At 57.1% G+C, this 57,671-nt stretch carries 46 protein-coding genes, 1 tRNA gene and 2 pseudogenes (2 of these 49 running past the window's edge); 25 read left to right on the top strand and 24 right to left on the bottom strand.

Annotated elements, in window-relative coordinates; translation table 11 throughout:
* The 7 genes from ABVR31_RS16075 to mrdA all read left to right on the top strand — a co-directional run.
* Window positions 1–992, top strand: the 3' portion of a protein-coding gene (locus ABVR31_RS16075; protein ID WP_031279725.1) for a patatin family protein. Its footprint begins 61 nt before the window's first position; only the last 992 of its 1,053 coding nucleotides appear in the window; the start codon falls outside the window, past its left edge; the stop codon is at window positions 990–992.
* Complete coding sequence (locus ABVR31_RS16070) at window positions 989–1,765, top strand: TatD family hydrolase (protein WP_372773457.1); 777 nt, start codon at window positions 989–991, stop codon at window positions 1,763–1,765. Before ABVR31_RS16075 ends, ABVR31_RS16070 begins: the two co-directional genes overlap by 4 nt.
* Window positions 1,766–2,178: 413 nt before the next feature.
* On the top strand, window positions 2,179–2,958 hold the full coding sequence (deoC, locus tag ABVR31_RS16065) for a deoxyribose-phosphate aldolase (RefSeq protein WP_372773455.1): 780 nt from the start codon (window positions 2,179–2,181) through the stop codon (window positions 2,956–2,958).
* Window positions 2,959–3,069: 111 nt separating this feature from the next.
* Window positions 3,070–4,392, top strand: coding sequence for a thymidine phosphorylase (gene deoA, locus ABVR31_RS16060; protein WP_088516047.1), 1,323 nt, complete (start codon window positions 3,070–3,072; stop codon window positions 4,390–4,392).
* Between the two features lie 94 nt (window positions 4,393–4,486).
* Complete coding sequence (gene deoB, locus ABVR31_RS16055) at window positions 4,487–5,710, top strand: phosphopentomutase (RefSeq protein ID WP_021507655.1); 1,224 nt, start codon at window positions 4,487–4,489, stop codon at window positions 5,708–5,710.
* A 34-nt stretch (window positions 5,711–5,744) separates the two neighbouring features.
* Window positions 5,745–6,458 (top strand): purine-nucleoside phosphorylase, encoded by a 714-nt coding sequence (gene deoD, locus ABVR31_RS16050; RefSeq protein ID WP_021507654.1) that lies wholly within the window; start codon window positions 5,745–5,747, stop codon window positions 6,456–6,458.
* Window positions 6,459–6,714: 256 nt separating this feature from the next.
* Window positions 6,715–8,604, top strand: coding sequence for a penicillin-binding protein 2 (gene mrdA / locus ABVR31_RS16045; protein WP_275026463.1), 1,890 nt, complete (start codon window positions 6,715–6,717; stop codon window positions 8,602–8,604).
* On the opposite strand, the gene ABVR31_RS16040 is transcribed toward mrdA, so the two are convergent.
* From ABVR31_RS16040 to ABVR31_RS16020, 5 genes and pseudogenes are all read right to left on the bottom strand, one after another.
* The gene (locus tag ABVR31_RS16040) at window positions 8,605–9,315 is read right to left on the bottom strand and encodes a GGDEF domain-containing protein (RefSeq protein ID WP_021507652.1); all 711 of its coding nucleotides are present in this window, start codon (window positions 9,313–9,315) and stop codon (window positions 8,605–8,607) included.
* Window positions 9,312–9,698, bottom strand: coding sequence for a DUF1987 domain-containing protein (locus tag ABVR31_RS16035; protein ID WP_372773452.1), 387 nt, complete (start codon window positions 9,696–9,698; stop codon window positions 9,312–9,314). The genes ABVR31_RS16040 and ABVR31_RS16035 overlap by 4 nt, the downstream gene beginning before the upstream one ends.
* A 6-nt stretch (window positions 9,699–9,704) precedes the next feature.
* Window positions 9,705–10,256, bottom strand: coding sequence for a SiaB family protein kinase (locus ABVR31_RS16030; RefSeq protein WP_058780400.1), 552 nt, complete (start codon window positions 10,254–10,256; stop codon window positions 9,705–9,707).
* A 10-nt stretch (window positions 10,257–10,266) separates the two neighbouring features.
* Window positions 10,267–11,490, bottom strand: a pseudogene (locus ABVR31_RS16025) (SpoIIE family protein phosphatase).
* Between the two features lie 93 nt (window positions 11,491–11,583).
* Window positions 11,584–12,909 (bottom strand): PAS domain-containing methyl-accepting chemotaxis protein, encoded by a 1,326-nt coding sequence (locus tag ABVR31_RS16020; protein ID WP_058759546.1) that lies wholly within the window; start codon window positions 12,907–12,909, stop codon window positions 11,584–11,586.
* 193 nt (window positions 12,910–13,102) lie between these two features.
* Between ABVR31_RS16020 and ABVR31_RS16015 the strand changes: the two genes are divergently transcribed.
* Window positions 13,103–13,178: transfer RNA gene (locus tag ABVR31_RS16015), tRNA-Phe, on the top strand.
* 423 nt (window positions 13,179–13,601) lie between these two features.
* Here the strand turns inward: ABVR31_RS16015 and ABVR31_RS16010 are convergent.
* Window positions 13,602–13,940, bottom strand: coding sequence for an ArdC-like ssDNA-binding domain-containing protein (locus ABVR31_RS16010; RefSeq protein WP_372774067.1), 339 nt, complete (start codon window positions 13,938–13,940; stop codon window positions 13,602–13,604).
* An 843-nt stretch (window positions 13,941–14,783) separates the two neighbouring features.
* Between ABVR31_RS16010 and ABVR31_RS16005 the strand changes: the two genes are divergently transcribed.
* Together ABVR31_RS16005 and ABVR31_RS16000 are read left to right on the top strand one after the other, a co-directional pair.
* Window positions 14,784–16,043, top strand: coding sequence for a hypothetical protein (locus ABVR31_RS16005; protein ID WP_372773450.1), 1,260 nt, complete (start codon window positions 14,784–14,786; stop codon window positions 16,041–16,043).
* 1,107 nt (window positions 16,044–17,150) lie between these two features.
* Window positions 17,151–17,522 (top strand): hypothetical protein, encoded by a 372-nt coding sequence (locus ABVR31_RS16000; RefSeq protein ID WP_372773448.1) that lies wholly within the window; start codon window positions 17,151–17,153, stop codon window positions 17,520–17,522.
* Between the two features lie 16 nt (window positions 17,523–17,538).
* On the opposite strand, the gene ABVR31_RS15995 is transcribed toward ABVR31_RS16000, so the two are convergent.
* The 8 genes and pseudogenes from ABVR31_RS15995 to ABVR31_RS15960 all read right to left on the bottom strand — a co-directional run bounded on the left by ABVR31_RS15995 (window position 17,539) and on the right by ABVR31_RS15960 (window position 26,904).
* A complete protein-coding gene (locus tag ABVR31_RS15995; protein WP_372773446.1) occupies window positions 17,539–19,335 on the bottom strand; it encodes a hypothetical protein in 1,797 nt (598 codons plus the stop codon).
* A 149-nt stretch (window positions 19,336–19,484) separates the two neighbouring features.
* Window positions 19,485–20,465 (bottom strand): annotated as a pseudogene (locus ABVR31_RS15990) (conjugal transfer protein TraG N-terminal domain-containing protein); the annotation flags it as partial.
* A gap of 68 nt (window positions 20,466–20,533) precedes the next feature.
* A complete protein-coding gene (locus ABVR31_RS15985) occupies window positions 20,534–22,594 on the bottom strand; it encodes a pyridoxamine 5'-phosphate oxidase family protein (protein ID WP_372773444.1) in 2,061 nt (686 codons plus the stop codon).
* Between the two features lie 14 nt (window positions 22,595–22,608).
* A complete protein-coding gene (locus ABVR31_RS15980; protein ID WP_058759678.1) occupies window positions 22,609–23,220 on the bottom strand; it encodes a glutathione S-transferase family protein in 612 nt (203 codons plus the stop codon).
* 162 nt (window positions 23,221–23,382) lie between these two features.
* Window positions 23,383–24,738: a PTS cellobiose transporter subunit IIC gene (gene celB / locus ABVR31_RS15975; RefSeq protein ID WP_372773442.1), complete on the bottom strand. Its 1,356-nt coding sequence runs from the start codon at window positions 24,736–24,738 to the stop codon at window positions 23,383–23,385.
* Between the two features lie 153 nt (window positions 24,739–24,891).
* Window positions 24,892–26,199, bottom strand: a complete 1,308-nt coding sequence (locus ABVR31_RS15970; protein ID WP_058759673.1) for a 6-phospho-beta-glucosidase — start codon at window positions 26,197–26,199, stop codon at window positions 24,892–24,894.
* Window positions 26,192–26,536 (bottom strand): PTS lactose/cellobiose transporter subunit IIA, encoded by a 345-nt coding sequence (locus tag ABVR31_RS15965; RefSeq protein ID WP_223815702.1) that lies wholly within the window; start codon window positions 26,534–26,536, stop codon window positions 26,192–26,194. Before ABVR31_RS15965 ends, ABVR31_RS15970 begins: the two co-directional genes overlap by 8 nt.
* 59 nt (window positions 26,537–26,595) lie before the next feature.
* Window positions 26,596–26,904, bottom strand: a complete 309-nt coding sequence (locus tag ABVR31_RS15960; protein ID WP_058759671.1) for a PTS sugar transporter subunit IIB — start codon at window positions 26,902–26,904, stop codon at window positions 26,596–26,598.
* Between the two features lie 288 nt (window positions 26,905–27,192).
* On the opposite strand from ABVR31_RS15960, the gene ABVR31_RS15955 reads away from it, so the two are divergent.
* Complete coding sequence (locus ABVR31_RS15955; RefSeq protein WP_241798005.1) at window positions 27,193–28,134, top strand: MurR/RpiR family transcriptional regulator; 942 nt, start codon at window positions 27,193–27,195, stop codon at window positions 28,132–28,134.
* A gap of 16 nt (window positions 28,135–28,150) precedes the next feature.
* On the opposite strand, the gene ABVR31_RS15950 is transcribed toward ABVR31_RS15955, so the two are convergent.
* The gene (locus ABVR31_RS15950) at window positions 28,151–29,239 is read right to left on the bottom strand and encodes a tartrate dehydrogenase (protein ID WP_372773439.1); all 1,089 of its coding nucleotides are present in this window, start codon (window positions 29,237–29,239) and stop codon (window positions 28,151–28,153) included.
* 16 nt (window positions 29,240–29,255) lie between these two features.
* The gene (locus ABVR31_RS15945) at window positions 29,256–30,566 is read right to left on the bottom strand and encodes an MFS transporter (RefSeq protein WP_222951302.1); all 1,311 of its coding nucleotides are present in this window, start codon (window positions 30,564–30,566) and stop codon (window positions 29,256–29,258) included.
* Window positions 30,567–30,696: 130 nt separating this feature from the next.
* Between ABVR31_RS15945 and ABVR31_RS15940 the strand changes: the two genes are divergently transcribed.
* The 4 genes from ABVR31_RS15940 to ABVR31_RS15925 all read left to right on the top strand — a co-directional run bounded on the left by ABVR31_RS15940 (window position 30,697) and on the right by ABVR31_RS15925 (window position 34,859).
* A complete protein-coding gene (locus ABVR31_RS15940; protein WP_372773437.1) occupies window positions 30,697–31,605 on the top strand; it encodes a LysR family transcriptional regulator in 909 nt (302 codons plus the stop codon).
* Window positions 31,606–31,723: 118 nt separating this feature from the next.
* A complete protein-coding gene (locus ABVR31_RS15935; protein ID WP_372773435.1) occupies window positions 31,724–32,269 on the top strand; it encodes a winged helix-turn-helix transcriptional regulator in 546 nt (181 codons plus the stop codon).
* A complete protein-coding gene (locus tag ABVR31_RS15930) occupies window positions 32,266–33,306 on the top strand; it encodes an HlyD family secretion protein (protein ID WP_372773433.1) in 1,041 nt (346 codons plus the stop codon). The genes ABVR31_RS15935 and ABVR31_RS15930 overlap by 4 nt, the downstream gene beginning before the upstream one ends.
* A complete protein-coding gene (locus ABVR31_RS15925) occupies window positions 33,303–34,859 on the top strand; it encodes a DHA2 family efflux MFS transporter permease subunit (protein ID WP_372773431.1) in 1,557 nt (518 codons plus the stop codon). The genes ABVR31_RS15930 and ABVR31_RS15925 overlap by 4 nt, the downstream gene beginning before the upstream one ends.
* 18 nt (window positions 34,860–34,877) lie before the next feature.
* Here ABVR31_RS15925 and uxuA read toward each other — a convergent pair whose 3' ends face one another.
* The 3 genes from uxuA to ABVR31_RS15910 all read right to left on the bottom strand — a co-directional run bounded on the left by uxuA (window position 34,878) and on the right by ABVR31_RS15910 (window position 40,030).
* Window positions 34,878–35,942, bottom strand: coding sequence for a mannonate dehydratase (uxuA, locus tag ABVR31_RS15920; RefSeq protein WP_372773429.1), 1,065 nt, complete (start codon window positions 35,940–35,942; stop codon window positions 34,878–34,880).
* 135 nt (window positions 35,943–36,077) lie between these two features.
* The gene (locus ABVR31_RS15915) at window positions 36,078–36,779 is read right to left on the bottom strand and encodes a response regulator (RefSeq protein WP_372773427.1); all 702 of its coding nucleotides are present in this window, start codon (window positions 36,777–36,779) and stop codon (window positions 36,078–36,080) included.
* Window positions 36,779–40,030 carry a transporter substrate-binding domain-containing protein gene (locus ABVR31_RS15910; RefSeq protein ID WP_372773425.1) on the bottom strand — a complete coding sequence of 1,084 codons (3,252 nt, stop codon included), beginning with the start codon at window positions 40,028–40,030 and terminating at the stop codon, window positions 36,779–36,781. Before ABVR31_RS15910 ends, ABVR31_RS15915 begins: the two co-directional genes overlap by 1 nt.
* Window positions 40,031–40,400: 370 nt before the next feature.
* On the opposite strand from ABVR31_RS15910, the gene ABVR31_RS15905 reads away from it, so the two are divergent.
* Window positions 40,401–41,360: a diguanylate cyclase domain-containing protein gene (locus ABVR31_RS15905; protein ID WP_372773423.1), complete on the top strand. Its 960-nt coding sequence runs from the start codon at window positions 40,401–40,403 to the stop codon at window positions 41,358–41,360.
* 27 nt (window positions 41,361–41,387) lie between these two features.
* Here the strand turns inward: ABVR31_RS15905 and ABVR31_RS15900 are convergent, their stop codons facing one another.
* Window positions 41,388–43,256 carry an amidohydrolase gene (locus tag ABVR31_RS15900; protein WP_058774850.1) on the bottom strand — a complete coding sequence of 623 codons (1,869 nt, stop codon included), beginning with the start codon at window positions 43,254–43,256 and terminating at the stop codon, window positions 41,388–41,390.
* Window positions 43,257–43,418: 162 nt separating this feature from the next.
* Here ABVR31_RS15900 and ABVR31_RS15895 point away from each other — a divergent pair, with 162 nt between their 5' ends.
* Window positions 43,419–44,327, top strand: coding sequence for a LysR family transcriptional regulator (locus ABVR31_RS15895; RefSeq protein ID WP_021507614.1), 909 nt, complete (start codon window positions 43,419–43,421; stop codon window positions 44,325–44,327).
* Here ABVR31_RS15895 and ABVR31_RS15890 read toward each other — a convergent pair whose 3' ends face one another.
* Entirely contained in the window at window positions 44,328–45,917 is a 1,590-nt protein-coding gene (locus ABVR31_RS15890) for an MFS transporter (protein ID WP_211724853.1), read from the bottom strand. It lies immediately after the preceding gene.
* 215 nt (window positions 45,918–46,132) lie between these two features.
* Between ABVR31_RS15890 and ABVR31_RS15885 the strand changes: the two genes are divergently transcribed.
* Window positions 46,133–46,954, top strand: coding sequence for an alpha/beta fold hydrolase (locus tag ABVR31_RS15885; RefSeq protein WP_010616452.1), 822 nt, complete (start codon window positions 46,133–46,135; stop codon window positions 46,952–46,954).
* A 292-nt stretch (window positions 46,955–47,246) separates the two neighbouring features.
* Here the strand turns inward: ABVR31_RS15885 and treF are convergent, their stop codons facing one another.
* The gene (gene treF, locus ABVR31_RS15880; protein WP_372774064.1) at window positions 47,247–48,905 is read right to left on the bottom strand and encodes an alpha,alpha-trehalase TreF; all 1,659 of its coding nucleotides are present in this window, start codon (window positions 48,903–48,905) and stop codon (window positions 47,247–47,249) included.
* A gap of 348 nt (window positions 48,906–49,253) precedes the next feature.
* Window positions 49,254–50,108, bottom strand: coding sequence for an SDR family oxidoreductase (locus tag ABVR31_RS15875; RefSeq protein WP_372773420.1), 855 nt, complete (start codon window positions 50,106–50,108; stop codon window positions 49,254–49,256).
* A gap of 101 nt (window positions 50,109–50,209) precedes the next feature.
* Between ABVR31_RS15875 and ABVR31_RS15870 the strand changes: the two genes are divergently transcribed.
* On the top strand, window positions 50,210–50,581 hold the full coding sequence (locus ABVR31_RS15870; protein ID WP_021507610.1) for a helix-turn-helix domain-containing protein: 372 nt from the start codon (window positions 50,210–50,212) through the stop codon (window positions 50,579–50,581).
* Between the two features lie 22 nt (window positions 50,582–50,603).
* Here ABVR31_RS15870 and yghX read toward each other — a convergent pair whose 3' ends face one another.
* Window positions 50,604–51,494 carry a YghX family hydrolase gene (gene yghX / locus ABVR31_RS15865; RefSeq protein WP_372773418.1) on the bottom strand — a complete coding sequence of 297 codons (891 nt, stop codon included), beginning with the start codon at window positions 51,492–51,494 and terminating at the stop codon, window positions 50,604–50,606.
* A 568-nt stretch (window positions 51,495–52,062) separates the two neighbouring features.
* On the opposite strand from yghX, the gene ABVR31_RS15860 reads away from it, so the two are divergent.
* From ABVR31_RS15860 to nhaA, 6 genes are all read left to right on the top strand, one after another.
* A complete protein-coding gene (locus ABVR31_RS15860) occupies window positions 52,063–53,487 on the top strand; it encodes a cytochrome ubiquinol oxidase subunit I (RefSeq protein WP_288443851.1) in 1,425 nt (474 codons plus the stop codon).
* Window positions 53,488–54,492, top strand: a complete 1,005-nt coding sequence (gene cydB, locus ABVR31_RS15855; protein ID WP_058759654.1) for a cytochrome d ubiquinol oxidase subunit II — start codon at window positions 53,488–53,490, stop codon at window positions 54,490–54,492. It begins immediately after the preceding gene.
* Window position 54,493: 1 nt separating this feature from the next.
* Complete coding sequence (locus tag ABVR31_RS15850) at window positions 54,494–54,661, top strand: DUF2474 domain-containing protein (RefSeq protein ID WP_021507606.1); 168 nt, start codon at window positions 54,494–54,496, stop codon at window positions 54,659–54,661.
* Between the two features lie 510 nt (window positions 54,662–55,171).
* Entirely contained in the window at window positions 55,172–56,038 is an 867-nt protein-coding gene (locus ABVR31_RS15845; RefSeq protein WP_058780419.1) for a helix-turn-helix domain-containing protein, read from the top strand.
* 251 nt (window positions 56,039–56,289) lie between these two features.
* Window positions 56,290–56,433: a hypothetical protein gene (locus ABVR31_RS15840; protein ID WP_164861030.1), complete on the top strand. Its 144-nt coding sequence runs from the start codon at window positions 56,290–56,292 to the stop codon at window positions 56,431–56,433.
* A gap of 190 nt (window positions 56,434–56,623) precedes the next feature.
* Window positions 56,624–57,671, top strand: partial view of a Na+/H+ antiporter NhaA gene (nhaA, locus tag ABVR31_RS15835; protein WP_338670519.1) — the 5' portion only. It continues 131 nt past the right edge of the window; 1,048 of the gene's 1,179 nt are visible here — the first part of the coding sequence; it begins with the start codon at window positions 56,624–56,626; the stop codon falls past the right edge of the window.

Below are 57,671 nucleotides of genomic sequence, written 5' to 3'. Positions count from 1 at the left end.
AATCCAAAAAAATCGCGCTGGTCTGCGAAGGCGGCGGGCAACGCGGCATCTTCACGGCGGGCGTACTGGATGAATTTCAGCGCGCAGGTTTCAACCCTTTTCAGTTAATGCTCGGCACCTCAGCCGGGGCACAAAACCTCTCAGCCTTTGTCTGTGCCCAGCCCGGTTATGCGCGGCGCGTGATTACCCGCTACACCACCAGTAAACTGTTTTTCGATCCGCTGCGTTTTGTGCGCGGTGGCCACCTGATCGATCTCGACTGGCTGGTCGATATCACTAAACAGGAGTTCCCGCTGGCGCTGAGCAGCGCCGAAAGCCTGTTTGCCAAAGGCAGCGAATTTTACATGTGCGCCTGCCGCAGCGATGATTATAGCGCGCAGTATTTCAATCCCACCAATCTGACCTGGCATGACATCATTAAGGCTTCCAGCGCGATCCCCGGTTTCTACCGCAGCGGCGTATTGATGGATGGCGTGAGCTATCTCGACGGCGGCATCAGTGACGCCATTCCGGTGCGCGAAGCGGCGCGGCGTGGCGCCGATACCATTGTAGTGATCCGTACCGTGCCGTCACAGATGGCGTATACGCCGAAGTGGTTTAAACGCATGGAGCGCTGGCTGAGCGACAGCGCCCTGCAGCCGATGATCAATATCCTGCATCAGCACGAAGAGAGCTACCGCCAGATTCAGCAGTTTATTGAACAGCCGCCGGATAATCTGCGCATCATTGAAATCTTTCCGCCCAAGCCGCTGGCCAGCATGGCGCTGGGCAGTCGTCTGGCATCGCTGAATCAGGATTATCATCTGGGCCGCCGCAGCGGGCGCTATTTCCTGGCGACGCTGGGCCAGTGGCTGAGCGATGCTGAACCGCTGGCGCGCCCGATTGCCGTGACGCCGCCCGCCGCCGTCGCCAACGCGCCGGATAACCGGCCGGTCAGCACGCCGCCGCTGGCGGGTAATGACGCCGATTACGATGCAGGATCGCTGGCATGAGATTTATTGACACCCACTGCCACTTTGATTTTCCGCCATTTGTCACCGCTGCCGAACAGAGTATCGCGCAGGCGGCGCAGGCGGGCGTGGAACGCATCATCGTGCCGTGCGTGGATGCCAGCCGTTTTGCCGTGGTAAGCCAGCTGGCGCAGCAGCATCCGGCGCTGTATAGCGCGCTCGGGCTGCACCCGATCAATATTGCGCAACATCAGGATGACGATCTCGATCGCCTTGAGCAGTACCTGCAAACGCCGGATGCAAAACGCGTGGCGATGGGGGAAATCGGGCTGGATCTGTATATGGAAGCGCCGGATTTTGCGCGGCAAACCCGGCTGCTGGAGGCGCAGCTGAAGCTGGCAAAGCGCTATGATTTGCCGGTGATCCTGCATTCGCGACGTACGCACGATCAGCTGGCGCAGTATTTGCGCCGTCACGACGTGCCGCGACGCGGCGTGGTGCACGGCTTTGCCGGCAGCCAGCAGCAGGCGGAGCGTTTCATCGCCCTTGGCTACGCGATTGGTGTCGGCGGCACCATTACCTATGGGCGCGCCAGCAAAACCCGCCACACCATCGCCAGCCTGCCATTGCAGGCGCTGCTGCTGGAAACCGATGCGCCGGATATGCCACTGCACGGTTTTCAGGGCCAGCCCAATCGCCCGGAGCGCGCGCGTAATGTGTTCGAAGTATTGTGCCAGCTGCGCCCGGAACCGCCCGATGAGATCGCCGATGCGCTGTGGCACAACAGCCTGCGTTTGTTCGCGCTGCCGGAGTGAGTAATGATCCTGCGCCTGCCGCCCTCTCACTTTATCTAATAGCGCCATCACGGTTAATGGCCGTTGCAGTTTTGCCAGCGGCACAATTTATTGCGCGATGAATCGCGCCGCTGCAACGCCTCTGCCACTTCTGATGATGTGCTGACAACTCCCGCTCTGTCGCAAATTAACTACGCTTTAACGATATCCGATACCTTTTTGCGGTAACATTTGTGATAATAATCACAATCGCATCGTGCCGCGCTGTTCGGCAAAATGGCGATTTAACGTGATTAAAATCGCTAAATGCATGTATATCAGAGCGCGGTTTCCTTTTCCTTGTGACAAGCCTCGCAATTCCACGCGGCGTGAGTTGTTATAATTATCACATTCTCCGGTGAGCAGATTTCACCGGCCTGACTTTGGAGAGCACCATGACCGATCTGAACGCGGCCGCGCAGCGCGCGCTGCAACTGATGGACCTGACCACCCTGAATGAAGACGACACCGATGAAAAAGTGATCGCGCTGTGCCATCAGGCGAAATCACCGGCCGGTAACACGGCGGCGATCTGTATCTATCCGCGCTTTATCCCGATTGCACGTAAAACGCTGCGCGAGCAGGGCACGCCGGAAATCCGCATCGCGACCGTCACTAACTTCCCGCACGGTAACGACGACATCGACATCGCGCTGGCGGAAACCCGTGCGGCAATCGCCCATGGCGCGGATGAAGTTGACGTGGTGTTCCCGTACCGTGCGCTGATTGCCGGTAATCGTGACGTCGGCTTTGCGCTGGTAAAAGCCTGTAAAGAGGCCTGTGCGGCCGCGAACGTGCTGCTGAAAGTGATCATCGAAACCGGCGAGCTGAAAGAGGAAGCGCTGATTCGTGCGGCGTCCGAAATCGCGATCGATGCCGGCGCGGATTTCATCAAAACCTCAACCGGTAAAGTGCCGGTCAACGCCACGCCAGAGGTAGCGGCGATCATGATGCAGGTAATCCGTGACAAAGGCGTGCAGCAGCAGGTGGGCTTCAAACCGGCTGGCGGCGTACGCACGGCGGAAGATGCCGCTATCTACCTGCAGCTGGCCGACGATATCCTCGGCAGCGGCTGGGCGGATGCGCGTCATTTCCGCTTCGGCGCTTCCAGCCTGTTAGCCAGCCTGCTGAATACCCTGGGCCACGCTACGGCGACCAGCAAAGCCGGTTATTAATCCACGCGGTCGCCACAATGGCGGCCCACGGTGTTACTGCCGTCAGGTGCGCATTGCTGCGCAGCTGGCGGCTGTCATTCAGCGATACATCGCTTTTCCGGGGAGGCAACCTTGTTCCTGCCACAAGAAATTATTCGTAAAAAACGCGACGGCCAGCCGCTGAGCGAAGCGGAAATCCGCTTTTTCATCAATGGCGTGCGTGATAACAGCGTGTCTGAAGGGCAAATCGCCGCGCTGGCGATGACGATTTATTTTCATGACATGAACCTGGAAGAGCGCGTGGCGCTGACCATGGCGATGCGCGATTCCGGCACGGTGCTCAACTGGCAGGCGCTGAATCTCAACGGACCGATTGTTGATAAACATTCGACCGGCGGCGTGGGCGATGTCACTTCGCTGATGCTGGGTCCGATGGTGGCGGCCTGCGGCGGCTACGTGCCGATGATTTCCGGGCGCGGCCTCGGCCACACCGGCGGCACGCTGGATAAGCTGGAAGCCATTCCCGGCTTCGATATCTTCCCCAGCGACGATCGCTTCCGTCAGATCATCAAACAGGTCGGCGTTGCCATTATCGGTCAGACCAATTCGCTGGCGCCGGCGGATAAGCGGTTCTACGCCACGCGCGATATCACCGCCACTGTGGATTCTATTCCGCTGATCACCGCCTCGATCCTCGCCAAAAAATTAGCCGAAGGATTAGACGCGCTGGTGATGGATGTCAAAGTCGGATCCGGGGCGTTTATGCCAACCTTTGAGGCCTCGCAGCAGCTGGCGCAGGCGATTGTCGGCGTCGCCAACGGTGCGGGATGCAAAACCACCGCGCTGCTCACCGACATGAATCAGGTGCTGGCATCGAGCGCCGGTAATGCGCTGGAAGTGCGCGAAGCAGTGCATTTCCTCACCGGTGAGGCGCGCAATCCGCGGCTGCTGGAGGTCACGCTGGCGCTGTGCGCTGAGATGCTGATCTCCGGCAAACTGGCGGCGAACGAAGCCGAAGCGCGGCAAAAACTGCAGCAGGTGCTGGATAACGGTAAAGCGGCTGAGGTGTTTGCACGCATGGTGGCGGCGCAGAACGGCCCGACGGATTTCATCGAGCAGATGGACCGCTACCTGCCGGCACCGATGCTGAGCAAAGCGGTGTACGCCGATCGTCCCGGCATCGTCAGCGCCATGGACACGCGGGCGCTGGGCATGGCGGTGGTGGCGCTGGGCGGTGGCCGTCAGCGCGCCAGCGACAGCATTGATTACAGCGTGGGCCTCAGCGACATGATCACGCTGGGCAGTGAGGTCAATGCGCAGCAGCCGCTGGCGGTGATTCATGCCGCGTCGGAAGCACAGTGGCAGCAGGCCGCTGCGGCAGTGAAAGCGGCGATAACGCTCAGCGACCACGCTCCGCAGGCCACGCCGGTGGTGTATCGCCGCATCAGCGAATAGTGGCGTAACTGCGTGCCAGGCAGCGGCCGTTCGGGTATACTGATCTGATCGCTTTTTTTTGACTTGTCATCGCGCTATGGCGCAGGAGACTTGCATGAAACGTGCTTTTATTATGGTTCTCGACTCCTTCGGGATTGGTTCCAGCAAAGACGCCGATAAATTCGGTGATGAAGGATCGGATACGCTCGGCCATATCGCCGAAGCGTGCTTTGAAGGCCGCGCCAATGAAGGCCGCGAAGGTCCGCTGCATCTGCCCAACATGACCGCGCTCGGCCTTGGCAAAGCGGCGGAACTCTCTACCGGCCGCTTCCCGCCGGGACTGGATCCGCAGGCGGAAATTATCGGCGCTTACGCCTATGCCAGCGAACTCTCTTCGGGCAAAGATACGCCGTCCGGCCACTGGGAAATCGCCGGGGTGCCGGTGCTGTTTGACTGGGGCTACTTCAGCGACAAAGAGAACAGCTTCCCGCAGGAGCTGCTGGATACGCTGGTAAAACGCGCCGATCTGCCGGGCTATCTTGGCAACTGCCACTCCTCCGGCACGGTAATTCTTGACCAGCTGGGCGAGGAGCACATGAAAAGCGGCAAGCCGATTTTCTACACCTCGGCAGATTCGGTGTTCCAGATTGCCTGTCATGAAGAGACCTTTGGCCTCGATCGCCTGTACGCGCTGTGTGAAATCGCGCGTGAAGAGCTGACCAACGGCGGCTATAACATCGGCCGCGTAATCGCGCGTCCGTTTGTCGGCGATAAAGCCGGTAACTTTCAGCGCACCGGTAACCGTCACGATCTGGCGGTCGAACCACCGGCACCAACCATGCTGAAAAAGCTGGTAGATGAGAAGGGCGGCGAAGTGATTTCAGTGGGTAAAATCGCTGATATCTACGCGGAGCAGGGCATCACGCAAAAAGTTAAAGCCACCGGTCTGGATGCGCTGTTTGACGCCACCATTGAGCAGATGAAGAAGGCGCCGGACAACTCAATTGTGTTCACCAACTTCGTCGATTTTGACTCGACCTGGGGCCATCGCCGCGATATCGCCGGTTATGCCGGTGGGCTGGAGCTGTTTGACCGTCGTCTGCCGGAGCTGATGGCGTTGGTGAAAGAGGGTGATATCCTGATCCTCACCGCTGACCACGGCTGCGACCCGAGCTGGCATGGCACCGAGCACACGCGCGAGCACATCCCGATTCTGATCTACGGTCCAGAAGTAAAACCGGGCTCGCTGGGTTACCGCGATACCTTCGCCGATATCGGCCAGACCATCGCCAGCTATTTTGGCCTGTCCAGCATGGACTACGGCAAAAGCTTGCTGTAAAACAGCCACCACTTTTTGATAAGGAAGAACAACAATGGCAACTCCTCATATTAATGCCGAAATGGGCGATTTCGCGGACGTGGTGCTGATGCCAGGCGATCCGCTGCGTGCAAAACACATCGCCGAGACCTTCCTCGACGATGTGGTCGAAGTGAACAACGTACGCGGCATGCTGGGCTTCACCGGGACTTACAAAGGCCGCAAAATCTCCGTGATGGGCCACGGTATGGGTATTCCATCCTGCTCGATCTACACCAAAGAGCTGATCACCGATTTCGGCGTGAAGAAGATCATTCGTGTGGGTTCCTGCGGTGCCGTGCGTGCAGACGTGAAACTGCGTGATGTGGTGATTGGTATGGGCGCCTGCACCGACTCAAAAGTTAACCGCATGCGTTTCAAGGATCACGATTTTGCCGCCATCGCGGATTTCGACATGGTGCGTAACGCGGTTGACGCGGCTAAAGCGCTGGGAGTGGACGCGCGCGTCGGTAACATCTTCTCCGCTGATTTGTTCTATACGCCGGACCCGCAGATGTTCGATGTGATGGAGAAGTACGGCATCCTCGGCGTGGAGATGGAAGCGGCCGGCATCTACGGTGTGGCGGCAGAGTTTGGTGCCAAAGCGCTGACCATCTGTACCGTGTCGGATCACATCCGTACGCACGAGCAAACCACCGCAGCAGAGCGTCAGACCACGTTCAACGATATGATCAAGATCGCGCTGGAGTCGGTGCTGCTGGGGGATTGATTTTCCTCGCTTTTTTTCACCCTCACCCTAACCCTCTCCCGCCCGCGGGAGAGGGAACTGATCGAGCAACGGTTAACGCCCTCGCGAGGGAGAGGGGACTGATCGAGCAACGGTCAACGCCCTGTCCCGCATTCCTGACGCAGCAGCCCCACCGTAAACATCTGACACACTTTTACCCAGGCTTGTGCATCTTCCTGCTGGCTCTGCGGCGATCTCTCCCTATCATTAGCGTGATAATGAAGAGACTAAGCCCCTGATGAATTTCCGCAATTTCGAAGCCGAAGAGAAACTGTTTGTGCGCCGCGCGCTGGTGGCGTTTGCCCTGGTTGTTATCTGCTTCACCATTCTTGGCATCAACCTGTATCGCTTACAGGTGGATCAGCACAGCTATTACCAGACGCGTTCCAACGAGAACGACATCAAAATGATCCCCATCGCGCCGACGCGCGGGCTGATCTTCGATCGCAACGGCATACCGCTGGTGCGCAACGTCACCTGGTACGACATCCTCGTCACGCCGTACAAAATCGACAACATGCAGGCGACGCTGAAGGCGCTGACGCCTATCGTCGATCTGACACCGGATGATATCGAAACCTTTGAGCATGAACTGAAGCAGAGCAGCCGCTATAAACCGGTGGAGCTGAAAGCCGAGCTCACCGACGAGGAGGTGGCGCGCTTCTCGGTCAATCAGTTCCGCTTCACCGGGGTCACCATTGATACCTATCAGGATCGGGAATACCCGTACGGCGCCGATCTGGCGCACGTGGTCGGCTACGTGTCGAAGATTAATGACAATGATTACAAGCGGCTCAATGCCGAGGGCGTGGGCGAAAACTATGCCGCCGACCATAACATCGGTAAGCAGGGCATTGAGGGCTACTACGAATCTCTGCTGCACGGCAAAACCGGCTATCAGGAAGTGGAAGTGGATAACCACGGCCGCATCGTGCGCGTGCTGAAAGAGGTGCCGCCGGTAGCAGGCAAAAACATCTGGCTGACGCTGGATCTGCATCTGCAGCAGTATGTGGAGAGCCAGCTGGCCGGGCAGCGTGCGGCGGTGCTGATTGAGGATCCGCACGATGGCGGCGTGCTGGCGATGGTCTCCAGCCCGAGCTACGATCCCAACCCGTTCGTGAAGGGCATTAGCTACAAAGCCTATAAAACGCTGCTGCAGGATAAAAACCTGCCGCTGATCAATCGCGTCACCCAGGGGCTGTATCCACCGGCATCGACGGTAAAACCCTACATGGCGATGTCGGCGCTGCTGAGCAAAGTGATTACGCCGGGCACCACCTTCTTTGGCGCGCCGACCTGGACGCTGCCGGGCACCGATCGCAAATACCGCGACTGGAAAAAGTCCGGCCACGGCATGCTCGACGTCACCAAAGCGATTGAAGAGTCCGCCGACACCTTCTTCTATCAGGTGGCGTTCATGATGGGCATCGACCGCATCCACAGCATGCTCAGCCAGTTCGGCTACGGCAAACCTACCGGTATCGATCTGAATGAAGAGTACGCCGGGCTGCTGCCAAGCCGCGAATGGAAGCAGAAAGTGCATAAACACGTGTGGTATCAGGGCGATACGGTGTCGGTGGGCATCGGCCAGGGCTACTGGATTGCCACGCCGATTCAGATGGTGAAAGCCATGGTAGCGCTGATCAATAACGGCCGGGTGATTAATCCGCACCTGCTGGCCAAAGCACAGCGCGGCACCTGGCAGCAGGTTTACCAGCCGACCGCGCCGCAGCCGCAGATTGGCGATGCGAAATCACCGTACTGGTCGCTGGTGCGCCACGCCATGTTTGGTATGGCTAACGCGCCTAACGGCACCGGTTATAAATATTTCCATACCGCGCCGTACGGCATCGCCGCCAAGTCCGGTACGTCGCAGGTGTTTAGCCTGAAGCAGAACCAGACTTACAACGCGAAGATGATCCCGGTGCGCCTGCGCGACCACATTTTCTATACCGCCTTTGCGCCGTTTAACAACCCTCAGGTGGCGGTGGCGCTGATTCTGGAAAACGGCGGTAACGAAGGCATTACGGCCGCGCCGGTGATGCGCAATATCCTCGACCACATCTTCCTGCCGCCGCCGGATAGCAGCGTGCCGATGCAGACGGCCAGCACCGCGCAGGTGCACTGATCAGCGGAAAAATACCCGGTTGCGGCCGTGGTGTTTGGCATCGTAGAGCGCGGCATCGGCATTGCTGTATAGCGTGTCGAAATCGGAGCCCGGCTTACCGTAGCTCACGCCGAGGCTGGCGGTCACCAGTTGCTGCGGCAGCACCGCCAGCGGCGAGGCGTTAAGCGAGGCGTGGATCGCACCGGCGACAATCACCGCGTCGGACAGGCGATAGTGCGGCAGCAGCACGGTAAACTCTTCGCCGCCGATGCGGCCAATGCTGGCACCGGCCGGGCAGTGCGCCTGAATGCGCGTCACCAGCCCGCAAATCACCTTATCGCCCATCGGATGGCCGTATTCGTCGTTGATTTTTTTGAAGTGGTCGATATCCAGAATGATCAGCGCCGCCGGGCCGCTCTCCAGCGTCTGGCTGATGCGCTGAATAATCGCGCCGCGATTCCAAACCGCCGTCAGCGGATCGTGGCTGGCTTTGTACTCCAGCTCCTGCGCCAGCTGGTTTAACTGCTCATTTACGCGGTTCAGCTCGCGCTCCGCGCGATCGCTGCGGGAGATCAGCCGCCAGGTTTCGCGCATCAGGCGCTGATAGTGGCGATTCAGGTGCAGCAGCGCCTCGCGGTAATCCTGCGCGCTCAGCGTGTTTTGCGCCGCCACATGCTGTGAGCGATTCAGCACCTCGCTCTCTTCACGGAACAGCTCATTGAGATCCATCATGACGCCAGTTCCGCCTGCAGATTAACCTGCAGATCGGTAAAATCCAGCGCCAGTTCCTGACCAAACTCTTCCGCGATGTCATCTTCCGCATCAAACAGCCAGTTCAGCGTGACGCGCTGACCGCGCTGCGCCAGCTGGTTAAACAGATCGAACAGGCTGAACAGCATCTTGGTGCTGGAGCTGTTGAAGTAGCGCAGCGCGATAGTGACGACCACCGCGTCGTTGTCGGTGGGTTGCCACTGCTCAAGGGCATCCAGCAGCGGGCGATAAAACGCCGCCGCGTTCTCCGGCCACGACTCGCCGCGCAGCGCAAACTGGCGGGTGGCAAAATCAAAACTCACTTCGGGCGTGCTCTCAGTGGTAGCGATAATCAGGTTTTGCATACAACCTCAATCCTGGTGAATGGTGGCTTTAAGCCAAAACGTGGCGTAGCCGCTGGCGGGCAGCGGACGCAGTTCATACTCCAGCGGTTCACTGACATCACGGGCAAGCGTCAGCAAACCGATATTGGCCCCTTTGCTGGTGGCGGGGCTCTCGGTGCGCAGACCGACACGGTAGGCCTGCTTAATTTCGTCGTTACTCATGGTACGCAGCAGATCGAGCCAGTCGCGCAGCTGCTCGCAGGCGGCCTGTTCGACCTGATTACTGCTCTCCAGCACATAGCTATCGCCATCCACGTGCAGCGTTACGGTGCCAAAGCGAAAGTGCTGTTCGGCGTGGCTCAGGGTACGGCTGTCCTGCGAATAGCGCAGAATGTTCTGCACAATCTCGACAAAGCTGGAGAACAGCCGGCGGCGCACTTTCAGCGGGGCCTGCTGGTTTTCCAGAAACACTTTGATCACTTCACCCATCGCGGTGATGTTCTGCGGCGAAAAGAAGCCGGTATAGTGCAGCGCAACGCTGTCGGGCGGCAGGTGCGTGCCGGTGGAAGCTGGATGCATAAGAGGCTCGTTAATAACGCAGGCCAAACCAGGTGACGTCATCGCGCCGCGGCTGGTTGCCCTGCCAGTGAAGAAATGCCTGCGCAAACGCCGTGGAGAGCTCGGCCATCGGCAGGGTTTTATGTTGTGCAATGACCGTCTGAATCCGCTTTTTACCGAACATAATCTGCCGCGCGCCGCCGGGTTGATCGGTCACGCCGTCGCTCATCACCAGCAGCACATCGCCGGGCTGCAGTGTGCGCTGCTGCTGCGGCCAGCAATAGTCGTGCGGCGTATCGGTGTAGCCAACGCCGACGCGATCGGCCTGCAGCGCGGCGGCTTCACCCTGTACCGGCTGCAGTACCGCGTGCATGCGCGCGCTGGCCCAGCTCAGCTGATGGCTGGCCGTCTCCAGCCGCAGCGCAATCGCATCGCAGCCGTCGTTGGACAGCGAGGTCTGCTGCGAGGCGTTAAGCTGGCCCAGGGTTTGTTTGATGTGGCGGTTAAGCGCCTGCAGCAGGGCAGACGGCGTACGATGGTTGTGCTGCAGCGCACGCTCCAGCGCTGCATGCAGAATCACCGTCATAAACGCGCCGGGAATGCCGTGGCCGGTGCAGTCGGCAATCAGCGCCAGCCAGCCGTGCTCGTCGCGGTGAAAGGCTTAATAGTCGCCGCCCACGCCGTCACGCGGCTGCCAGTGCAGGCACCAGTCGCTTAGTTGCTGCGCCATCTGCTGCCGCGAGCGGTCCAGCATCGCGTCCTGAATCACCCGCGCGTAATCGATGCTCTGTAAAATTTGCTGATGCTGCTGTGCCTGCAAATCGGAGACGGTACGAATCAGGTCGATACCCAGGCCGATGCCAATATAGCGGCCCTGTTCAGTCACGATAAAACCATCGGTCACTGATTTATCTCCGCTGGCGACCACCTGCTGCGCGACCCGATCGAGTCCGGTTTCGGCATCGATCACCAGCGGTTGCTTATCCATAAAGGCGATACAGCTTTTACGATCGTACAGCTCGCGGAAGAACGGGCGCGTCATTTGCGACAGAAAGATGTGGCGGTTAATCATGCCGAACGGCGTGCCGTTTTCCACCACCGGCAGGCCAATCAAATCTTTGTGTTCGCTAAACAGCGCCATTACCGCCGTGTTGTCCATCGCTGGCGTGACGAACGGCACCGCAATACACAGCGAACGCGCGCGGGCACGACCCGTCAGGGTGCTAAGCCCGGTGCGGAAATCAGGCTGCTGCATGAGAAAGAGTCTGGCGTTGATTAGGAATAATCTTAGGTTACGGCACGGCGATGACACTTTTATGTCACCGCCGGCCAGCGCTCGCTGCTGCGCTTACTGCGGGGCTTTTAGTGTATCGGCGACGTGGCTGATGGCGCGCACCACCTCACTGGAGCTGCCGCGAATTTCGGCAATCACACCGCCCGCCTGCTGCGCGAGCACTACGCCCTGATCGGCACGTTTCAGGTTCGACGCGATGCCTTTCTGCGCCTTATCCGCCAGCAGATGGTTATGCCTCACCCGATTCTCGATTTCGCTGGTGGCGCGATTGATGTTTGCCGCGAGGGTGCGCACTTCACTGGCGACCACCGCAAAGCTGCGGCCGTGCTGACCGGCGCGCGCGGCTTCCACTGCCGCATTGAGTGCCAGCAGATTGGTTTGGTCGGCAATGCGGCGGATGCTCTCCACGATGGCGCCGATGCGATCGGAAGAGTCGCTCAGATCATTGATATCACCAGAAATACCGTGCAGTTCGCTGGCCAGCGCATTGATATTCTGCACGCTGTTTTCAATGACCGCCGCTCCCTGTTGCGTACTTTCACTGGTATGCAGCGCGGTTTGCCAGGCCTGCTGCGCTGCTTCGCGCTCCAGCTGGTTTTTTTCCACCTGCGCGGTAACGTCGGTGGCGAACTTCACCACTTTGTACAGCTCGCCGGCGCTGTTAAACACCGGATTATAGGTGGCGCGCAGCCAGACGGTGTTGCCCTGCTTATTGACGCGCTCGAACTGGCCGGAGATATATTCACCCTGATTGAGCTTGTGCCAGAAGCGGCGATAGGCCTCGCTGGTGCGCATTTCGGGCGGACAGAACAGGCTGTGATGGCGACCGATGATCTCATCAGCGCGATAGCCCATGGTATTGAAGAAATTATCGTTGGCCATCAGCACTTCACCTTTGAGGTTGAAGGCAATCACCGCCATCGAGCGCTCAATGGCGGTGGTCATGGCGCGCTGCTCCTGCGCATCCATGATGCGCGCGGTGATATCACTCGCCAGCTTGACGATTTTGATCACCCGGCCGTGGCGATCCTGCACCGGTACGTAGTTGGCTTCCAGCCAGATCGGACGGCTGTGCTTCGCCACGCGCAAAAACTTATCGCTGAAGCCTTCGCCGCGATTCAGACGCTGCCAGAACTCGCGATACTGCGGTGACTGCACCATATCCGGCGTGCAGAACAGGCTGTGATGCTGGCCGACAATTTCTGCCAGCGTGTAGCCCATGCGCTCCAGAAACAGCGCGTTGGCGGTGAGGATGTGACCATCAGGCGTAAACTCAACCATAGCGATGGCCTCCTGCAGCGAACTGAGCGTTGCGCTGCTGTGACTGCGTTTCTGCCACGCGAGGCGCGACAGGATTCCCGATGTAATCGTGCTGAACATGGTGGACCTTATTATGGTTATGGGATGTCAGCACGGTTATCGGCGTGGGTGGCTAAAAATTCATCACTAAATAACGCGGTTGCGCAGGTTTTTACCATCGGCTCCGGCGTTTGCTGCAAAAGGCAGCAGTCAGCTGATTTTTACCGAAAAGCGTTTGACGGTACGGCGCGAGTAAGGTTTAATGCGCCCCGTTGCCCGGATAGCTCAGTCGGTAGAGCAGGGGATTGAAAATCCCCGTGTCCGTGGTTCGATTCCGCGTCCGGGCACCACTAACACCAAGGCACTGGTCAGAAAGACATTTTCTGACGGGTGACTGAAAGAAGGTGGCGTTCCAGCAACATTCAGTGCAGAGTAAATGCACCAGCTTGGTTTTAAGCCAACCCTACTGAAAGGGTATCAGTTAGCGCTGATACCCTTTTTTTATTGGCACTAAAAATAATTGCCGTACTGTTGCCTAATGTTAATTACAAATGCCTTTATGAGTTTTTAAAGGTAATGCTTAGAGTTATGGGCGATCCCATTTCCCATTCTATTCCTCGAAAATTCTCCTCTATTCTTTCTGCATAATTATAACAAATGACATCAATTAATTAAGAAAGCATGGGTGTCATTTTTATTAATAAAATATGATTTTCAAGGTTTTCGGTAATACAATAAAACCAGCAGCAGAATTGTAATGCGCGCGATTTAATTCAACTTAAGTCACATGCATGCTGGGTGTTTAGCATTTCCAGTGTCTGACCGCGCCTATCAGCACCAAGCCCGCCATTAATCTGATGATCCGGATGTGGCAGATGTTTGTGACAGGACTGAAAATCTTGCTCCTCGGCGGCTAACCACAACAGCGTGATATTTACTCCGTTGTAGTGGCGGCGGGTCGGCGCGTTGAATAGGATCGGGGATTCAGCGGAACGCTTACTGTCTCGCGAAGGTTTACACCAGGATAAAACTTCTCGCTCGATCGACGCTACGATTTTGCCGATGACTTGCTGGTAAAGATCAGCTTGGTCGGTTTGGGATTTAGGTTTTATGTGTTTGGTCGGCGTGGGATACTCCTTACGTGGCGTATCCCTTCACGTAATGGCGAAATGATACGCCACTGGGCAGGTTGAGATTGAGGGTGGTTACTTGAGGTTACTCAGGATTGCTTCAGGTATTGGCCACCCAAGCGCTTGGGTAGCCACTTCTGAACATCAAGCCATTCTGCAAGCGTGCCATCTGATGAGAAGTCATAGCAGCCGACGTAAAATCGATGCGTCAGAAGTAGTGTGGCTAGCACCATGGAGTCATGAGGCCGGTCTGGTGACCAGTTGAACGATGTCTTACAGAATTCACCGCCAGATGAATGTTGGCCAGGGAAGACACTTTCTACTCAAGATCTTCCTTCACTTCACCGTTAAAAGAGATAGCTTGTTGTTGAATGCCGCTTTGTACTATCAGGACAGCGGGCTGCCGCAGTGGATAGCTGCCATCACTTGTGCAAAGCACCAACGGTTGCTTATAGCCAGGAATGTGCCGGTTTTGTATTATCAAAAGACGTTTGATTGCGGTACGGTTAAAAGTAACCTCTAATCGTTAGGTACTGATTTCAGTTGGGTGTAGCAATGGCAATAGCCCATGGGTAAATCCTCCAGATATGAAAAAATGGGGGATTTATCCGCTAACGGCAGTAAATCCCCGTCAGGATGAGTAAAGCGTGCCGTAAAGTGTGGCGAGATGATGAGAGAACCTTAACCATTTAAGATGGGACCCGCTCCAGAGGTGTGCGGATGTGGGGACCGCCAGATGGTGCTTCTTTCAGGGCCGTGAAATTTGATCAACATACCAATACTACCATTACCACAAATTTTTATATCATCAAGTAAGGATGTCATTTGAAAATTGAATACATGGTTTTCAAGGAAAAAAAAGAAAGTTTTGCAAACTCTCCAGCATCTATTAGTGATTTGCTTTTAATAGACGACGGGATCAGCAAAAAAGGGAGTTTCTTTGAGTATGATGATATTAAATTTAAGGTAAATATCGTTCCTATTGAATCCTCTGATCAGAAAAATAATTATTTTGACATCACTCTTTATTATGAGGGCTCTGTTGATGATTCAATTGCCAATAAAATAACATCTTTGCATCGGGCAGTTATAAGTATTTTAAAAAGAAATTTTCAAGTGCCACCAAAGGTGCTTTGGAGTGATCTAGACTCATATTATTCCACCAAAGCTTACCCGCTCATTAAAAACATAGAAAACTTAATGAGAAAAGTATTAACTAAACTCTTTATTGTAAAGGTGGGCTATTCTTGGGAGAAAACTAGCCTTTCAGCCGATCTTAAAGGTAAGGCTGGAAACTCCAAAGGTAGAAATATTGAAGCTAACTATCTTTCAGGTTTGGATTTTATCGATTTAACACTAACAATTTTTGATAAATACAGTGCAACTCAACGTGATCTAATTTTTGATGAAATCGATAAGGCTTGTAAGGCACAAGATTTATCAAAAATTGAGAGCATTTTACCGCGTTCTAACTGGCAAAGATATTTGAGTGAGCATATCGATTGTACCGAAGAAGTATTAATTGATAAATGGAAAGAGCTTTATGACATTAGATGCGCAGTGGCTCATAATACAGGCTTCACCAAAGGTGACTTTGAAAATTGTCTAAAGCTAACTGGCTTTATCGAAAAAGTGTTGTCGAGCAGTCTTGAGAACATAGAAAAAGAGGTTGTTGAATCTGATATAGACTCAAGCAGGAAAGAACCAGCCTCAGAAGTTATTTACAAAGCAAAATCGAATGAAACAGATTTACAACAGTTAAAGACCCTTCAGAAAAATATAGCCAACCTGGCAAGTTTAACATCAAATAATGACATGATCAGGAAGCAAATCGAACATTTGAGCACATTTAAAAATCCCTATGAGGATGTTTTTAAAACTAGCTTAGATACTCTCCGGAAACTTCAAGTTCATTTCCCTCCTGTTTCCACTAGAAACAACTGGATGCACGGAGTTTCTAGTGATGATTATTTGATTAGCAAACAAGCAAATGATCAGAATTATTATCAATCAAATTCTTCAGAAGAAAAAAATCAGGATGAGAATAAAAATAAATTTGATGATAACGAAAACAATAATGATTAAAGGTTATAAACATTTTTTATATATGTGTGGAGATTAGACCCATGCCCTAAATCCATCGAAACCATGGCCTCAGCTTCTTCCCTGCTGAGGCTATTATTCATATGCCAGTCGGTGGCCTCACGCGAATAAGAGTATCTCAGGCTATGTGGCGCTTCTATCCCCGATAGACCTGTATCCTTAACCACATTTCGGTATCGATCGCGTTCCTCAGCCCAGCTTTATCAAACAACTTACCGCCATGATCCGATGAATAAGCCACTGCTGCATTTAAGCTGCGCACAAGTTCCCACGCGACATACATTCTCCAAAAAACATATCTACCCCGACTGCACGGTTTCAGGTGGCGGTTCCTGCCTCTCAGCGGATATCTGTGCATCGAGGCGGCGTAATGTTGAGTTGTTGCGAGGTTTCTACAGCTCTCAGAGCTGATCGAGGCTAATGCCGGTTCCTGATTTCTCAGAACGCCTCCGTCCGTCAGGTTTGCTGATGTCGCCTTGATATCGCGTTGATTTCCTCCTCAGATAAGTTGCTAACGTTCACTGAATGTTGGAGTGGTTGATGGTTGTAATAACGGACTACGTGTTGGTCAGACGGTAAGCGTCGTCGCAGAAGGTCGTATTACGTGGTGTTGACGTATACGCGCTGCGCGCGTCACTTGGTTGTTGCTACGCGCCAACGCAAGTGACGCCGCGCAGCTTCTGCCTGTAATTGCGAGGTTCGTTCGTCGCCAAATGTTCCAAATGGCGGAAACGATCACGCAAACTGGCTGTGCGCAGTAGCTTGTATCGATGAGATGAAGTTGATTGAACCGTAGTGATGTAGTGGAAACCTTGGGCGTTGCTTTTGCCCGCTACTTGGAAAGGTTGTGTAGCTTTGCCGGTTATCCCGGATGCAGCCGCCATATGGCGTTTCTCACAGGCTGCTGAAACTTTCGCTGATGACCGCCGCTGTGGTGCCCCTTTCAGGCCATGAGGGCTTTGTTGGTTGCGTAAACAATGGCAACGAACAAAATTTAGCGAGCCTGATTTTCTGCGTCAAATTGTTGGACACAATTTAGTTGAAAAAATGATCATAAGGGTTAATGCTTATTGTATATTTATGAATTAATTGAGACGACAGAATGAACAACAACGCTACCATAACGGTAAAGTTGCTGGCACAATCGTAAAAGCGACTGCAACCATCTTCTCTAAGTTTAGATTCAAAATGCGAGCTCATGCTGGCGGCTCTAGAATTAAAATAGTTATAGCTAATGCGGGATTTATTAGCATGGTCTTCATTGCATTAATATTAGTTGCATTCGTCTTCTACAACACAGCGGGACTTATTGGGCTGGGGATTTTGGCTTTACTGGCACTTCTGCTACCAAAATCATACTCAATTCCTGTCGAAGAAGTTGAGTATGATTTCAATGATGGTTATAGAAATGGCCCTGAAGGATATGGCTATTATTCAGGAGGTTATAAAATAGATGAATGATAACTCTTAATTTCAATCACTCATCACAATAGATTAAAGGTATTGCACTTGTTTCCTTTACCGCATGTGAAAAAGAGGAAAGTATCCATAACAACTGAGTAATGTGACCACTTACTTTTTCACCCCTCTGAATTTTTCCAAATTCCGCTGCTATTAACTTTTTAGATATAAATGAGCAGCTCAATATACATTTTCTGTGGAGCTTATAGTCTTTTAGTAATTCAGTGAGATATTTATCTAAATTGGTAGCATTGCCCTTTCTAACCCTCTTGATTCGAGTAGGGCCAGAATAGGAGTTGTAATCTGAAGAGAATTTATCATGCATTTTTTTAGTTAAATCTGACTGGCTAAAATTAAGATAGCCTAAGTTTTTAACTGCCTGACCAATAACATCATGAAGATTACTTGCGGAAGTACTCTGCGGGCCATGTTTAGAATGGATGAAATTGATGCAAGAATCTTTTTTATTAAATGTTATGTGGTCAGCCCATTCAGTCCCCAAGTCGTCACAAAAAACATAGTCGTCGCGTTTGTGCTCATTCTCAACTAAAGAAAACATTGAGTCACGTGAGAAATTAACACTGTTTTTTCTAAATGACCCTTTTTCGCTCTTAACTAAAGACATGTTTTTTATTGGATGTAACATTTCTAATATGCTTTCTATTTCAGCCACTCCAGAATCATCCTGAAAGCAATTGCCTATGAAATACATATATCTCGGATCATTAAATGTGATGCTATAAAATCCATTTTTTATTATATAGCTTTGTAGTGTTACATCACTGCCAGAAATATTTACTTTTAATGATCTTAAAAACGACGAGTCAAATGTCATTGTTTTATTATTGAAACGAATGATTGCTTTTCCTACAACCTTCTCAATGCTATTAGCTGAATCAATAGTGTAAACTCTTTCAAGATGTCTAAATAATTTATCCATCTCTTTGGTATTCAGCGCTACATCATTTCCTTTTTTATTAACATACTTAATCGGAATGCTGTCTTCATTGAGTTGATCATATAATGATGAACTCTCGATCAATATTGCATTTGGGGATGTAACAGCCAATACCTCTTGGAGTTTTTTTTGCTTTGCGAAGGCATCTAGAAAATCTTTTTCACCGCCGCCACTTTTAATTAGAGATAGCTGGTTATAAGCCCATAAGGCTAAATCATCAAAGTTTATTCTATGAGAAGATTCAACTAATCTTCCTGTACCCGATATAGTTCTTGTAATTAAACCTTGGCGATACTTTAAGAACAAAGGAATAGACCTGCCAGCAGCATGAGTTGAAAAAGTTCCCTTAAGATCTGCTGCTTCATAGGAGCGATTCCTGATTGCTTTGTCGGAGACAGTCATATTTCGCATGGAAATCCTCTGAAATGACACATCCGAATCATTGAAAGTATCAGCAATCATTGCATTCGTAATAAGGTCGAAATTATCTTCGATACTGTCAGAAATACTTGCACAGCTCTTTTTAACTATGCAAATATAGTTCTCAAATTCAAATATTATTATGAATGCATGTATTCGGTCGTATAAACCATCTTCCTCTTCATCTTTGCCTATGAAATAAACAGGTCTTATTGTTGGGAATATCTTAATTGAGTAGCGATATTGAATGTCTTGATCTATTAAAATTCCGACGTCTCGGAATGTGTTTAAGATGTATTCTTGGTCCGGCTCTATATTATCATCAGCTGCATTAAGAATACGTGAAATAAAATCCTCATTAATATCTTGTAATTCAATATCATTCTTGAGGACGTAAAATTGGGCATTTTTTGTTAATTCTAATTTTTCAAGCATTGCTGCATCCTTACAAGCAAAGTTCATTAAGTCAAATTATCTTCGTGGGTCAATATTTAATCTAACCCATTAGCATTACTTGATCAATGATCATGATTTATTAATATCCTCCCGACTATGAATAAACTCTTACATTGTGATTTTATTGACTATTTTTTGATGGCGCCGCTTATAGTCTCACCTGCTTTTCCTGCAGCTCCTTGCACATTCTTGTCCCCATTTGAAAACATCTCAGCCATCCGGCCAACTCTGATCCCAGCCCAGCCAAACGCCGCCATCCACAACGCGGTCAGCACAATAAACATCGCCCCATAACAAAGTTCATAATAAAATCATCAGAGCTGTTCTGGAACCCAGCAGCATTCCTGCGGCTATGCGTATCAGAACTATAAAGCGCTTCCATCAACCAGCTGTCCAGCCAACGCGCCAGTTCCCACCAGAACGTCAGAAAATTAAGCGCGAACACCACAAAGCTGACAGTAATAACGGTTTTGAACTCATAACTGCCGAACGCCAATATCAATGGAAGCATCACATATATCGCCATCAACAATAATGCCTGCACCATCGGTAATGCCTGGCGCATAGCATCAAACGCTGGGAACGCAGCCAAACTTATCCAATGACATTCCCGTAATACCGCCAATGCGGCTGGCGGTGTTATCCAGCGTGAAATCAACATTTCCGCCATAACCGGCTTAGGTTCGACCATTCTCAGAAACGGTCAAACTCTCCGGGCTCACCAGGCGGCGAACAATGCTCTCTTTATGTTCAGCGTTATCTTTGCCCATCATTTTTAATGCTGCTGACATACATAGCCACATTCCCTGCGATGCCTGATCGACCACTCGCGCCTCAAGGCCGGTATCGCCGCTTGACCACCATTCGCGGCAGGTTGGATAACCACCGCGACCGGAGTCTGGTCTGCCGCTGTCGCGGCTTTCGTTCCACCAGAATGAGGTGTGCGGTGTCTTGGATTGCAGCTGATCATAATAACCGCTGCCGTTCAAGGAGGTGCTGCTGCCCAGCCATTCAACATCGCGAAGCGCGTCTTCTTCTTTCGTTTGTCCCTGATCCTGTTGTTTCTTAAGGTAAAGCGCTAGCGCATAGCAATCATTGGTAAAGTCCTGCGGAAGCGTGAGTTAAGCGCCGTTCGTACCCGTAGCCAGTTTGAATGCATACCCCGAGGGCACTCACCTCACAACGCCAGCTGCACCGCCGCGTCCCCGTCTTCGACTTGCGCCGGCACCGCGCAGCAGATCAGCACCTCATCCTGCGCCAGCGTGATGTCTGGCCGGGTAGGGTAAGTCACCGCACCTTTCACCAGTCTGGTCTTACAGCTGCCGCAATGTCCGGCGCGACAGCTGTAGGCCGGGCTCAGGCCGCGCGCTTCGGCCAGCTCCAGCAGCGTGCCGGACTGCGGCGTCCAGCGCGCTTCTTTCAGTGACTCTGTAAACACCACCGGCACCGCTTCGGTCGCCACCGACGGCAGCGCGGCGGGCTCTGGCGCATCCTCCTGCTGACGCTGCAGCGACGACGGACCAAACGCTTCGGCGTGAATACGCGCGTCGGCAATATTCAGGCCACGCAGTCCGTCATACATCGCCTGGGTAAATGACGGCGGGCCGCATAGATAGAAATCGTAATCGTTGAAGGGCAGCACCTGCGACAGCACTGCCATATCGATGCGTCCGGCAACGTCATAATCCACGCCCGCTTCGGCTTCGCCCGGCTGGCTGAGCACCCGCACCAGTTTCAACGCACCTTCGCTGGCTGCCAGCAGCGCATCAAGCTCACGCGCAAACGGGCGTTCGGCCAGGTTACGCGCCGACTGCAGCAAATACACCGGACGCATCCGGCGTTTGCGTCGGCCTTCATAAATCAGGTGACGCAGCATCGCCAGCAGGGGCGTGATGCCGACGCCCGCCGCCAGCAGCACCGCTGGCCGCGTTTCGTGTGCATCAATAGTGAAGTCACCGGCCGGTGCGCGCACCTCCAGCCGATCGCCGACGCGCAGAGCATCGTGCAGATACTGTGATACGGCACCTTCACGCTTCACGCTGATGCGGTAATAATCATCCGACGGCGCAACTGACAACGTATATTGCCGAATCAGTGGTTTAGTGCTGCCCGGCAGCGTCAGGCGGATCGGCAGATGCTGGCCCGCCAGATGCGGCAGCACGCCAGCGCCATCATCCGGCATAAGATGAAACGAGCGAATCTGCGCGCTCTCCTCGACGATCCGCGTGATGCGGAATGGTCGCCACTGCGCCGCCAGCTGCTGTGCCTGCAGGCGTTCGCTGGCGGACGGCCAGTCGCCGGTCATCAGCGAGGCGGGCGATACGCCGTCTGGTTGATCGGTCCAGCGCAGGGCGAGGGCAGCGCGCCGGCGCACGATGCGGCGCGCGCTAAAGCGCCACAGGCGCTCGGCACCCTGAAAGGCCGCGATTTCGGCGGAATCGGTTATCACCGTGGCATCGCCGCTCATCTGCAATACATCGCCGCTGGCGTAGTCGATAAACAGCAGCCCGGCCTTGCCGTTGAGTACGATATTGCCGAGGGTGGAGAAGAACAGGTTGCCGTTGAAGTCCGGAATGGTCAGTACATCATCGGCAGCGATGCGCACAAAACCGGCTTTGCCGCCGCGATGCGAAACGTCCACCTGCCGGCGCGCCTGGTCGGCATAGGTGGTGACATAAAACGTGTCGGCTTGCCCGATGGCGGCGCGCGCGGCGTCATCCAGCGCGCTGAGCGTCTCAACTTCGCCCTGATAAGCCCTGCCGGGCGCATGGTCGAAGCGGAAATCGCGCAGCTGAATATAGCGCGGGCAGTTGCCGAAGCTCTGGTCAACCTGCACGCGCAGGCCGCCGCCAATCGCCGTCAGCACGCCGTTCATGCGGTTGCGCCGCCGCGTATGCAGCTCGATGCCGAGCAGGCCCACCGGCGCGCCATCGGTCATCCCGCCAGCCGCCGGATCGCTGGCGTCAGGGCGGGCCGCGATATCCAGCGTGGTGGCGTTGGGCGAGAAGATAAAACCGGGCTGGCCTTCCAGCAGCGTGGCCCAGGCATCACCCTGTGCATCAACGCTGCCGGCAACGATAAACGGCAGCTGCGCGTAAAAGTCACGATGCTGATCGGGCATGTAATCGCGGATCACGCGCTGCCCGACATCGGCCATACGTTCCGCCACCCCCGCCTGCTGCTGCAGCGCAATTTCACCGTCATGCCATACCGGCAGCGTAATCAGTTTCTCGCCCATGATGCTGACTCCTGTCAGGCGCGCAGGCCGGCGGCGGTCTGCGGAAAAGGCACAAAGCCGGGCAGTGCTTCAATCCGGCGCAGCAGCTGATTCACCGCAGGGTAACCGGACATCTCGACATTGCCTTCCGGGGCACCGGCCAGGTAGCTATATAAAGCGATGTCAGCAATGGTGGGATGGTCGCCCACCAGCCACTCACGCTGGCTGAGATGGCTTTCCAGCCGCGAAAGAATCAGATGCGCGCGCGCCAGCACCTCTTCCGCGTTGAATTTGGCACCAAACACGGTAATCAGGCGCGCCGCCGCCGGACCGTAAGCCAGTTCACCGGCCGCCACCGACAGCCAGCGCTGCACCTGGGCGGCGCCCAGCGCATCTTCCGGCAGCCAGTCGCTGCGGTTAAATTTCTTCGCCAGGTACACCAGAATGGCGTTGGAATCCGCGATGTAAACGCCTTCGTCTTCCAGCACCGGCACCTGACCGAACGGGTTGATGGCGAGAAACGCCGGGGTTTTATGTTCGCCGCCAGGCAGGTCGACTTCGACCGTTTCATGCGCTATGCCGAGCAGTGACAGTGCCAGCAGTGCGCGGTGAGCGTGGCCGGAGAGTGCTAAATTGTACAGTTTCATCATGCGATTCCTCAGGTAGTGGCCGGGGTGATCCCGAGCCGTGGCCTAAGGTTCGCACAGCCGTATTGCTGGCAGAATAGCCAGATCTGCGAAGTCATTATTGCAAAAAGTGGAAGGATGCGGCCGGGTGCGCAGCAGGGCACACCCGGCAGAGGAAGTGGTTCAGGAAGGCACGACGGCACTACTGCTGGCGGCCTGCGCCTGTTGTTCATTCTGCTGCTCTTCGCGCAGCTTCAGGCGATCCCACACGCGGAAAAACGGATAGTAGACCACCAGCGAAATCGTCAGGTTGACCACCTGCAACACCGTGCCGGAGATATGGCCGCCGGTGGCGAGATAGCCGCTGACGAAGATCGGCGTGGTAAAGGGCAGGGCGATGCCGGCTGGCGGCGCCACCAGACCGCTGCTCATTGCCGCCCATGAAACAATCACCAGCAGCACCGGCGTCAGGATAAACGGCAGGAACAGGTAGGGGTTCATCACCAGCGGAATACCGAATACCAGCGGCTCGCTGATGTTGAACAGCGCCGCCGGCGCGGCGATTTTCCCCAGCTGTTTCATCTGGCGGCTGCGCGCGCGGATCAGCATAAAGATCACCAGCCCAAGCAGCGCGCCGGTGCCGCCGGGCGCAATCCATAAATCGTAAAACTGCTGGGTAAAGATGTGCGGAATCGGCTGGTTATGCTGAAAGGCTTCGAGGTTTTCACTCATGTTCGACAGCCATACCGGCTGAATGAACACCAGCACGATGGCATCACCGTGCAGGCCGAGCGTCCACAGAATGCCAATCAGCAGCACCGAGAAAATCATCCCCGGCAGCGTGCCGCCGACGTGTTGCATCGGCAGACCAATTACCGTAGCAATCAGGTTATTGATGTCGTGGAACGGCGAGGCTTCAACGGCCAGGCGCAGCAGCAGCACCACGGCCAGCACGCAGAAGCCGGGAACCAGCGCGAGGAAGGATTTCGCCACCGCCGGCGGCACGCCCTCCGGCATCTTGATCACCAGATTGCGGCTGTGCACAAAGCGGTAGATTTCGGTGGAGAGCAGCGCGATCACAATCGCCACGAACAGGCCCTGACTGCCGATCAGCGAAATCGGCAGCACGCCGGTGACCAGCTGCGCGGGCGCACCTTCAACCGGGGCGAACAGCGTCTGCTGCGGAATGGTCATCACAAACGCCACCAGCGCCATCGCGCCGCTGGTCAGCGGGTCGAGCGTGCGGTATTTCTCCGCCAGCCGGTAAGCGATGCCGAAGCTGGAGATCAGCGCCATGATGTCGTAGGTGGCACGCACCGGATAGAGCAGTTTATTGCGCCAGCTGTCGCCGAACAGGTCGGCCATCAGATGGCCCCACGCCGGGATCGGCAGGTAGGCGAAGATCAGAAAAAAGCTGCCGATCAGCATGAACGGCATGTTGAGAATGATGCCGTCCCGCACAGACAGCACATGCTTCTGCCCGGCCACCTTGAGCGCGGCGGGCAGCACATAACGTTCGATGATATTACGGTTGGACATAGGGCCTCCTCGGGCACAATGGCGCAACAAATTAACAGGTCAATGCGTGTCACTTCGGCGCGGCAGCGGATACCTGCACCCGGCCGTCGCGGCGCAATTTATAGCGCGATGAAGCGCGCCGCGACGGCCTGGGTGCGGTTTGCGACAGGGATATCACGCAAACTGCGGCAGCCACGGTTGATTCAGCGTCAGCACTTCGTCCAGCAGCGCTTCGGCGCTGGCGACATCGCCGACCAGCGGGTTGCCGACCAGCGCCAGCAGCGCGGCACCGCGATCGCCGTGCACCGCCGCGTCGATGGTCAATCGCTCGAAGGCTTTGATCTGCTGCGTCAGCCCGTGCATCAGCGGTGGCAGCGCGCCAAACACCAGAGGGTGCGCGCCCTGCGCATCGACCACACAGTTCACTTCCACCACTGCGTCGTCCGGCAGACCGTGAATCGCCCCGTGGTTCTGGCAGTTCACCACCAGATTTTGCCCGCTATTGTTATGGATGGCGCTGATGAGCTCAACGGCCACTTCGGAGTAATATGCGCCGCCGCGAAAGCTCAGCTGCTCCGGCTTGTGCGCCAGCTGCGGATCGGCATACAGCGCGAACAGCTCGGCTTCCACCTTCATCACCTGTTCGGCGCGCGTTCCAGCCTGGCCGTGCTGCGCTTTCTCCTGCTCTTCGGCCAGCATCTGCGGTGTTTGCCAGTAGTAGCGGTGATAAGGGCAGGGAATCGCCTGCAGCGCGCGCAGAAACGCCGGCGACCACGGCATCTCTTTGATGTTATTCATGGTCAGCGCCTGGCCTTCGCACAGCTGTTCGATCACCCCGGCGGTCACGTCCTCGCCGCGGCACAGCACCTGATGCACCCACACCAGATGATTCAGCCCGGCAAAGCGCAGCGCCACCTCGTCAAACGGCGCCTGTAACATGCCGGCGATCATATGGTGCATATTCACCGGCACGTTACACAGGCCGATGATCTTCGCGTTGCTGTAGCGCGCCACGGCTTCGGTAACGATGCCCGCCGGATTGGTGAAGTTGATGATGAAGGCGTCCGGTGCCAGTTGTTCCACTTTGCGCGCAATCTCCAGCATCACCGGAATGGTGCGCAGTGCTTTGGCGAAGCCGCCGACACCGGTGGTTTCCTGACCGAGACGGCCATACTTCAGGCCCAGCCGTTCATCGGCGGCGCGTGCCGCCAGCTGGCCGACGCGCAGCTGTGTCAGCACAAAGCGCGCGCCGCGAATCGCCTCATCCAGCGCGAAGTGCACGCTGACCTTAACCTGCTCCAGCCCGTTTTTTTGCAGCATGCGCCGCGTGAGATCGGCGATGATCTGCACCTTTTCGCGTCCTGCCGCCACATCCACCAGCGCCAGTTCGGTTACCGGTAGCTGCGCATAACGGTTGATGATTCCCTCCACCAGCTCCGGCGAATAGCTGCTGCCGCCGCCAATGATTGCTATCTTAAGCATCGTTTTCTCCTGCCGTGGTACGGCGATAGAGTTCAATGATTTCGCCCGCTAAATCCTGAATCAGCATGGCGTTCATCAGGTGATCCTGGGCATGAACCAGAATCAGGGTAACCGGCAGCCGGCCACTGCCTTCGTCCAGGCTAATCAGCGCCGTCTGCTGCTGATGCGCGCTGCTCACGTTTTCCCGCGCCGCCGCCAGCTGCTGCTGTGCCGCCTCAAACTGGCCGGCGCGCGCCAGCCGCAGGGCACTGAGAGCGGCGCTGCGCGCGGCACCGGCCTGCACCAGCAGCAGCATGATCTCCTCTTCCGGAACCACCATTACGTCATCTTCAGGCATGCAGAATCTCCCACAGCGCAACGCCGTGTGTTATCAGTCAGATTGGGGGAAACGAAGAATCAGGAAGCGTGCAGCGCCAGCGCTTTATCCAGCACCTGTTCGCCGCGCATCATGCCGTAATCCATCATGTCGATAACGGCGACCGCCTTGCCCTGCGGGGCCGCGATGGCGGTAAGGCGGGCAGCTTCAAACTGCACCTGCGGGCCGAGCAGCACCACGTCCGCATCCGGCAGGATACGTTCGAAATCGGCCACCGGGACGGCCTGAATGTTGATCGCCAGCCCGCGCGCTTGTGCGGCGTGCTGCATTTTATTCACCAGCATGCTGGTAGACATGCCGGCGGCACAGCAAAGAACAATGCGCATAATTTATCCTCCTGTGAATTGACTCCGGCATTTAAGACCTGTCTCGGCCGCACTGTAAATACCCTGCAGCCAGATGATTTTGTGATGAAAATAATTTAAAATATTATTTATCAATAGTTTAATCATCAAATCGCCATGAAAATAATTTTCATTGATGTGATCGGCACGATGATTTTCTGTTGCGAGTGCTTTAATTCCAGGAAAATTCAGTGCGCTCAGCTGAAAAAAATCTCACCATGAAAAATATTTTCATGCATCATGAGGGTTCGTTACTGAGGATGTGATGAGCTAATGGATATTGTCTGGCAACTGCAGCAGTCGGCGCGTTTTGATGCGCAGGAATCAAAGCTGGCGCGATTTATTCTGGATAACCTGCACGCCAGCGCGCAGGCCACTATGGAGAGTCTGGCGACGCAGGCGGGTGTTAGCCCGGCTGTACTCCAGCGCTTTGCTGCCTCGGCGGGCTACCGCGATCTGGATGATTTTCTGCACCAGGTGCGCCAGGCCGGCCAGCAGGAAAGTGCGTTTATGACGGTGATTCGTCAGCGGCAGGCTTCGCTCAGCCAGCAGGAGCAGCGGGTGGCGCGCGCCATCCTGCGTGACGCCGCGTTCGCGGCCTCGGCCACCATTGAACAGCTGGCCAGCCGGGCGGAAGTCAGTGCGGCGACCATTACCCGCTTTGCCCGTTCGGTCGGCTGCGACGATATTCGCGATCTGCGTATGCGGCTGGCACGCGCCAGCGCCGAACCGGCTACTTCCAGCCACGGTGCGGTGCCGCAGCTGGTTAGTCTGCATCAGGCGCTGACCCAGCAGTGGCAGCAGCTGGATGACAGCCGCTGGCAGCAGGCGGCGCAGGCGCTGCGTCAGGCACGCAGCGTGTTGCTGATCGGTGCCGCCGGCCAGCACACGCCGCTGGTGGCGGAAGTGCAGCAGCGGTTGAGTGAAGCCGGGCTGGCGCTGGCGTGGATCCAGGATGACAACCTGCTGCGCCTGACGCTCAGCCGTTTGCAGCCGGACGATCTGCTGCTGATCCTCGCGCCGGACACCATCAACAGCAGCGTGCTCAGCGCGGTGCATCACGCTCACATCCAGCAGACCCCAGTGATGGCGCTGTGCCCGGCGGCGCTGGATCTCGCCAGCCAGGCCAACTACTGGCTGCCGCTGCCGGATGCAGCACCGGCGCGGCGCTATGGCATCCTGCTGGCGCTGGACCGGCTGGCGGCGGCGCTGTAACACCCCGCCTTTCGACTCAGGCGGTTGCCGCCACCTGAGATTTGGCTTCAATAAACTGCACCAGCGCGCGCGTCACGTCAGCGGTGGTGGCGCTGCCGCCGACGTCCGGCGTCAGAATGCCCGCCGCGCACACGTGCTCAATGCCCTGCATTATCAGCGCGGCCGCGTTGCGCTCGCCCAGATGCTCCAGCATCTGTACCGCGGTCCAGAAGGTGGCGATCGGGTTAGCGATGCCTTTACCGGTGATATCAAACGCCGAGCCGTGAATCGGTTCGAACATCGACGGAAAGCGCCGCTCCGGATCGATATTGGCGGTTGGCGCGACGCCGAGACTGCCGGCCAGCGCGCCGGCGAGGTCGGAGAGAATATCCGCATGCAGGTTAGTGGCGACAATGGTATCCAGCGATTGCGGGTGGAGCGTCATGCGGTGCGTCATGGCATCCACCAGCATCTTGTCCCACTGCACATCCGGGAACTCCTGCGCCACTTCCGCCGCAATTTCATCCCACATCACCATGCCGTGCCGCTGGGCATTGGATTTGGTCACCACCGTCAGCAGTTTGCGCGGTCGCGACTGCGCCAGTTTAAAGGCGTAGCGCATGATGCGCGTTACGCCGACGCGGGTGAAAATTGCTACTTCAGTGCCCACCTCTTCTGGCAGGCCGCGGTGCGCACGGCCACCGTTGCCGGAGTATTCCCCTTCCGGATTCTCGCGCACGATGACCCAGTCAAGATCGCCCGGTCCACGGTTGCGCAGCGGCGAGGTCACGCCCGGCAGAATTTTGGTGGGCCGCACGTTGGCGTACTGATCGAAGCCCTGACAAATCGGCAGGCGCAGCCCCCACAGCGTGATGTGATCCGGCACGTCCGGCGCGCCCACCGCACCAAAGTAGATGGCATCAAACTGCTTCAGCGTCTGCAGGCCATCTTCCGGCATCATCACGCCGTGCTGTTTGTAGTAATCCGAGCCCCAGTCAAAGGTCTGCACGTCAAACGTCAGCTGTTCATCGTGCCGCGTCAGCGCCTGCAGCACCTCAACGCCAGCCGAAATCACTTCCGGGCCAATACCGTCTGCCGGAATCGCGGCAATTTTGTAGTTACGCATAGTCTTCTCCAGTCAATTAATGGGTATGAGGATGAGGCAGATCGGCGCTTTGCGGTTTTGGCGTGTGCGCGGCGAGAATCAGCACGATGAGCGCGGACAACGCCAGCAGCGCGGCGACGAAATAGAGTCCCCAGGTGTAGCTGCCGGTTTGCTGGCGGATCACGCCAATCATCATCGGGCCGACAAAACCGCCGAGGTTGCCGATGGAATTAATGGTGGCGATGCCGGCGGCTGCAGCCGGCCCGCTGAGAAACAGCGTCGGCATGCTCCACAGCGGCGGCTTGGAGGCGCTGATGCCGACCGTGACCAGCGTCAGCGCAATAATCACCGCCAGCAGCGTGCTGACGTTACCGGCATAAATCAGCCCGGCGGCAGCCAGTAAACAGGCGCCAATGACGTGCCAGCTGCGCTCGCCACGACGATCGGAGTGACGTGCCCACAGGATCATGCCAATCACGCCGATCACCGCCGGGAAAGCATTGAGGAAGCCGATTTCCAGCGAGGAGGCGCCGAAGCTGCGGATGATTTGCGGTGACCAGATCCCCAGCGTGTACAGCCCGGCCGACGTGCCGAAGTACACCAGCGCCAGGGCCAGTACGCGCTTGTCCGCCAGCCCGCGCCAGGCGCTGCTGTGGCCGTGCTGCGTCGACCGCGCCTGCTCTTCAGCCTGCATGGTCTCCTGCAGCCAGCGCCGCTCTTCTGCGTTCAGCCATTTAGCCTGCGCCGGACGGTCGGTGAGGAAAAACAGCACCACGATGCCCAGCAGCAACGCCGGAATCGCTTCCAACACGAACATCCACTGCCAGCCGGCGTAGCCCAGCAGACCGTGCATCTCCAGCAGCGCGGCAGAGACCGGCGAGCCGAGCGCGGTAGAGAGCGGGGCGGCAGCCATGAAGATGGCGGTAACCTGCGCGCGCTTCGCCGCCGGAAACCAGTAGCTGAGGTAGAGAATGATGCCAGGAAAGAAACCGGCTTCCGCCACGCCGAGCAGAAAGCGCAGGAGGTAGAAGCTGGTGGTGCCCTGCACCAGCGCCATGCAGCCGGAGACCAATCCCCAGCTGATCATCACGCGGGCGATCCAGATGCGTGCGCCCACTTTGTGCAAAATTAAATTCGACGGGACTTCAAACAGAAAATAGCCGAGGAAAAAGATCCCGGCGCCAAAACCAAATACCGTGGGCGAGAAACCTAAATCCTGATTCATGGTTAACGCGGCAAAACCAATATTGACGCGATCGAGAAACGCGATGAAATAGAGCAGCATGATGAAGGGCACAATGCGCAACGTCACTTTACGCATCACCCTTTTTTCGAGGTGAGAGTTCATATTAAAGTGCTCCAGATTGTGTAGGGTAGTATTATTTTCTGGTTGTCGAATGCAGTATGCAGGTTTGTATTGCGCGATCATCAGGCGTGGATTATATAAACTATTTGAATAATCGTGCGGTGAGGGAAATGTGGATATAAATCAATTGCGTTGCTTTGTCGCGGTGGGTAAAGAACTGCATTTCGGCCGGGCGGCACAAAGTATGGAAATGATGCCTGCATCACTTTCCCGCTTTATTCGCCTGCTGGAAGAGGATCTCGGCGTGCGCCTGTTAAACCGCTCAACGCGCAATGTTTCATTAACCGCCGAGGGAGCCCTGTTTTTTGACGAAGCGGGAAAACTGATCGATCAGTTTGATGCGCTGGCGCTGCGTTTTAAAGGCGGATTAAAAGATGAACGCCGGACATTACGCATTGGCGCTATCGATAGCGCCGCGCGCGGTTTAGTTCCGGCACTGCTGAATTTATTTGTGCCGCGTCATCCGCTGAGCGATATCCATATTATCGAAGATAAAACCCTTAACCTGATTCCTAAATTAAAATCCGGCTGGCTGGATATGATTATTATCCGCGCGCCGCAGCGCATGGATGCGTCACTGGCGCTGCGTTTTATTACCCGCGAAAGTTGCGTGCTGGCAGTGCCGCTGACGCATCCGCTGGCGGATAAAGCGCAGGTGACGGTGGCGGATTTTCAGCATGAAGCCATGATCATTCCGGACCGCCGCACCCGGCCGCACAGCCACGATCTCACCATCAGCCTGTTTAAGCAGGCTGGCATGACGCCGCATATCGCGCAATATGCCGAAGAGAAGCAAACCATTCTCAGCCTGGTGTCCGCCGGCCTCGGTCTGGCGGTGGTGCCAGCCTCTTATCGCACCATGAACAGCGACAGCGTGCGCTATATCGCGCTGACGTTACCTGAGCAGATCAAAGGCTTGCCGCTGAGTATTGCGTGGCAGAAGGGCAACGAAGATCCGCTGCTGCGTGAAATGCTGCGTCTGCTGCATGACCACCGGCAGGAATTGATCGACAGGCTGTGAGGCTGCGCCAGAACGCGCGCTGACGATCTGTTTGTTACTTTCATTCTGCAAGTGACTTGCAAAGTGAAAGTTACCCTGCCACAGTATCCCGCATCGACTTCACATCGGGAACTGGCCCATGAAAAACCAACCTCTGTGTAGTATGCCGTGCCCTATCGCACGCAGCCTTGGACGCGTCGGCGACGGCTGGAGCATGCTGATCATGCGCGATGCGCTGGCCGGCTTTACCCGTTTTGATGAGTTTCAGAAAAGCAGCGGCGTGGCGCCCAATATTCTGTCGCGCCGGCTGAAAGAGCTGGTGGAGGATGGATTGCTGGAAAAGGTGTGTTACAGCGACGCTCCGGCACGCTACGAATACCACCTCACCGCAGCGGGCCGCGATTTTCGCACGGTAATACTGGCGCTGGCCGAGTGGGGCAGCACCCACTTTTCACCGGAAGGGCGGCAGATGCAGCTGGTTGAAAGCGCCACCCAGCGCCCGGTGACGCCGCAAATGGTCGACAGCGCCACCGGCCAGCCGCTCTCCAGTGACAAATACCAGATGGTGCCAGGCCCGGCGGCCAGCCCGATGATGCACTATCGCCAGCAGTATCTGGCGAGAAAGCGCGCAGGCGATACGGCGCAAAAATTCGCCCCGCAGACGGTGGCCGGGAACGAACCATGAGCCTGACGCGGAAAAAAGCGGCACTGCTGCTAATGCTGGCCTGCGGCGGCGTGGCGCTGGCCGGCTATGGCTATTACTGGTGGCACAGCGCGCGCTTTATGCCTGCGACCGATGATGCTTACGTCGGCGCGGATATCAGTGCGATTTCGGCCAAAGTGTCCGGCTATGTCCAGACCCTGGCGGTGCAGGATAATGCGGCGGTTAAAAAGGGCGACCTGCTGGTACAGCTGGATAACCGCGACTATCGGGCGGCGGTTGACCGTGCGGAGGGCGAAGTCGCTGCGCAGCAGGCGGCGCTGCAGGATATCGCCGCCACGCGCCAGCTCCAGCTGGCCACCATCGACGGCGCGCGTGCTGCGCTGCTGGCGGCGCAGGCGGTAACGCAGAAAACCACCGCCGACCAGCGCCGCTATGACGCGCTGGTGAGCAGCGCTGCGGTGTCGCAGCAGATTCGCGATCATGCGCAGGCCGATTACCATCAGGCGCTGGCGCAGGAGGGCAAAACCCGTGCCGATCGCGCGGTCGCCGAACGTCAGCTGCAGGTGCTGGATGCGCGCGAGCAGCAGACGCACGCCGCGCTGGCACAGGCGCAGGCCGACCTGGCGCTGGCACAGCTCAATCTGGAATACACCGCTATCCGCGCGCCGTTTGATGGCGTGATCGGCAATCGCCGCGCCTGGGCCGGTTCGTATGTCAGCAGCGGCACGCAACTCCTGTCGCTGGTGCCGGCGCAGGGGCTGTGGATTGACGCCAACTTTAAAGAGAGCCAGCTGGCGCACATGCGGCCAGGCCAGACGGCAACAATTGTCGCGGACGTGCTGCCAGGCCGCACCTTCAGCGGGCATGTCGCCAGCCTGTCGCCTGCGACCGGCTCGCGCTTCAGCATTCTGCCGGCGGAAAACGCCACCGGTAACTTCACCAAAATTGTCCAGCGCGTGCCGGTGCGCATTGCGCTGGACGGCGATGCGGCCACGCTCGGGCTGTTGCGTCCGGGACTGTCGGTGACCGTGACCGTCGATGAGCGCAGCGCGCAATGAGCCGCGTGGTCGCCGCGCCGATCGCGCCCGCGCAGATGCCGGTCAGCCGGAAAGTCTTCGCCTTTGCCACCCTGTGCATCGGCATGTTTATCGCGCTGCTGGATATCCAGATTGTCTCAGCTTCGCTGCGCGACATTGGTGGTGGCCTGTCGGCGGGCGATGATGAAACCGTCTGGGTGCAGACCAGCTACCTGATCGCCGAAATCATCATTATTCCACTCTCCGGCTGGCTGGCCAGCGTGCTGTCTACGCGCTGGCTGTCCGCCGCCTCGGCCTGTGGCTTTACGCTGATGAGCCTGCTGTGCGGCTGGGCGTGGAACATTCAGAGCATGATCGCATTCCGTGCGCTGCAGGGGCTGGCGGGCGGCTCAATGATCCCGCTGGTGTTCACTACTGCCTTCGCCTTTTTCCAGGGCCGGCAGCGGGTGATTGCTGCCGCGACCGTCGGCGCGCTGGCGTCGCTGGCGCCGACGCTTGGCCCGACCGTTGGCGGCTGGATCACCGATAACTTCAGCTGGCACTGGCTGTTTTTCATCAACATCATTCCCGGTATTTACATCACCATTGCGGTTCCGCTGCTGGTGAACATCGACGCGCCCAACCGTGAACTGCTGCGCGGCGCGGATTATCTCAGCATCGTGCTGCTGGCGCTGGCGCTCGGCTGTCTGGAATATACGCTGGAAGAGGGGCCGCGCTGGGGCTGGTTTGATGATGACACCATTGCCACCACCGGCTGGATTGCGCTGGCGGCGGGCGTGCTGTTTGTGATCCGCACGCTGCGGCATGCCAAACCGATCGTCGATTTACGCGCGCTCAGGGACCGCGACTTTAGCCTCGGCTGCTACTTCTCGTTTATGGCGGGCGTGGGGATCTTCGCCACCATTTACCTTACGCCACTGTTTCTCAGCCAGGTGCGCGGCTTCAGCGCACTGGAGACTGGACTGGCGATCTTCTCCACCGGGGTGTTTCAGATTCTGTCGATCCCGCTGTATGCCTGGCTGGCGAACCGCGTCGATCTGCGTATTTTGCTGGCGGCGGGGCTGATCTGTTTTGCGCTGTCGATGCATTTCTTCGTGCCGATTACCCATGACTGGGGGGCGAAGGAGTTGCTGTTTCCGCAGGCATTTCGCGGTATGGCGCAGCAGTTTGCCGTGGCACCGACGGTAACGCTGACGCTGGGCAGTTTGCCACCGGCCCGCCTGAAGCTCGCGTCTGGCCTGTTTAATCTGATGCGCAACCTTGGCGGTGCGATTGGTATTGCCCTGTGCGGTACGGTGCTCAACGACCGCACCAACCTGCACTTTAGCCGGCTGGCGGATCATCTCAACAGCGCCAGCCTGACGCTGGGTGATTTTCTGCAGGGGCGCGCTCAGGCGCTGATGACCAGCGGCCTGAGCCCGGATGCCGCGCATACGGCCGCGCTGCAGTCGCTGGCGGCGCTGACGCTGCGTGAAGCGCGCACCCAGGCCTTTTCCGACGCGTTCTGGCTGATCATGACAGGCTTTTTCGTCGCGGCGCTGCTGGTGCCGTTACTGAAAAAGCCGCAAGGGTGAGCACCAGATCGTAGCCCATTAACGCTTACTCAGCGCTTCCCACAGGCCCAGCAGATAGGTGGTGCCCAGCGCGCGGTCGTACAAACCGTAGCCTGGGCGCCCGGTTTCACCCCAGATAAAGCGGCCGTGATCCGAACGGATATAGCCGTCAAAGCCGTTGTCATACATCGACTGCATCACTTTATACATATCCAGCGAGCCATATTCCGTCGGATGCGCGCACTCGTAGAAATCTTTATCGCGGATGATCTTGATGTTGCGCACGTGGGCAAACGGGATGCGCTTGCGGCGCGAGAATTCGGCCAGAATGGCATAGACATCGTTCTGCGGATCCTCGGCAATCGATCCGGTGCACAGCGTGATGCCGTTGGCTTCAGAATCGACGACGTTACAGATCCAGTCGAGATCGTCGCGGTTCTTCACCACGCGCGGCAGACCGAAGATCGAATACGGCGGATCGTCCGGGTGGATCGCCATCTTCACGCCCACCTCTTCGCACACCGGGATCACCGCTTTGAGGAAATACGCGAGGTTTTCACGCAGCTTCGCGTCATCAACGTCCTGATATTTGGCAAACAGCTCCTGAACTTTTGCCAGCCGTTCCGGCTCCCAGCCCGGCAGCGCGAAGCCGTTAGCGCTGCCCAGCACCTCTTTCACCACTTCATCGAGGCTTTTATCGATGCCCTGTTTCTCGAAGGCCATGGTGATGGAGCCATCCGGCAGCACATAATTCATATCCGTCTTCATCCAGTCGAACACCGGCATGAAGTTGTAGCAGATCACTTTTACCCCGGCGGCCGCCAGGTTGCGGATACTTTGCTGATAATTAGCGATATAGCGATCGCGGCTCGGCAGGCCGATCTTGATGTCGTCGTGAATATTAACACTCTCAATCACTTCAACCGTCAGTCCGGCTGCGTGCACCTGATCGACCAGCGCCTGGATCTTCTCCTGCGGCCAGGTTTCGCCCACCGGCACATCGTAAAGTGCGCCCACCACGCCGCGTACGCCCGGCACCTGGCGAATATATTCCAGCGAAACCTTGTCTTCCTTCGGCCCAAACCACCGCATTGTCAGCTGCATTATGTCATCCACCGTCATCGTGTCTGTATGATAACGGCTAAACTACCATACTAGAATTCATGAGGGCAGCATTGCGCGGCGATTAAGCCTTGATCCGCGTCACAGAACCGGTTTTATCCGCAGCGCAGTCGCTTACTAGGCGGTCACCAGCTCGGTGAAATATTGCTTGTACTTAAACAGTTCGAGATCCGAGCGCAGCCCCAGTTTGCGCAGCGCGGTCTGCTTCTGACCGCTGATGGTTTTGCGGCTGCGCGCGTATTTACCGGCGATCTGCGTAATGCTCAACCCGTCGAGATAACAGCGAATCACTTCGATTTCGCGCGGGCTCAGCTCGCGCAGCAGCAGCGTGATGTCGTCGCCCGCCTGGCGCGGCGTCAGGTAGTCGTGCATCTCGCGATCGCTCTCCTGAAATTTATCCAGCTCCAGCATCATGTCCGGCGTCAGGAAGCGCTTGCCGCGACAGATTTGATGGATGGCATCGATCAGCACCTCCTGATCGTGGCTTTTGCCGACAAATCCCTGCACGCCGGCTTTCAGCAACAGCTGGACAATCGCTGGTTTCTCCACCGCGGACGACACCAGAATCTTCAGCTGCGGATAGTGCAGGCGCAGCTGTTTCACCATTTGCAGCCCGTCGAGCTGGTCTTCACCCAGCATGTAATCCAGCACCAGGATATCGAGCGGGTGGCGCTGCAGGAAGGCCATCAGCTGCTGGCGCTGGGCAAAGGCCCCGGCCAGATCGAGCTGCGGCTCCTGCGCTAAACGGTACTGCATGGCTTTACCAATCAGCGGATGATCGTCCAGCACGGCAATCTGCCAGATTGCGCTCTCTTTCATTACATCACCTCTTCAGGAATAGGTGTTTCCAGGGCACGCAGGAACAGCGCGTCCAGCTCGGCCACCGCCCCGGCGACCTCCGGCAGCAGCTGCTGTAATAGCGCACCATCTTCATGCTCCGCCGCCTGTTCGGCGGCGCGGCAGCGATGTTGCAGCGCGTCGGCGCGCAGCATTCGGGCACTGCCGAGTAGCTGATGCGCGGCGTGACGCGCCGAAGCAAAATTGTTCGCAGCCACCGCCTGCGTCAGCTGGGCGAGATCGTAACTGTTCTGCTGGCGCGCGGTGGTCACCAGGTCGCGCCACGCCTGCGGGTTGTTTGCCGCCAGATTCTCCAGCGTCAGCAGGGTATCGTCACGCGTCGGGTTCATCGGTGCGCCGGTGATCACCTGCAGCAGCTGCGCGCGCTCCAGCGGTTTAAACAGACAACCGTTCATGCCGGCGTCCTGCGCCAGCTGCGCCACACGCTCCTCCGCCATCGCCGTCAGGCCGTAAACCGGTACCGCGCGTCGCACCAGGCGCTTCTCTTCAGCGCGCAGCTGGCGGGTGAATTCGAAGCCGTCCATCTCCGGCATGTTGCAGTCGGTAATTACGCGGTCCGGCTGATTTTCACGCCACAGCGCCAGTGCCGCTGCACCGCCGTCCGCCACCAGCACATGGTGCCCGGCGTAGCGCAGCTGCTGGGCCAGCAGCAGACGGTTGGTGGCGTTGTCATCGACAATCAGAATGCGCAGTGCAGCCTGCTTAGCGGGCTCCACCGGCTGTGGCAGGGCGGGCTGCTCATGTTCAATACGCGCCGCTTCCGCGCGGAAGCGCAGCATAAACACGCTGCCGTCACCCGGTTCACTCTCGACGTGCAGCTCGGTGCCGAGCATCACCGCCAGCCGGCGGCAGATATTCAGGCCTAACCCGGTGCCGCTGGCGCGGTTGCTGCCCTGATCGACCTGAATGAACGGCTCGAAGATCGCCTGCTGCTGCTCTGCCGTCAGGCCAACCCCGCTGTCGCTCACCTCCAGCACATACTCCGGTCGCGTGCTCTCTGCCTGATACAGCGCCACTTCCACTTCGCCGTACGAAGTAAACTTGATGGCGTTGCTCACCAGATTGGAGAGAATTTGCTTCAGCGCCACCGGGTCAAACAGCACCTGGTCCTGCTCCAGCTCCAGCACGATATTCAGCGCCAGCCCCTTGTTCAGCGCCACCTGGCGGAACAGCGCTTCGCAATCCCGCACCACTTCACTGAGCGACATCGGCTGCAGCTGCACGCTGAAATGCCCGGATTCGATTTTTGCCAGGTCGAGAATATCGCCCACCAGCGACAGCAGCGAACGCGACGACTCCCAGGCGACATCAATGTTTTTCTGCCGCTGCTGTTCATTACTCTGGCCGAGATGCTCGATTTCCAGCAGGCCAATCAGCGCCGCCAGCGGCGTGCGGATTTCATGACTCATATGCGACAGGAAAGTGCTTTTCGCTTCGCTGGCGCGCACCGCGACTTCGTTGGCTTTGCGCAGGTCGGCCATCAGCGCTTCGATATGCGCCAGCTGCTCGCTGATTTCACGCTCGTGCTCACGCTGTTTGGCCAGCGAGGCTTTCAGCAGATGGTTACGCCACAGGAAAAACAGCAGGCCCAGCCCGGCCACGGCGACGATGCGCAATATATAGCTGCGATAGCTTTGCCACGAGGTGCTGGTGGCGGGCGGCGTGTATTTGATCCAGCGCTCCATCAGCGACTGCATGGTCGGCTGCGGAATATCGGACAGCGCTTTGTTAAGGATCGACAGCAGCACCTGATCCTGCCCATTGACCGCCATCGCCATGCGGAACATCGGCAGCGGCGCGACAAACGCGACCTTAAAGCTGTCATTGAAGTGATTGTTGAGCAGAAACAGCGACGACTCGTACGGCACAATAAAGCCATCCAGCTGCTTATCCAGCAACTGACCGAGCGAATCAATCGATACGCCGTTTTCGATGAAGTTGATGCCCGGCCAGCGTTCACGTAAATCGTAACGATAGTAGGCGCGCTCATAGATACCGACGCGCTTGCCCGCCATCTCATCAAAGCTTTTCCACGGGCTGTCTTTGCGCGTCACCACTACCCATGACGAATAGATATATGAGCGGGTGTAGCGGATTTTGTCGTCCTGCTGCGCGGTGGCGTCGCTGACGGCAATAATCGCATCGCGCTGGCGGTTGAGCGTATCGCGCATGTTGCTCAACCCCTGAATCGGGTTGTAGCGAAAGCGAATGCCGGTGCGCTGGGAAATCATTTTCAGCAGGTCCACGCTCAGGCCGACCACGCGCTGGCGGTTATCAATAAAGGTAAACGGCGTATGCGAAGGATCGTAGTTAACGGTGATCTCGCGGTGTTCTGCCAGCCACGCGGCCTCTTTGTCGCTGAGATCCAGCGGATGGTTCTTAACCACCGACTGATAATCCAGGCTCCAGGCTTCCGCAATCTGTACCGCGTTGCGCAGCGGAATGTTTTTCAGGATTTCATCAATGGCTGCGATCAGCGGCAGGTTGGCACTGTTGCTGGCAAAGCGCGCGTCGACATCGTTGGTGTACGGCGTGCTGTGCGCTTCAATCACGTTCTGCAGGCCGCGATGAGAAAGAAAACGCTGAGTGGCGCTGTTGCTCCAGAACAGGGTGTTTTCGCTAAACGCGGTATCGGTGTAGGCCCACAGCGGCGGCGCGGCCGGGGCCAGCGTGGCGCGCGGATAGCGCTTGTGCAGCAGCGCTTTGAGTTCCGCATCACCATAATAGAGCAGACGATAGTGGCTATTTTTCAGCTCACTGTCGAAGGTCGCGTTACGTTTGCTGATTAATACGCTGCGCGCCAGTGAATACGGCAGGCTCAGCGCCAGCTGCGTATCCTGATTGGCGGCCAGCGTGTAGTAAGGAATCAGATCGACTTCACCGTCGTTGAGCGCATCCACCAGCTCCAGCCGGGTTTTATACACCTTGATTTTCACCGGCAGATTTAACGCCTTCGCCACGATGGCCAGATAATCGGCCGAAAGTCCTTCGTAGGTGTTGGCTTCAAACGACACGGAATAGGGCGGCAGCGGGTTGTTCCACACGCCGACGCGCAGTACAGAGTGCTGTTTCAGCCACTGCTGGCTCTGCGGCGACAGCGTGACTTCCGGTGCTACCAGACCATAGCGCGGCGAGAAATTTAACGTGGTTGCACCCCAGGCAGACAGGCAAAAGCCCAGTAACAGAAGGAGGCTGAGGATGCGTTTACTCACGGATGATTTCACTCGCTGGACCGGTTGCGCGCGCCGCCACCATGACGGCACTTCTTCTCTGACGGCACGTTGCGCGTCAGGCATCCTTCAACAGCGACTTAATACAAGTGGACTTAAATCGCGCTTAAGAAATTTCTTAAAAACAGGAGAGAAAATTCCTGGTGAAAGCCAGGTTTCGCCGGCGCGCCGAAGCGAAGCGCGCTGCTATTTTTAGTAAGTGTAAGTTTTGTTTGCTGAAATTACCGCGTTGCTTCGCCATTCCTGCTGAACCCAGCGCAATTTTCCGACGCTAATCGCCTTTTCATTTGTTTTATTTACAGAATCTATCGTGCAGGCAAAATAGCCCTTATTTTCTCTCCAGCGATCAACCATGTCCGAAGAAGCGCTGCGCCAGCAGATTCAGAACCTGAAAAAGCACAATGCGCGCCTCAAGCGCCTGGCGCACGACGCGCGTAATAAGCTGAACGCGGCGCTGGACGGCACCGGCTTGTGCCTGTGGCAGCTGGATATTCCCAGCGGCAAGCTGGTGATTTTTAACCGGCGCTGGGGCGCGATGCTCGGCTTTCAGGCGAAAGAGACCAAAGCGCGCTTTGATGCCTGGCGCGAGTGCCTGCATCCGGAAGATGCCGATGAGGTGCTGCGCGCCTTTTACGATCATATTGAAGGGCGCGCGCCCTATTACGAGGCGCTGCACCGTATGATCGGCAAGAACGGCAAAATCACCTGGGTGCTGGATCGCGGCCGCGTCAGCGAGTGGGACGAGCAGGGTAATCCGCTCAAAGTGACCGGCACCCATATCGACATGACCAAAGAGAAGAATTACGAAGCCCAGCTCTCCCTGCTGGCGCATCACGACCCGTTAACCGCATTGCCCAACCGCCACGCGCTGCAGGCGCATTTTAGTCAGCTGCAACGCGCCGGGCCGCTGTGCGTGGCGTTTATCGACCTCGACAACTTCAAGCACGTCAATGACACGCTCGGCCATCGCAGCGGTGACGAGGTGCTGATTCAGCTCAGCCAGCGCATCCGCGATTTGCTGCCGTCAGAGGCCATCGTCGGGCGGCTTGGCGGCGATGAGTTCGTGCTGCTGCTGCCGTTTTTGATTGATTACCCCAAGGTGCGCATTCTGGCGCAGGCGGTGCTGGATGCGGCGCTGACGCCGTTTGATGTCGACAATGGTCATGCGCGGATTGGTGCTTCGATCGGTATCGCCCCGGTACACCGGCGAGACAGCTTCGACGACGCGCTGACCCGGGCGGATGGCGCGATGTACCAGATCAAGAACGGTAAGCAGGGCTTTGGCCTGGCAGGCAATATATCGATGGGGTGAGGGCCAGCGCCCGCACCCCTTGATCACTTAAAACGCAAAACAGGAACAGCCCAGCGCACCCCAGAATGCGTTGTTGTCTGACACCGGCACCGATGACTGGCGCGCGACATCATGGGCGTGGCTGTGCACGCCACAGGGGCCGCTGCACTGGTGTACCTGCGGCATCCGCGCGGCGCGGCCGCTGGTCTGCGGCGGGGCGCTGCGGTAGTGACCGGGCACGGTAACCACCGGCGACCACTCCGGCAACACCGGTACCGGCGGCGGTGCCAGCGGCGTAAAGCTGCCGGCGGCATACACCACGTTGCCATCCACCAGCGTCAGCACTGATTCAATGCCTTTGATCTCCTCTTCCGGCACGCTGAAGAAATCTTTCGACAGCAGCACCAGATCCGCCAGCTGGCCGACTTTGATCTCACCTTTGGCGCTCTGCTCGCTGGAGAACCAGGCACTGCCTTTGGTCCACAGCATCAGCGCGGTTTCACGGTCGATGCGTGCGTTGTCATCGTACAGCTGCATCCCACCGACGGTACGGCCTGAAACCAGCCAGTACAGTGCGGTCCACGGGTTATAGCTGGCGACGCGGGTGGCATCGGTACCGAGGCCGACCGGCACGCCGGCCTCCAGCATGCGCGCCACCGGCGGCGTCTGCTTCGCGGCCTCTTTACCGTAGCGATCGACAAAGTATTCTCCCTGGAAAGCCATGCGATGCTGCACCGCCAGGCCGCCGCCGAGCGCTTTTACCCGCTCAATATTGGCTTCAGTGATGGTTTCCGCATGGTCAAAGAACCAGTGCAGGCCATTGAACGGAATGTCGCGATTCACCTTCTCAAACACATCCAGCATACGGCTGATTGATTCGTTATAGGTGGCGTGCAGGCGGAATGGCCAGCGATGCTCCACCAGGTGGCGCACCACGCGCTCCAGCTCATCTTCCATGCCGGGTGCCAGATCCGGGCGCGGTTCGAGGAAATCTTCGAAGTCCGCCGCCGAAAACACCAGCATTTCACCGGCACCGTTGTGGCGCAGGAAATTGGTGCCCTGGCCCGGCTTCAGCATATCGGTCCACTTCTCAAAGTCTTCCAGCTCGTGGCCGGGACGCTGGGTGAACAGGTTATAGGCGATGCGTACCGTCAGCTGCTTTTTCGCGTGCAGTTCGGCGATCACGTCGTAATCGTCCGGGTAATTCTGGAAGCCGCCGCCGGCGTCGATGGCGCTGGTCAGACCGAGGCGGTTCAGCTCGCGCATAAACTGACGCGTCGAGTTAACCTGCTGTTCCAGCGGCAGCTTTGGCCCTTTCGCCAGCGTGGCGTACAGCAGCATGGCGTTAGGACGGGCGATCAGCATGCCGGTCGGATTGCCATTGCTGTCGCGCTGGATTTCGCCGCCCGGCGGGTTGGGGGTCTCTTTGGTGTAGCCTACTACTTTCAGCGCGGCGCGATTGAGCAGCGCGCGGTCATACAGATGCAGAATGAAGACCGGTGTATCGGGCGCGGCGGCGTTGATTTCGTCCAGCGTCGGCATGCGGCGCTCAGCAAACTGGAACTCGCTCCAGCCCCCGACCACGCGCACCCACTGCGGTGACGGCGTACGCAGTGCCTGATCGCGCAGCATACGCAGCGCATCGGCCAGCGACGGCACGCCTTCCCAGCGCAGCTCAAGGTTGTAGTTGAGGCCACCGCGAATCAGATGCAGGTGGGAATCGTTCAGGCCGGGGATGCCGGTGTGCCCTTTGGCGTCGATGATTTGCGTGTCGCTGCCGGCAAAGCGCATGACGTCCGCTTCGCTACCTACGGCGAGGAACTTGCCGTCTTTGATGGCTACGGCGGTGGCCAGCGGGTTTGCGCGGTCGACGGTGTGAAACTTACCGTTGGTAAAAATCAGGGATGCGGTCGTCATTCTGTTCTCTCCGTTAAATTAAGCGTAGCGGCCCTCAGCCACCGTGTTAATGCGCGGTTAAAAATGCTTGCGCCGATGAGGAAAAAAATACGAAATGACAGCAGTTATTGATAACGGATTGTTTTTACGTTGTCGTTCAACTTTTTTTACGGAGGGTAGGGAATGCGTTTAAATCTGGAGGCGCTGCTGATTCTGGATGCGCTCGATCGTCATGGCACCTTTGCCGCTGCGGCCGCGCGACTGTTCAAAACCGCGTCGGCGTTAAGCTATACCGTGCAGAAGATGGAGAGCGATTTAAAAATCACGCTGCTCGATCGCTCCGGCCATCGCGCCACGTTCACGCCGACCGGCCGTCTGATGCTGGAAAAAGGGCGGACGCTGCTGCGTGCGGTGAACGAGCTGGAGCAGCAGGCGCGCTACGTAGAGAGCGGCTGGGAGAGTCTGCTGACCATCAGCGTGGATGCTTCGCTGCCGTTCAGCATCCTCACGCCGCTGATTGACGAATTTTATCAGCAGCACCCGCACACCCAGCTGCAGTTCCGTCAGGACGTACTGGCTGGCTGCTGGGAAGCGCTGCACTATGGCGAAGCGGACATTGTCTTTGGCGCGGTTCAGGAACCCGCCACGCGCAAAGAGATTGTCTGCCAGCCGCTGGGCTGGCTGGAGTATGTATTCGCTGTCGCTCCTGACCATCCGCTGGCGGCGGAGCCCGAACCGCTGCTGCGTGAACAGATTCGCCAGTATCGCGCGGTCACGGTGCATGATTCATCCCGCCACGGTGCCGGGATGGATTTACGCGTGCTGGATGAGCAGAAGACGCTGAGCGTGCATGATTTCCCGGCCAAACTGCAGGCGCATCTCGCCGGGCTCGGCTGTGGTTATCTGCCGCTTTACCTGGCGCGCCCGCACCTGGCGAGCGGTGCGCTGGTGGCGCGCCAGCTGGACAGCGAGTGCCGGCGCGATATCGCCTATCTGGCGTGGAATGAGAGCGCCTGCGGCAACGCAGCTATCTGGTGGCGCGAGCGCCTGCCGACGCTGCCCGGCCTGAGTGACATCTACGCGCCAGCCTGATCACAGCGCAATATGATGGCTGACCTGCGGGGGTTCATCACCCTGATGGTACTGCAGTACCGCCTGCTGTAACTCAGCATCGGCGCGCGAGACGCGCTGGTGCTGACGCAAATGCTCCTGCCATGACTCCACCATAAACCACTCCAGCAGCGCTCCGGCATCGTCGGTCTGCTCCATTAATCCCCACGCATAGGCACCGTCACGACGTCGTGCCTGCGCCAGTTTGTGCATGGCGTGCTGGAAAGCGGCGCGATCGGCCTGGGGAACACGGTAGCGAATCTGGATCAGTACGGCGCCACGGCGGATATCCACCGCATCGCTCACCACCGGTTCAGCCCAGTGCTGCGCCGGCTGCAGATCCGCTTCGCCCGCCGGCAGTGCCAGCCGTTTTGCCAGCAGCGCCGTGATGAGCAGCGCCGCGCCGGCCAGCATCAGCGTTGACGCCAGACCCATGTGCTGGGCGATCAGCCCCCAGGCCAGACTGCCACCCGCCAGCGTGCCGTTGAACACCATCAGATAGACCGCCAGCCCGCGACCGCGCACCCAGTCGGGCAGCACCGCCTGCGCCACGCCGTTCAGGGTCGTCAGCGCGATGATCCAGCCGGTGCCCAGTACCAGCATCAGCAGCAGCGCCAGCCACTGTGGCGGACTGAGCGCCAGCGCCACCATGACCAGCGCGCTGAGCACGGCGGAAAGCAGCATCAGTCCATCATGGCTCAGCCGGGCACGCAGGCGCGGCAGCAGCAGTGCGCCGGCAATGGCACCGGCACCGACGGCCCCGAGCAGCAAGCCATAAAAGCCCGCGCTGCCGTGCAGCATGGTACGCGCCACCAGCGGCAGCAGCGCCCAGATGGCACTGGCGAAGGCAAAATACAGCGCGGCGCGCAACAGTACGCGGTGCAGTTCGCGACTGGCTTTCACATAGCGCAGCCCGGCGCGGAAAGCGCCAAAGAAGTGCTCATTCAGCGCGGTAGCGGCTTTCGCCGGGCGTTTCCACCACAGCAGCGCGGCGATGACGAAAAAATAACTGGCGACATCGGCACCGTAAGCGGCCATAGCACCTAAACTTGCCAGCAGCAGGCCGCCGGTAGCCGGTCCAATCGCCCGGGCGATATTGATGCCCAGCGAGTTGAGCGCGACGGCATTTTTCAGCTCATGGCGGGGTACCAGCTCCGGCACGATGGCCTGCCATGCCGGACCGAACAGCGCCGCGCCGACGCCGCCGACAAAGGTCAGGCCGATCAGCCATTCAACGGTGAGCCAGTGGTTGTGCGACAGCAGCAGTAGCGTGCCGCTGACGCTGGCCATCAGCAGCTGCACCACAATCAGCAGGCGGCGGCGGTCAACAATATCCGACAGCACGCCGGCCGGCAGCGCCAGCAGGAACACTGGCAGGGTGGCGGCGGTTTGCATCAGCGCGACGGCGGTTGGGTTATCCGACAGTCCGGTAATCAGCCAGGCGCTGGCGACGTCGCGGATAAAGCTACCGGTATTGCCGAGCACCGAAGCGGTCCAGATCACGGCGAAAAGCCCGTAGGCGAAAGGGGAAAACGCGCCGCTGCGCGCTGTTTGTGGATTTGGCTGGTTCATCAGGCTGTTCCTGTCAGTGTGCGATGAGAGCACGATACGAAGCTCGCCCGTCAGGAGATAGCGGAAAAAATCGGCCAACTTGTACAAGGATTTTTGACGGCAGGGCTTAGCAAAAATCTTTGCACAAGTTGTCAAAATCTATGCTTTAGGTTTTTCCACCATCCCACGCTAGTTTGATTGCCAGACACAACATCACTGACTAACGGAGAAAAAACATGAGCACATTCAAGACTAAAGACGGCGTAAACCTGTATTTTAAAGACTGGGGCAAGGGGCAGCCGGTGCTGTTCAGCCACGGCTGGCCGCTGGATGCCGATATGTGGGACAGCCAGCTCAACTTCCTCGCCGAGCGCGGATACCGCGTCATCGCGTTTGACCGCCGCGGCTTTGGTCGCTCCGATCAGCCGTGGGAAGGCTACGATTACGACACTTTTGCCGACGATATTCACGGCCTGATCGAGCATCTGCAGCTGGATGAGGTGACGCTGGTGGGCTTCTCGATGGGCGGCGGGGATGTGTCGCGCTACATTGGTCGTTATGGTACCGCGAAAGTGAAAGGACTGGTGCTGCTGGGCGCCGTCACCCCGATCTTTGGTAAAACCGACGATCACCCGGAAGGGGTGGAATCAGCGGTGTTTGACGGGATCAAAGCGGGTTTGCTGAAGGATCGTGCGCAGTTTATCAAAGAGTTCGCCACGCCGTTTTACGGCACCAATGCGGGCCAGACGGTTTCCGATGGCGTACTGACGCAGACGCTGAACATTGCGCTGCTGGCGTCGCTGAAAGGTACGCTGGATTGTGTGACCGCGTTCTCTGAGACGGATTTCCGTGCGGATATTGCCAAAGTGGATGTGCCGACGCTGGTGATCCACGGCAGCAACGACCAGGTGGTGCCGTTCGAAGCCACCGGCAAGCTGGTGCATGAGATGATTGCGGGTTCGCAGCTGAAAGTGTATGAGAACGGCCCGCACGGTTTTGCCGTGACGCATCAGGACCAGCTGAATGCCGACCTGCTGGCGTTTTTGCAGGGGAATTGAGGGGGGAGTGCGTTTTTCCCCTCACCCTAACCCTCTCCCGCCCGCGGGAGAGGGGACCGATCGAGTGAACAATTAATTCATTAATCACACATGGCAGCGTTTCCCTCTCCCGCCCGTGGGAGAGGGGAACGATCGAGCGGGGGATTGGCTCTTGAATTAACCTGGGCTGTCTCAGTCCTGCATATGGCAGCGTTTCCCTCTCCCGGTGGGAGAGGGCCAGGGTGAGGGCATCAGGCCGCAGCATCCCACATCAGACCGCCGCATCCTGCCTGCCACCCACCCAACTACGCCGTCAATCCGCCAGCAAATGCCCGTACATCGCCAGCAGGCGACGGGTGACGCCGTTGGTCCAGCCGAAGCCATCCTGCAGCGGATACTCACCGCCGCCGCCCGGGCGGGCGCGATCGCCGCTGATATCGTACTTCTCTACCAGCTTGTGGTGCAGCGAATAGAAATTCTTCACCGTGGTCAGCCAGTTGACCGCAATCTCCGTTGCCAGCGTCTCTTCACCGTAGTTATTCAGTCCGACCACCGCCATCCACTGCAATGGTGCCCAGCCGTTGGGTTTATCCCACTGCTCGCCGCTCTCCACCATGGAGGTGACAAGGCCGCCCTGCGTCAGCAGCAGCTGGCGCAGCGCCACCGCCTGCAGATGCGCCTGTTCCGGTGATGCCAGCCCCAGGAACAGCGGTACCACCGCCGCTGCGGTAAAGGCACCAAAGCGTTCACGTCGCCAGTCGTAGTCGCGGTACACGCCTGCGGTGTTGTCCCACAGATAGCGATGAATCGCCTGCTTGCGCGCATCCGCTTTCTTCTGCCACGCCAGGCCGGTGAGTTCTTCGCCCTTAGCGTGCGCCAGCGTCGAGATCATCAGCTCCAGCTTGTAGAGAAACGCATTTAGATCCACCGGAATAAACTGGGTGGTGCGAATGCTGGCCAGACGCTGTGGATCGCGCAACCAGCGCGAAGAGTAATCCCAGCCGGAAGCGGCACCGGCGCGCAGATCGCGATAAACCTCGCTGGCCGGGCGACGCGATTTGCTGGCGGTTTCCACATCTTCCATCCACGACTCATCGCGCGGCGTGTCGCGATCGTCCCAGTAGCGGTTGAGCAGCGAACCATCCGGCATGCGCACCACGTGACGATAGGCCTGATGCGGCATCAGCTCGCCAGCCCCGTCCATCCAGAACTGATACTCTTTCATCAGCTGGTCAAGATAGCGCTTCGCGCCGCGAATGCCGTCCTCTTCAAACAGCTCGACCATCAGCGCGAACACCGGCGGCTGCGAGCGGCTGAGGTAATAGGTTCGGTTGCCATTCGGCACGTGACCGTAGTTATCAATGAGCCAGGCGAAGTTATCCGCCATATGACGCAGCAGATCGTCGCGGCCCGCTTCGGCCAGTCCCAGCATGCTGAAGTAGGAGTCCCAGTAATACGTTTCACCAAAACGCCCGCCGGGCACCACGTAGGGCTTCGGCAGCGGCAGCAGCGACGAATGCGGTAAATGCTGCTGCGGCATTTTGGTTAACACCGGCCACAGATCGTCAATATGTTCCGTCAGGGTTTTATCCGGATTGGAAACATAAAAACTCTCATTGACCTGCGGTAAATAAAAATGCTCGTGGACAAATTTTTCCAGGTCGAACTCCGCCGAGCGTTTACGGCGGCGATAGCGGATTAAAATATCCAGCGGATCGAATTTAGGCGCGCAGTCCGGAAACGTTTTGCTGTCGGCAAAAATACGTGACGCCTGCACGTGCTCAAACAGCTCCAGATAGCGATCGGCAGGCGTCAGCGCATCAGGCGCAGGCAGGCCTTCAATCAGCTCGGGTTCCGGCTCCGAATCCTGCATACCTTCGCGGATAAACTCGTGAGGATCGTATTGATACCCCAGATCAGCATGGGCTTCGTGTTCTCCGAAAGCTTGACGTTGCTGGTGGTTAGTATTAATAGCGGCCTCCTGAAATTGCCTGGTTGCTCAAAGGACAAATTATAGATCTCTGACCCGATGAGACAACAATGCGAAATATCTATGAACGTAATAAATCTTGTCGATTGATCGGCTATTCAAGGCTTTTTTCAGCGAATACAACGTCCTATATTTCAGGAATTGAAAGCAGTGTTTCAGATGAAGCTTTAAATAAGTGAACAGAATTATCTGTAAATAAGAAAATCGTCAGTGATGACGGCAAAAAAGCGGGAAGAGGTTGATCATTTGATGGCAAACGAGACGGGGAAAAAAGGGCTTTTCGTCGCCCTCACCCCGGATTTCACCGCAGGTGAGGGCGCCATCAGCGCCTTACTTTGCCAGCGTGGCCTTAATTACCGCGGCGAACGGTGTGGTCGGGCGGCCAATGAGTTTGCTGAGCGTGTGGCTGTCGTCGAACAGGGCACCCTGAGCGGCACCGGCGTCGGAATCCGCCAGCAGTTCGGCCAGCGGCGCGGGTAAACCGGCTTCGATCAGCGCCGCGCTGAACTCCGCAGGCGGCAGGTTAACGTACTCCACCTGTTCGCCGTACTGGCGGGCAATCTCCGCACTGAATTCTGCCAGCGTATAGCTGTCATCGCCGGCCAGTTCGTACACTTTGCCGGCCTGATCGTCACGACTGATCACCTCTGCCGCCGCGGCAGCGTAGTCCTCGCGCGCCGCCGACGCGATGCGCCCGTTGCCCGCCGCGCCGATAAAGGCATGATGCGCTAACGCCGGTGCGATGCTGGCCGCATAGTTTTCGCTGTACCAGCCGTTACGCAGCAGGGCATAAGGGATGCCTGAAGCCTGCAGCAGCGCTTCGGTGGCGCGGTGTTCGACGCCCAGACCCAGCGGCGAGGTATCGGCATGCAGCAGACTGGTATACGCGATAAATGACACGCCCGCCGCTTTGGCGGCATCAATCACCGCCCGGTGCTGGGCTTCGCGCTGGCCCACTTCGCTGGAGGAGATCAGCAGCACTTTCTGCACGCCGGCAAAGGCGCCCTGCAGCGTCTGTGGCTGGTTGTAATCCGCGGTACGCAGCGCGACGCCGAGCGCCTGCAGGTCCTGCGCCTTTTCCGGTGAACGTACCACCGCGATGATCTCGCTGGCCGGTACTTTCTTCAGCAAAGCATTAATCACTAAACGGCCCAGTTGGCCAGTGGCTCCGGTAATCGCAATCATGGTGTTTTTCCTCAGGTTGAACTGGTATGGAAACAGCCTACGGGATAAACTAACTTTTAGTAAGTACTTACAGATTTGTTAGTTTGAGCGGAGTGATGTAAATGGCTGAAAACCTGAGTGATAAATTTTCCCGTGGTGAATTGCTCAATGTGAATTGCCCGTCACGTGAAGTGTTAAAACGGATTACCAGCCGCTGGAGTGTGCTGGTGTTACTGGCGCTGCGCGCTGAGACGCTGCGCTTCAGCGAACTGCGCCGCCGGATTGGTGGCATCAGTGAACGCATGCTGGCGCAGACGCTGCGCTACATGGAAGAGGATGGCTTCATTGAGCGTATCGCTTATGAAGTGGTGCCGCCGCACGTGGAGTACCGGCTGACGGCGCTGGGCCATGAGGTGGAAGGACAGGTCATCGGCCTTGCCGACTGGCTGGAAAGCAATGTCCACCGCATCATTAAAGCGCCGCAGACAGCGTGAGTGCCGTCGCGGCGCGCCAGGCTCAGGCGTGCAAATATTTTTCAAACCAGCCGAGTGTGCGACCCCATGCCAGGTCGGCGGCAGCTTTGTCATAGCGTGGCGTTGAGTCGTTGTGAAAGCCGTGATTCACGCCGGGATAAATATACGCCTCATAGGTTTTGTGGCTGGCTTGCAGAGCGGCTTCATAAGCTGGCCAGCCTTCGTTGATGCCTTTATCCAGCGCGGCATAGTGCAGCAGCAGCGGCGCCTGAATGCGCGCCACATCTTCCGCTTTTGGCTGGCGGCCATAGAACGGCACGGCGCAGGCCAGCTCAGGAAACGCCACTGCCGCCGCATTGGCCACGCCACCGCCATAACAGAAGCCGGTGATGCCGACCTTGCCGTTCCCCTCGGGATGTTGCATCAGGAAATCGACCGCCGCGAAGAAATCGTTCATCAGTTTGGTCGGGTCGACTTTGGCCTGCATCGCACGGCCCTCTTCATCATTGCCCGGATAGCCGCCCTGCGAGCTTAAGCCATCCGGCGCCAGCGCGACATAGCCCGCTTTGGCGATCCGTCTCGCCACGTCTTCAATGTAAGGATTCAGGCCGCGATTCTCGTGTACCACCACCACGGCACCCAGCTTGCCGCTGGCGTGAGTCGGGCGCACCCGATAAGCGCGTACCTCGCCATGTCCCTGGGGCGACGGGTAGTGAATGTATTCGGCGTTGATATCAGGATCGGTAAACGACACCTGCTCTGCCAGCGCATAATTGGGGCTCATGGCGCTGAGCAGGGTGGCTCCGGTCATGCCAGCGATGGTGAACTTCGCGGCCAGCGAGAGAAACTCGCGCTTGCTGATGCGACCGTGCGCATAGTAGTCATAAAGCTCAAGCAGTTCCTGGGGAAAATCCTGGGCGGTAAGACGGGTCATAACCTCTCCTTCGCTGATTAACCGGACTGTGCTGCTTTAACAAAGCACAGCCTGACGCCGCTGGCAAATGCCATGCCCCAGCGGGTTAATGCGCGATGGCTCACAGAATGTCACCGAAAGGCAGCAAATTAATTTCTTTTTGGTCTATAAAAATTATCTTTTAATTAACAAAGTTTCTTTCTGGCGACTGTGCAGGAAATTTTACAGCGTAACGTGAAGGTGCGGTCCTCTGCCGTTTTGTCTGGCGTAGTAATTAACAGCTAAATTAGCCAGTTACCAGATTAACGCCTTTTTCTCTCGCTCTGCTTAATAACAAGATTGTCACAATAAATCACGGGCTTTAACCTTAACTTAGTGATTTTAAACAAGTAGTTTCTGGTGAAAACAATGATCGAAATCAAAAAATACTGTTATAGTTTTAGCCATTCCCACTGTTTCTTTTTGTTCTCGCCGCTTGCCTTACAATTGGCGTGAATCTCTTCCGACGTCACGAAATAATAATTTTGTGCGTCAAACTTGTTAATTATAAGTAAAAATTCGGTGCAATCTTGTGGCAAAGAGGTAAGCAATGTTTGGATTAGATGCCTTCCACCTGGCCAGGATTCAGTTCGCCTTTACTGTTTCCTTCCATATTATTTTCCCGGCCATCACCATCGGTCTCGCCAGTTTCCTGGCGGTGCTCGAAGGCATGTGGCTGAAAACCCGTAACGAGACCTATCGCGATCTCTACCACTTCTGGTCCAAAGTCTTTGCCGTTAACTTTGGTATGGGCGTGGTGTCCGGATTGGTGATGGCGTATCAGTTTGGTACCAACTGGAGTGGCTTCTCGCAGTTTGCCGGCAGTATTACCGGTCCGCTGCTGACCTATGAAGTACTCACCGCCTTCTTCCTTGAAGCGGGCTTCCTCGGCGTGATGCTGTTTGGCTGGAACCGCGTTGGGCCGGGCCTGCACTTCTTTGCCACCTGCATGGTTGCGCTCGGTACCATCATCTCGACCTTCTGGATCCTCGCGTCCAACAGCTGGATGCATACCCCGCAGGGCTACATCATAGAGAATGGCATCGTGGTGCCGCAGGACTGGTTCAGGATTGTCTTCAACCCGTCGTTCCCGTACCGCCTGTTCCATATGTCGGTGGCGGCCTTCCTCGCCAGCGCCTTCTTTGTTGGCGCGTCTGGCGCGTGGCATCTGCTGCGCGGTAACGATAACCCGGCAATCCGCAAAATGTTCTCCATGGCACTGTGGATGGCACTGATCGTGGCGCCGATTCAGGCGATGATCGGCGATGCGCACGGCCTGAATACCCTTGAGCATCAGCCGGCAAAAATTGCGGCGATTGAAGGCCACTGGGAAAACCCGCCGGGGGAAGCGACGCCGCTGATTCTGTTCGGTATTCCGGATATGGATGAAGAGCGCACCAAATATGCGCTTGAAGTGCCGTACCTTGGCAGCCTGATTTTGACCCACAGCCTGGACAAACAGGTCCCGGCGCTGAAGAGCTTCCCGAAAGAGGACCGCCCGAATTCGCTGGTGATCTTCTGGTCGTTCCGCGTCATGGTGGCGATGGGCCTGCTGATGATCACCCTCGGCGTGCTGAGCCTGTGGCTGCGTTACAAAAAGCGGCTGTATAACTCCCGGCCGTTCCTGTGGTTCGCCCTGCTGATGGGCCCGTCCGGCCTGATCGCCATTCTTGCCGGCTGGTTTACCACGGAAATTGGTCGTCAGCCATGGGTGGTGTACGGCGTGCAGCGCACCATTGATGCGGTGTCGGCGCACGGCGACCTGCACATGAGTATCAGCCTGCTGGCCTTCATCCTCGTCTATTCATCGGTGTTTGGTGTCGGCTATGTCTACATGATGCGCCTGATTAAGAAAGGTCCGCTGACCGGCGAAGGTAAAGATGTGCGCCACGGTGGTCCGGGGCAGGGCAAAACGCCTGCGCGTCCGCTTTCTGCTGCCCATGAGAGCCTGAACGAACCGCAGGAGGGTAAATAAATGATCGATTTCTCCATTATCTGGTTCGCCATTATCGTGTTCGCCACCCTGATGTATATCGTGATGGATGGCTTCGATCTTGGCATCGGTATCCTGTTCCCGTTCAATAAAGATGCGGTTGAGCGCGACATGATGGTGAATACCGTTGCGCCGGTCTGGGATGGTAACGAAACCTGGCTGGTGCTGGGCGGTGCCGGTCTGTACGGTGCGTTCCCGCTGGCCTATTCGGTGATTGCCGATGCGCTGGCCATTCCGCTCACCGCGATGCTGATTGGCCTGATTTTCCGTGGCGTGGCGTTTGAGTTCCGCTTCAAGGCCACGGAAGAGCACCGCGCGTTCTGGGATAAATCATTTATCGCCGGTTCACTGCTGGCGACCTTCAGTCAGGGCGTTGCGGTCGGTGCGATTATCGACGGCTTCCCGGTGAAAGGGCGCGAGTTTGCCGGCTCGGCGATGGACTGGCTGGCGCCGTTCCCGCTGTTCTGCGGCGTCGGTCTGGTGGTGGCGTACGCGCTGCTGGGCTGTACCTGGCTGATCATGAAAACCGAGCATGAGCTGCACCGAAAGATGTCCGCGCTGGCGACGCCGCTGGTGATCGCGCTGCTGCTGATTGTCGGCATTATCAGCCTGTGGACGCCGTTCACCCACGATGCGATTGCGCACCGCTGGTTCAGTCGTCCTAATCTGTTCTGGTTCCTGCCGGTGCCGGTACTGGTGCTGCTGTGTTCGTGGGGCATCGTGCGCGCCATCAAGCGCGAGGCGCACTACTCGCCGTTCCTGCTGACGCTGGCGCTGGTGTTTCTCGGCTTCTCCGGCCTTGGTATCAGCGTATGGCCGCACATTATTCCGCCGTCGATCACCATCTGGGACGCCGCGTCACCGCCGCAGAGTCAGGCCTTTATGCTGGTCGGTAGCTTACTGATTATTCCGGTGATTCTGGGTTACACCTTCTGGAGTTATTACGTGTTCCGCGGAAAAATCAAAGCCGACGAAGGATACCACTGAGATGCAAACCGAGGTCAGCAATATGAACAACCCCACTGAAACGAAAGCCCCCTGGTGGAAGCGCGTGCTGTGGTTAGTAATCATCTACGGCGCAAGCGTGCTGGCACTGGGCGTGGTGGCATCACTGTTTCGTATGATGATGACGGCAGCGGGCATGCGTTCGCACTGAGTAGTCGATGAGGGCGGGTACGCCTGCCCGGTTGATTAAGCATTATCGGTCGCCATCAATGGCGACCCTACAGGTGATGCACGATTTTCACAGGGTGCGCATTGATGCGCACCGAGCATGTGTCGGCCCATCAGATTGACCAGCATTTGGTCGCCATTAATAGCGCACCGACAGAGTACTACCGCGATTTTGTAGGGTGCGCATTGATGCGCACCGATTATGTGTCGGCTCATCAGATTGGCCAGCATTTGGTCGCCATACATGGCGCCCCGACAGAGTACTGGCACGATTTTCGTAGGGTGCGCATTGATGCGCACCGATATGAATCGAATTATCAATGCCTCTCATGCGCGATGCCGTTAAGACGATAAAGGTTAGTCACCTAAGCAATTAATGCTTTTCCCGTCTCGCTGTCTTTACTCTTCCTTACGTTATCCATACGATTTTGTTATATTTATGTGACGGATTACGCAAAAGCACCGCCTTTCCCAACCCATTCAATTAAAAAAAATGCTCAGCCTGAATCTGAAAAAACAGTACATCAACGATCTGGTGGACTGGATCGAGGCCAATCTGACCGACGAGCTCAACATCGATCTGATTACCCTGAAATCCGGTTACTCCAAGTGGCACATGCAGCGCATGTTCAAAGAGATGACCGGCCAGACGCTGGCCTCGTACACGCGCAAACGTCGTCTGACGCTCTCTGCCATGGCGCTGCGCCTGACCAGCATGCCGCTAATTGATATCGCCGTGCGGTTTGGCTTTGATAATCAGCAAAACTTTACCCGGGTGTTTAAAAGCCACTTCGCCATGACGCCAGGCGCTTATCGCCGCATCCCGGAAATGCAGATGAAAGACTTCCACAGCCGCATCTCCACCCAGCGGCAGTGGGTGAGTGCGCGCCTGGCAGAGAAGCCGGAGCTGAAGTTGTGTGGAGAAGTGATCGAGTGGGAGTGCCGCTTCGGCGAATACATTGACCACCACAATCACGTGGTGGCGCAGCATACGCGTGATTTCATCGCCTTCGCCGGCCAGCACGTGCAGCGTGGCTGGCTGGGTTTTCAGTTCAGTCCGGGCGTCAACTCCAGCGATCAGCAGCATATCAGTCTGTTCCAGGCGCTGGAGAGCCAGTACGCCGACGTGCTGACCGGCAATGTACAGAACTGGACCGGTGAAAGCGGACTGTATGCGGAGATTGACTGGCACGGCGCGCCGGAAGAGATCAATGCGTTCACCGCAGAGGTGTACTACAACCATCTGCCTGCGCTCGGCGTGGCGCGGCGGCCGGGCAAGGACCTGATTAAGCTCGATCTCCGCTACAGCACGCCGGATTTGCTGCAGGGCACCTTTTACATTCCGGTCAAAGTCGGATAATGCATAAATCGTGCGGTAAAATGTGATAAACCGCACGATTTTATAAATTCCTGCGCCTGAGTGGCGTAAAATCCTTCACCGAAACCTGACTGACCGTGGAAAACACTGTTTGCCACCTCTCAGGCTGGATCATCACCTGCATGCCTGGTCCATTCCGGACCGTTATAGTGAAAAGACAAAAAATTATGCGACTTCTACCGTTGTTACTTTCAACAGCGCTTGTGGCGTTTTCCGCGCTGGCAAGTGCCCAGATGGCTGAGCCTTTCTCACCGCCAGGCGGTCTGCATCCGCATCAGCCTCACTGCGCCCAGCATGAGATTGCCGGCGATAATGCGCTGCCACAGCAGCGTACGGATGACGTGACGCTGCTGACCTGCACTAACCACCAGGCCTGACGGCGCGCTACCTGCTTAGTGACCAGCGCCGTATCGCGTCGGTCCGCTTTCAGCCTCTCCCTCCGCTGCAATACGCCCGGCCTGGCGAATAACTCGAAAATCCCGAGCAATAAACGAGACATAAGCTGCTTTTAACGAGGTGTTACAGCGGCTAAACTTCTCCACCAAATGTCTCTGCTCAGGAGGAGTTGTGAACAAACCCCGTAGTATTCGAAGCTTGCTGAAAAGCTTTATCGAAAGTGACGCCAGCAACGGCATGGTGCTGATTCTGGCGGCGGTGGCGGCGATGGTGCTGGCCAATAATGCCGCCACCGCGCAGGGCTATCAAAACCTGCTGGCGGAGCCGGTACAGATTCGCTTCGGCGCGCTGGATATCAGCAAAAACCTGCTGCTGTGGATTAACGATGCGCTGATGGCGCTGTTCTTTCTGCTGATTGGCCTCGAAGTGAAGCGCGAACTGATCAGCGGCGAGCTGGCCAGCCGCGACCGCGCGATCTTCCCGGTGATTGCTGCGCTGGGCGGCATGGTTGCGCCGGCGCTCATTTTCCTGCTGTTCAATCATGATAACGACGTTGCCCGCAACGGCTGGGCTATTCCCACGGCCACCGATATCGCCTTTGCGCTCGGTGTGCTGGCGCTGCTCGGCAGCCGGGTGCCGGCGGCGCTGAAGGTGTTCCTGATGGCGCTGGCGATCATTGATGACCTCGGTGCCATCGTGATTATTGCGCTGTTCTATACCAGCGATCTGTCAGTGCTGTCGCTAAGCGTGGCGGGTGGCGCTATCGTGCTGCTGGCGATCCTCAATCGCTGCGGTGTGCGCAACATCGCGGTGTATATGCTGGTGGGCGTGGTGCTGTGGACCGCGGTACTGAAGTCCGGTGTGCATGCCACGCTGGCGGGCGTGGTGGTGGGCTTCTTTGTGCCGCTGGAGGAGAAAGAGGGACACTCACCGGCTGAGCACCTGGCGCACGGCCTGATGCCGTGGGTGAACTGGCTGATCCTGCCGCTGTTCGCGTTCGCCAACGCCGGCATCTCGCTCAGCGGCATCACCTTTGGCGATGTGCTGTCGCCGGAGCCGCTTGGCATTATCCTCGGTCTGCTGATTGGTAAACCGTTAGGTATCACGCTGTTCTGCTGGCTGGCGGTGAAGCTGCGGCTGGCGGCGTTGCCGGGCAGCACCACCATTCGCGACATTATGGCAATCGGCGTGCTGTGCGGTATCGGCTTTACCATGTCGA

The sequence above is a fragment of the Pantoea sp. WEP genome, from assembly GCF_041678305.1.
Classification (GTDB): domain Bacteria; phylum Pseudomonadota; class Gammaproteobacteria; order Enterobacterales; family Enterobacteriaceae; genus Pantoea; species Pantoea dispersa.
The sequence above is the reverse complement of the archived record's forward strand: the minus strand, read 5'-3'. Positions and strand labels throughout refer to the sequence as shown.

Bases quoted from the DNA above. Each gene is read 5' to 3' on its own strand.
- ABVR31_RS15840 (WP_164861030.1), top strand. From the start codon at position 56,290: ATGGCTGAGCCTTTCTCACCGCCAGGCGGTCTGCATCCGCATCAGCCT.
- deoD (WP_021507654.1), top strand. From the start codon at position 5,745: ATGGCAACTCCTCATATTAATGCCGAAATGGGCGATTTCGCGGACGTG.
- ABVR31_RS15850 (WP_021507606.1), top strand. From the start codon at position 54,494: ATGCAAACCGAGGTCAGCAATATGAACAACCCCACTGAAACGAAAGCC.
- ABVR31_RS15955 (WP_241798005.1), top strand. From the start codon at position 27,193: ATGGATATTGTCTGGCAACTGCAGCAGTCGGCGCGTTTTGATGCGCAG.
- yghX (WP_372773418.1), bottom strand. From the start codon at position 51,494: ATGACCCGTCTTACCGCCCAGGATTTTCCCCAGGAACTGCTTGAGCTT.
- ABVR31_RS15945 (WP_222951302.1), bottom strand. From the start codon at position 30,566: ATGAACTCTCACCTCGAAAAAAGGGTGATGCGTAAAGTGACGTTGCGC.
- ABVR31_RS16070 (WP_372773457.1), top strand. From the start codon at position 989: ATGAGATTTATTGACACCCACTGCCACTTTGATTTTCCGCCATTTGTC.
- ABVR31_RS15895 (WP_021507614.1), top strand. From the start codon at position 43,419: ATGCGTTTAAATCTGGAGGCGCTGCTGATTCTGGATGCGCTCGATCGT.
- mrdA (WP_275026463.1), top strand. From the start codon at position 6,715: ATGAATTTCCGCAATTTCGAAGCCGAAGAGAAACTGTTTGTGCGCCGC.
- ABVR31_RS16040 (WP_021507652.1), bottom strand. From the start codon at position 9,315: ATGATGGATCTCAATGAGCTGTTCCGTGAAGAGAGCGAGGTGCTGAAT.
- ABVR31_RS15985 (WP_372773444.1), bottom strand. From the start codon at position 22,594: ATGGGCGAGAAACTGATTACGCTGCCGGTATGGCATGACGGTGAAATT.
- ABVR31_RS15925 (WP_372773431.1), top strand. From the start codon at position 33,303: ATGAGCCGCGTGGTCGCCGCGCCGATCGCGCCCGCGCAGATGCCGGTC.
- deoB (WP_021507655.1), top strand. From the start codon at position 4,487: ATGAAACGTGCTTTTATTATGGTTCTCGACTCCTTCGGGATTGGTTCC.
- ABVR31_RS15915 (WP_372773427.1), bottom strand. From the start codon at position 36,779: ATGAAAGAGAGCGCAATCTGGCAGATTGCCGTGCTGGACGATCATCCG.
- ABVR31_RS16020 (WP_058759546.1), bottom strand. From the start codon at position 12,909: ATGTTCAGCACGATTACATCGGGAATCCTGTCGCGCCTCGCGTGGCAG.
- ABVR31_RS15885 (WP_010616452.1), top strand. From the start codon at position 46,133: ATGAGCACATTCAAGACTAAAGACGGCGTAAACCTGTATTTTAAAGAC.
- ABVR31_RS16035 (WP_372773452.1), bottom strand. From the start codon at position 9,698: ATGCAAAACCTGATTATCGCTACCACTGAGAGCACGCCCGAAGTGAGT.
- ABVR31_RS15875 (WP_372773420.1), bottom strand. From the start codon at position 50,108: ATGATTGCGATTACCGGAGCCACTGGCCAACTGGGCCGTTTAGTGATT.
- ABVR31_RS15900 (WP_058774850.1), bottom strand. From the start codon at position 43,256: ATGACGACCGCATCCCTGATTTTTACCAACGGTAAGTTTCACACCGTC.
- ABVR31_RS15995 (WP_372773446.1), bottom strand. From the start codon at position 19,335: ATGCTTGAAAAATTAGAATTAACAAAAAATGCCCAATTTTACGTCCTC.
- ABVR31_RS15970 (WP_058759673.1), bottom strand. From the start codon at position 26,199: ATGCTTAAGATAGCAATCATTGGCGGCGGCAGCAGCTATTCGCCGGAG.
- uxuA (WP_372773429.1), bottom strand. From the start codon at position 35,942: ATGCAGCTGACAATGCGGTGGTTTGGGCCGAAGGAAGACAAGGTTTCG.
- ABVR31_RS15950 (WP_372773439.1), bottom strand. From the start codon at position 29,239: ATGCGTAACTACAAAATTGCCGCGATTCCGGCAGACGGTATTGGCCCG.
- ABVR31_RS16030 (WP_058780400.1), bottom strand. From the start codon at position 10,256: ATGCATCCAGCTTCCACCGGCACGCACCTGCCGCCCGACAGCGTTGCG.
- ABVR31_RS15980 (WP_058759678.1), bottom strand. From the start codon at position 23,220: ATGAAACTGTACAATTTAGCACTCTCCGGCCACGCTCACCGCGCACTG.
- ABVR31_RS15860 (WP_288443851.1), top strand. From the start codon at position 52,063: ATGTTTGGATTAGATGCCTTCCACCTGGCCAGGATTCAGTTCGCCTTT.
- ABVR31_RS15935 (WP_372773435.1), top strand. From the start codon at position 31,724: ATGAAAAACCAACCTCTGTGTAGTATGCCGTGCCCTATCGCACGCAGC.
- ABVR31_RS15870 (WP_021507610.1), top strand. From the start codon at position 50,210: ATGGCTGAAAACCTGAGTGATAAATTTTCCCGTGGTGAATTGCTCAAT.
- ABVR31_RS15965 (WP_223815702.1), bottom strand. From the start codon at position 26,536: ATGCCTGAAGATGACGTAATGGTGGTTCCGGAAGAGGAGATCATGCTG.
- celB (WP_372773442.1), bottom strand. From the start codon at position 24,738: ATGTCCAACCGTAATATCATCGAACGTTATGTGCTGCCCGCCGCGCTC.
- cydB (WP_058759654.1), top strand. From the start codon at position 53,488: ATGATCGATTTCTCCATTATCTGGTTCGCCATTATCGTGTTCGCCACC.
- ABVR31_RS15905 (WP_372773423.1), top strand. From the start codon at position 40,401: ATGTCCGAAGAAGCGCTGCGCCAGCAGATTCAGAACCTGAAAAAGCAC.
- deoC (WP_372773455.1), top strand. From the start codon at position 2,179: ATGACCGATCTGAACGCGGCCGCGCAGCGCGCGCTGCAACTGATGGAC.
- ABVR31_RS15930 (WP_372773433.1), top strand. From the start codon at position 32,266: ATGAGCCTGACGCGGAAAAAAGCGGCACTGCTGCTAATGCTGGCCTGC.
- ABVR31_RS15890 (WP_211724853.1), bottom strand. From the start codon at position 45,917: ATGAACCAGCCAAATCCACAAACAGCGCGCAGCGGCGCGTTTTCCCCT.
- ABVR31_RS15845 (WP_058780419.1), top strand. From the start codon at position 55,172: ATGCTCAGCCTGAATCTGAAAAAACAGTACATCAACGATCTGGTGGAC.